The following is a 54,204-nucleotide window of genomic DNA, read 5'->3' on the forward strand; positions in this document are numbered from 1 at the left end:
GATCTCTTCCGCCCGGTCGGGAGTTCCTCCGTGGACTACGGCCGGCTGGTATCCCGCGAACATCCGCTCCATGGTGCTGAGACTGCGCACGAACGTCGTCCACACCAGCGTCTTCCGGCCCTGTTCAGCGTTGGCCGCGACGATGCTGAGCGCCTCTTGGTATTTCGGCGACAGTTCGTAACTGGGGAGGTCCCTCATCAGCGTGTAGAGGGAATCTCCGTGCGGGACATCCAGCGGGGGCACCTGATAGGTCAGCGGTTCATACCGGCTGGTGCCTTCAGCAAGCAGCGCCGGACTCGTCGCCGCCATCAGAAGCCGCAGCATAGCCTTGCCCAGGGCATCGAAGTCGTCGCGCGCCGCCTCCGCACGTGCGGAATACCGGCCCACGAGCGCGTCGTAGATCTCCTGGTGCAGGCTGGGCATATCGACGTACCGGATCTTCGGATCGAAGGGCGGCAGGCCGAGTTCCGACTTCGTGGTGCGGGTGAACAAGGGCCGAAGCACCTGGCTCGCGTAGGCCAGGTCGCCGCCCGCGACAGCACCGGTAACGACGCGGCGGCCGTGCCCGGGCCAGACGAACGACAGCAGGTTCTCCAGGTCCCTGGCGCCGTTGGGCGCTGGCGTTCCCGTCAGGATGAGGCGGCGCCGGCTGAGCGGGCCGAGCGCCATGCAGGCGGAGCCGTAGATGCCCCGCGTCCCCAGCTTCATACGGTGCGCCTCGTCCAGGATCACCATGGAAGGCGTTGCCCGCAGCCAGGAGGCCAGCGCCGCCAGCGAACGGTCGAGCCGCTCATAGTTGATCACCATGATCTCCGCGGTGGCATCCGGGCTGCTGCCCATCACGCCGAAGCGAAGCGGCTCCTTGAAGCAGACGGAGTTCTCGAACTCCCACGACTCGTATGCCGATTTAGGGCTCACAACGAGCAGCCTGAATGCTTCGCCGCGCTCTCTCATGGCAGCGAATACCGCAAGCCCCACCCGGGTCTTGCCGGCCCCCGGCACACTGAAGTTCGCTCCGTGGCGGAGAGACAGCAGCCGGGCGATGTCCCGCTGCTGGAAGTCAGTGAGAGGCGCGGTCCATTCAGCTCCCAGAAGGCCCGTGATCTCCTCGTGGGCGATGGTCTGATGGGCCTCGTCGCTCTCCCCATCCAGCTGACGCTGGGCCGCGTCCGCGTCGTCCAGGACTCCACCGACCAGCTGGGCGAGTTCGTCGTCCCACTCGACGTCCTCAGGGGACGGCCAGGTCCCGAGTTCGCCGATGCCGACCAGAAACGCCTCAAGCTCGATTTCCGCGGACAGCTGTCCTCTCGGACCGCCTCCGGGGAACCGGGCTGCCAGTTGCGCGAGATCAGACTGACGCCCATCCTTAGTACGGAGCACCGCCCGCGTACGGGTTACGTCGAAAGCGATCCGCAGAGACGGTTCTCCCTGGCTCATCACGCCCGTTCCTCCTTGTGTGTGGCGTCGAGCAGCCAGGTGACGCCGTCCCCCGGTTCCTTGATGCTGCGGGCCGCCTCCACTGCCAGCTTGCCCAAGCTATCCCGCAGTTTGAGCACCGCCTCGTCGAAGATCTCCTCATCCAGGCTCCGTGACGCACGGGAGAGCACCAGGTCGGTAACGCACTGCTCAAGGTCGTGGCAAGCGTCCACAATCCGGTCGGGCGCCGCCTGCTTCCTCTTGCGAACTCGGGCGTCCTTCCCCGCTGGCTCCAGTGCCTCTTCAACCGCCGCTTTGACCGCCGTGATGGTCTTGGCAGCCTCGGCGACCTGTTCCAACGGAGCGTTCTCGCCTGCGGCCTCCACAGCCTTCACCCTGAGCACAGAGTCGGTGAGCGCCCGTGCTTCAGCGACCTTGGGGTCAGCAGCGCGGACCGTCCGGTTCAGCCCGGGGATCGCCACCGTCGTGGCAGGAGCAACGGGCACCTGAGACCTGACGGCCTCGGGGAGACGGGTGTCGAGGTACCGCGATTTGAAGTCCGGTTCGATGAGCCGCACATCAGTTTTCGAAAATCCGAGAATGATCGCGGTCAGCCGGCTCTCCTTCATCAGGTCGGCCTTCTCCTGGCTGGACGCCGACTCCTTCACCCATCGGCGGTGGAGTTCCTTCAGCTTCTCCTGGTGATCCTCGAAGTCGAGCAGCCGCAACTGCGCGCCACCGGTCCTGCTCCGCTCGACCAGGTCCCGGAGCGTCGTCAGGATCCACTGGTCCTGCTCACAGGCGCGTGCGGTCGTCCGGAATTCCCGGGCGATGTCAGCATGCGTACGACCAAGGCTGAGCTGCTCTTCGATAGCCAGCAGGCGGTTGATGTAGGAGTAGTCCCGGCGGTGGTCCTTGCGGAGCTGAAGCGCGAGCTCAACGCGGTTGATGTCATCCCACGTGCAGGAGGAGGGAAGGACTCCTACCCGAATGTTGGGCTCGACCAGGTCCTTGAGCGCGGCCCGGCGAGTGTTGCCGTTGACGAGGATGCCGTCCCGGGTGATGAGACCGGGTTCGTTCTGCTTAAAGTCACGCAGGCTCTCCAGCAGGGCGTCGAAGTCCGGGTCCCGCTTGGACGGGTCGGAAGGCAGCGCCCTGAGCAGGTGGTGAAGGTACTCCTGGCTTTCGACGCTGAACGCGTCCTCGTCCAAGCCGCGGTCACGCACCGGATCATGGCTCCTCTGAGCACGAATCCGGTGCGTTCCCGGGTTGTAGTAGAGGGATTCCACCGGCATATCGATGACTTCGACCTGAATCGGCTTGCCCCGCCATTCAATGCGAAGCGTCTCCTGAACACCGCCAGCGTCACGGATTTCCCGCAGGCGGCGCTCCACCAGTTCCTGGTTCGCGGCGGCCAGAGGGGGGCGCCCGAAGTCTTTGGTCATCGTCAGTTCTCCTTCAGTGCTCAGGGGAAGCAGCTCATGCCGGCCAGTGCAACAGCACCGGCCTTTCGCCGTCCGTTCAGTGCGGGGGGGGGGAGGGTGGGCTAGGACAGAGCCTCACGGAACTTGGCCCGCGACTCCGCCGGTAGCGTCCGGTAGACGGCCCAGAGCTCCTCAGCGGCGCTGAACTCGCGCTTGTCCTGGTCGATCCAGCGCAGGAGGAGGCTGCGCTCCAGCGATCCGAGGCGGCTGGCCCGGCCGAGAATCGCACTCAGATCAGCTGACTGCCCCCGGCCACCGACACGGCACCGGTTGCACTCCGCGACCAGCTCGACCACCTCACCGCCGGCCGGCTGCTTCACCGCCCGCCGGGCGATGTCCAGCTGCGCGGCTTCGTAGCTTCCGGCGTACGTCTCTCCGGGAGCGATTCCGCAGGACCGGCACAGATGCCCGTCACGTGCCAGGACATCCCTGCGCTGGGTCTGGGTGATGGATGCCCCGGATTTCGCCGCCTTCCCAGGTTCCCAGACCGGCAGCCCCTGCTTGACGAAGCGCTGTTCGTGCTGCCCCAGAGCCGCGTCCTCGCGGTTGGTGTCGATCTGCCAGCCGTGGTCACGGAGGTCGCGCACTCGGCGGTCAGCCTGGCTCACCCCGGGAAAGGCGCTCTTGACATCTTCCTTTGTGAAGACGTTGCCCTCGCCTACGACAGTGACCAGCCACAAGGCCGCGCGCTTCATGGTGCCGAACTTGGTGTCCGTCCACGACGGCAAAGTCATCCGGGTCTCCTCGCTTCAGGTGCGCAGCAGGCGTCAGGGCCGCAGCGGCTGTCCGCGGCGGTCCTGTGGGAATCACCTTCGTCGTTCAGGGCTCTCCGGCACCAGCCCTGACTGAGTTTCGAGGGCAAACGGAAAAGCGGCTGCGCTTCCCCAGCCACGCCCGGGCACGGAGAATCGCAGTGACCTGTATCGCTAGCCCGGCTCGCACCCTTGAGGAGCAGAGGTTGCCGAAGAGAACCCACAAGTGGAAAAAGCTGCCGAGCTCGGTTTCCCTTCCTCATCGGGCTTTCGTCCTGAAGCTGCGAGAGCTACGCGAGGTCAGCGACCGGACCCAGGCGGAGATCGCGCAGGACGTCTACCTCGCTGCGACATCGCTCTCGAACCACCTCAACGGCGGCCGGATCCCCGAAACCGAGCATGTCGAAAAGCTCTACAAGATCCTCCGCGACGAGGCGGCGGCGACATCGAGGGCTATGCCCTGCTCCCTGCCCTTGCTTCTGGAACTCCGAGCCAAAACCCTGGTAAAGCACTGCGGCTGCTGCCCTGTCGGCTCTCCCGGTGCCACGGTTGCCGACTCTGACGCCCAGCCGACGGCGGCAGGTCCGCCGGCCCCCAAGCACGTTCGCCGCCGACCGCGCCGACCGCGCCGACCGCGTGTCCGCCTTTCGCCGCGGCACCGCGGCATTCCACGGGCACCGGCACAAGCAGAGGTGCCGGTCCCCCTGCGAGAGGGGGACCGGCACCTCAACACTCCTGCTGATGCTGCCTGGCCTGAGATCAGAACGCTCGCCGAGAGCTTGTCCGCTGGCCGGTCAAGAGATGCCGACATCATGATGTGGAGTGCCGCGACCACGCTGTCTGCCCGCGATGTCCAGATTTTCGTCGCACAGTGCCGGGCAGCTGGCCTCGGGAAAGCGGCCGACCAAGTGATCACCAACGCGGCCCGGCGTGACGCTCAGGCAGTACTCAACATCGCGTCGGCACTCCACACCAGCGAGCAGTACGCGGACGCCGGCCTTCTTCTCGCCGCGGCGGCTCAGGGAGAACAGGCCTGACTCCTCGGTGCATCAGGCCGCCTCGGCCTCATAATGCATCTGGGCGCGACCGAGGGCCCCCTCCGGGTCTCCGCCCTGGACAGCGAGCCAGTGAAGCAAATCGGTAATGACGTCTGTGACTCTCTCATCAAGGGCGACGGGGTCAAGTCCCGACGTGCTGCCGGGCTCGTGGTACGCCGACAGCACCGCGGCAGCACGCCCTACGCGTTCCTCACGCCCTGCCGGCTTCAGGGAGAGCTCGCACCAGACGACTTTCCCGGTTGCTGTTTGAGCCGAACCCCAGGCGTAGGCCATGGAAGCGATGAGGTGCAGGCCTCTGCCGCACTCATCGTTCTCCGCACAGACCTCAGCGGAAGATGCTGGCAAGACACGACTCCTGTCGTGAACCTCAAGCCGTACTCGGTCCTTTCTCAGTTCAAGAACGAGAGAGGCTGCAACGTTACGGCCGACATGCTTAATGACATTGGCACCCAGCTCAGTCGCAACCAGTTCAGCCTCTTCCGCCACGGCTGACGCTTCCCAGCAACCTAGCTGAGATCTCACGGCCCGGCGCAGACCCGAAAGCTGGGCCGGCGCTGCTTCGAACGGAACCACATACCGAGGACACGCTTCGTGGCTCTCGCATCGGCACATGACAGCACTCCCCTCACACCATGACGAAGCCGCGCCCACCGCATCCGAACGGCGACGCTGCGTAGCGCTCCTCTGGCGAGTATGGCAGCGAGAAGTCTCTCTGTGTAACTTCTCATGAACCTCGATCGGGTGAATCAACCAGGCCTAACGACCCCTGGCCTTAGCCTTGTTGCGCGCCCCGACCGCAGCTTGCAGCAGGGAGAGAGGCTTCCATGCCCGTCAGGACGACCACCACGCGTCGCCGTCAGCTCGGCGCGATGATGCGGAAGCTGCGAGCGAGCAAGGGCATGACCCTTGAGGAAGCCGGCCGGCTCGTCGGTGTATCGAAAGCCACCATCAGCCGGTACGAGACCCAGGAGGGCCCTGTGAAGTGGCCCATCGTCGACGCCTTGTGCCGGCAGTACGACGCGACGGAGGCCGAGCGGTGCACGGTCGTGGCTCTCGCCAAGGACGCGAAGCAGCAGGGGTGGTGGGGGCCGTTCAGCGACTCCATTCCCACGGATATGAACCTTCTCCTCACGCTCGAAGACGAGGCGGTGCGCGAGGATCACTTCTCCTGCGTGTACGTGCCGGGGCTCCTGCAAACGAGGAGGTACAGCACGGCGATTCAGCAAGCCAACGAGATGCGCCTGGCCCCAGACGAAGTCGAACGGCTCGTCGACATCCGCATGAAACGCCAGGAGATTCTCGCCCGTGAACGCCCTCCGCGCCTCTGGGCCATTCTGGACGAGTCGGTGATCCGACGAGTAGTCGGGTCACCCGCGATCATGCGGGAGCAGCTCGGTCACCTCCTCAAGGCGAATGAATCGCCGGGAGTCACTCTCCAGGTGCTCCCGTTTGCCAAGGGTGCACACGCAGCGGCGCTGGGAAGCTTCGTCATCCTGGGAGGGGCAGAGCCCTCCCTCGACGTCGTCTACGTCGATCTCCACGTGGGCTCTGTCTTCATGGAGAAGGACCACGAACTTGACCGGTATCGACTTGCGTTCGACTACCTGTGCGCACAAGCGTTGGACATGACCGCGTCATCAGCTCTGATCGAGCGTGTCTACAAGGAGATCTGAAGAATGCCTTCTGCCCCGTCCAACGAGTCCCCGAGCTGGTTCAAGTCCTCCTACAGCGGCGGCAACACCACGGAATGCGTAGAAGCCGCGCTCCTCTGCGACGGGACTGCGATACGCGACTCGAAGGCCACAGAGGGAGGATCGCTGCTCTTCCAGCCACACTCGTGGACGTCATTCGTGTCAGCCCTGCAGGATGGACGCCTTCACTGAGCCCGAGGGCGTTGGCTCCGTGAGCCGGGCTTCCGCAGACGGGACCGTACGCGCGCTGATCCTTCACCTCCGTTGGCTGCCCCTCCCTCAGGGCGGAGTCGCACATCACCACAGCCCTACGCGACCATCGCCTGCCGGGCCCGAGCGATATCGTGCTGCGCCTCCGCACCGAACACGGCGGATTCGCGCAGGGTTTCCCAGACCCGCTGGTACAGGGCCACCGTGTCGGAGCCGTCCAGCCAGAGTTCCGCGTGCCAGTCCTCCGTGATCACCAACCGCTCGCCGACGATCCAGAACGCATTGGCCGGCGGGAGACGCAGAGCGGCGTTCATCGGCACGATCCCCAGCCGGACGGTATCCATACCGACGACTCCCAGAAGGCGATCCAGCTGGTCGGCGAGAACCTCCGGAGGGCACACCTTCGCCCGAAGCGCGCCTTCCCACATCAGGAGGTTGAGACACCGCCCGGCCCCGTACGCGTTCGACGCGCTTGCCCTGCGCGATCTGGGGCCGGATCAGTTCGCAGTACGGATCGCTCTCGTCCCATTCGACTCCTCCGGTGCCCTCGTCCGCCCGTATGACCTCCGTGGGCGAGGCTGCATGCGGACGAGGGCTCTGGCTGCGACCACCTGCGACGGCCGTTCCAAGAAGAGCACTCTCAATCCCACCAGAGCCGCCACTCGCGAAGTCGCATGAGCTCTTCGTGGTACGTGGACCAGTCCAGGTCGGGGTCCTCATGGAAGACGTCGGGGCAGGCGAGGTAGTGCTCCGCGGCGAGGACACGGGCCTGGTGGGCGTCCGTCGGTGGAGCGGCAACCGAGAGATACAGACTTCCGTGTCCCAAGCCCACGACACGGACGCCGAACCGGTGCTCCCAGGAGCGCAGCACTGCCGCCAGTTCCTGGGCGGTCATGTGATGCGCCGCGCCCCGCCAACTGAGCGCAGCGGGCGCATCAGCGCCCCGCGCGGTCTGGACGAGGGCGAGGCACCGGGCTCGGCCTTCGCGGACGACAGCGGTAGCCACTTCCCCCGCCCACACGTCAGGATCCGCCACGGCCTCGGCAGGCGTCGCGAGACCGGGCCACGTCTCGAAAGGCGGCCACGAGTCGTCCGTCCACTCGCCTCGGAAGTACGCGTCGGCGTCGGCGTCGGCGTCAGCCCCGTGGCCTCCATCCACAGGGCCGAAGGAGTCGTCGGGGTATTCGAGCAACAGCGGGTACAGACCGGTCTCACAACGACGCGCAGACAACCGCTTCCACCGGTCATCCGCGTCCATGACCGGGCCGTCGCTCATCCACACCACCGGATGCGGAGGATGACAAGGCCCTGTCAGCCTGCCAGGTGGCAAGTCGTCCAGCAGCTGTCTGAGAGCTGCGCTCAAAGGCTCGGGCATGACCAGAATCTACTCGGCACCTCAGAACGGCACGGTGTCAGAAACGATCTTCTCGCGGTGGTGCACAGCACCTGGTCGGCGAGTCTCGCCGGTGACAGGTCGGCGGCGAGGGTTCATTCGCCCGAGGCGCCCACGGTCTCGTCGGCGCCCACCGCGTCCCCGGCATCCACCACGTCATCGGTTTCCTCCGCCTCCGAGCGGAGCAGGTCGCCCGGCTGGCACGTGGTACCTCGCAGAGGGCGACGAGCGGGGGGCGGGACCTCCACTCACCCCGGCGGCCGTGCCTGCCGTCCGCCTGTCCGGAGGAGTCGGCGGATCACGTCCGAGGGCAGGGACGCGTTCGCCGCCGCGTGGTGGGCCAACTCCTCGTCGTCGAGGAGCGCTGCCAGCCGGGAGTGCGGAAGATTCGGGTGGCGCGCCGCCGCAGCCCTTACGGCACGGTCCGGGTCCTGGGTGAGCCGGGCCACGGTTGTCGGCTCGGTATCAGGGGCGCGGGCGGCCAAGGCCCGGACCTCGGGGTCCTCGTGGTCGGCGAAGACCGCCAGTCCGTCGGTGGGGAAGTTCGGCCGGGTGGTGAGGTGGCTGCGCTCGGGGCCGGCGTACTCGAGGAAGCTGCGCAGCAGAAGTGATGCCGGGGCGTCCGGGTGGTTCTGTGCCAGCAGCACGCGTACGCCGAGGTCGTCGTCCGACGCCAGGCAGGCGACGAGATCCGGCGGTAGCAGATGGTCCCGGGCTGCCCGCCGGCGCAGCAGCGGGTGGCGGGAGAGTGCGTCGCGCCGGACGGCCCTGGGATCCCGGGGCGTCTCCGGCGGAGGGTGGTGGACGAAGGAATGGTCCATGGGGACCTGGTAGTCGATCCGGGCCCGTTCCTCCTCGCTCAGTGCGGGATGGAGGGACACGGCCAGGCGGACGCCGGGGTGGGGGTCCGTCATGAGCGTGCGGCACTCGGCGGGTCCGAGGTCCGTGCGTTGCGCGATCCGGATCCGTACCTCCGGGTCCGGATCGGCGGCCAGGAGAACCACCGTGTCGGCAGGGAGGGAGGGGTTGGCGGCGATCATCGCCTTGTCCTCCCCGCCCACGGGCCGGGAAAGGACGTTCTCGACCACGGTCCGGGTGAGGGGGCGGTGGAGCAGCAGATCGGTGCGGGCGTGGCACGGTCGGTCGGGGAGCAAGCTCGCCGCCCACGCCGGATCCTCGTAGCGGGCATGCCGCTGAGCCGCCTCCCGGACCTCGGCGTCGGGGTCTGCGAGGAGGGCGGCTCGAGTGTCCTCGGACAGTGACGGCCACTCGGCGGCTCCCCACCGCCGAACCTTCGCGACGGGATGCGTGGGCATGGATCGGCGCAGCCCGGCGGAGATCTGCCGGCGGAAGGGGCCGCCCAGGAGTTCGTCGTCGTACGTGCTGATCATGTGGACGACAGCCCAGTCGGGCAGCGGCCCGGGCCGCGCGGGGTGGTCACCCGCGGCCCCTCGGCGAGGTGGGCGCGGACGGACCACTCGGGATCGTCCACGAGCCGAGCTCGCTGGGCCGGATCGGCGTGGGGGTTGCGCGCGAAGAAGCCGCGGGTGCGGGTGTCGGGGTGCTGGATCACGGCGTCGGCAATGGCCTCGGGCAGGGCCCGGTCCCGGCAGAGCACCATCCGTACGGCGAGCGGGGCTTCCAGGAGCAGCCGCAGCAGGACGCTCTCCGGCGCGGACGGGTTGAGAGCAAGCCCGGCGAGCCGACGAGCGGGGAGATCAGCGTCCGCCCAGATCTGCTCAGGCGTGACCATGCCTGGTACCCCCGAGGTGTCGACCGGCCTGGCGCCGCCCGGTGAAGACGTGGTCCACGACTCTATCCGCCGTGTCCAGCAGCAAGACTCGGCACCCGGGCCGTCCGGCAACTGATCCTTCCGTCCGCTCGTCCTACAGAGCAGGGCCGAGTGGACGGAAAGACATGGTGGAGCGGGCGGACAGCGGTGCGGTGGCGTCAAAGACGGCGGTGCCTGGGGTGGGGAAGCGACGGGGGTGGGTGGTCGCCGGGAGTGCCGTCGTCGTGGGGGTCGTCCTGGGGTTTCACCGGCATGTTCCCAACTGGCCCGGGCGGGTGGGGAGTCTGCTGGAGTCCTTTCTGCCCTGGGCCGGGCTCCTCATCGTCGTTCTGCTGGTCGTCGCCCTCGTTCGGCGGTCCGCCGTCGCCCTCGTCGCCCTGCTGCTGCCGGTGGGCGCCTGGGTGCATGCCTTCGGCGGGTTGCTTCTGCCCGGTGAGGAGCGCGGCGGGCGGGAGCTTGTCGTCGTGCAGCACAACGTCAGCGACGAGAACCGGGACCCCGCCGGGACAGCCCGCGCACTGATCGACTCCCGGGCCGATCTCGTTGCGTTGGAGGAGCTGGTGGATCCGCAGTTGGCGGTGTACGAGAAGAGCCTCGCCGCCGACTATCCGCATCACGTCGTCCGGGGCACCGTCGGGCTCTGGTCCAAGCATCCGCTCAGCGGTGAGCAGGTCGTGGACATCAAGCCCCCGGGCATCGAGGAGGGGTGGAGTCGGGGAGTGCGGGCCGTGGTCCACTCTCCGTACGGGGACGTCGCCGCGTACGTCGCCCATCTGCCCTCCGTCCGGGTGGGGATGGGCGGGCTGGCCTCCCAACGGCGGGATGAGAGCGCCGCGTTGCTGGGGCGCGCCGTCGCTGCCGAGAGCGTCGAGGCGGTCGTCCTGCTCGGAGATCTCAACGGCGTTGCGGAGGACCGGGGTCTGAGGCCTCTCACCTCACAGTTGGGCGTCGCCGAGCGCGGCTTCGCCTTCAGTTTCCCCGCCGCCTTCCCGGTGACCCGGATCGACCAGGTCATGGCCCGTTCCGCCACCGTCGGCCACATCCGGACCCTTCCCGCCACCGGCAGCGACCATCTGCCCGTCGTCGCCCGCGTCGTCCTGGGGTGAGCCCCCGGCAGCCCGTAGCGCGTCCGCCTTCCGCACGGCCGCCACGCGTTGCCGCCAGGTCATGTCCTCGGGGAACTCGTACGCGTCCGTGTCGACCATCCAGCTCGCGTACGCCGTCGCCCTGCGGCAGTCTGCGCACTCCGCCTCGTCGGCCAGCGGGCGGAAGACATGCTCCTCCCCCGGGCCCGCGCACGCCATCAGCTCCCTGACCGGCGGCGGGGGCGGGGACGGCAGCTGAATCACCGGGCCCACCGGGCATTTCTGGATCAGCCGATGGCGCAGGAAGCCGACCGCCGAGCGCACCCCGCCCTCCGGTGGGTCCGCCAGGAGCGCCTGGCGCAGGTCCCCTTCCGGCAGGCCTCCCTCCAGCCACTTCACGGCCTCCACCGCCAGCGCCCGGGCCTCCTTGACGCCCAGCAGCAGATCGCGGCGCGTGTGGCGCAGGGACAGCAGCAGGCGCTCGGCCTTGGCCAGTTGACCCGGAGACGCCTTGGCCGGGGCCCCTGCCACCGGGGCGCCCGCCGGTTCGATGTCCGAGGCCCGTTCGGTCGAAGCCTCCGCCGGTTCCGAGGCCGGCGCCGGTTCCGGCGTCCGCTCCGGGGCCGCCACCGGTCCCAGGGCCGGCGTCGACTCCACCCGGTCCCGATTCCGGTCCGGGTTCGCTACCCGCTCCGCTTCGGAGGGTGGGTGGGGAGTGTTCTCATCACTGTGGTCTTCCTCGGGTTGATAGCCACCGACCGACCGGGGAGTCGGTGCACCGACCGTCGGATACCGCACACCCGGAGAGCGCCCCGCCTCCTGCTCCAGCCTCGCCCAGACCGCCCTCGCCTCCGCGCTCGTCAGCGGTGTGTTCGTGAACAGCTGGTCCGTCGCCCACAGCCCGTCCTCGCGCTGGCCCCGCCACTCATGGACGTAACCGTGCTCCACCAACTGCTTCTTGGCCTGCTGGTACGGGCGGCCCTTCATGTCCAGTTTCTGTGCCAGTTCGCCCAGCGGGCGGTTCGTGGCGGAGTCGGGGAGGCCCTGGACGTACAGGATGAGGATCTTCGCGTTGCTGTTCATCCGTCGGTCGCGCACGATCGTGTGCGAGGCCTTCGTCCAGCCCGAAGAGGGCGCGATAACATGGCGCAGCATTTCTGGTGGCTCCTGACCACTGGAGGTGTAGGCCCTCGGGTGGGTGTTAGCGCACCTCCGGGGGCCGCCCTTTGCGCGCGAGCGCGCACTGAGCGTGATGACCTCGTCACCGTATCCCACGCTTCTGACGCATCACCAGATCGAAGATTCGTTCGCCGAGCCACTCCCACGTCGGTCGGTGTCCGTAGCATTCCCCCATGATTGCTCTGGCCGTCACCATCGCCCTCGCCTTCGCCGGGTACGTCGCGGCCTACCTCAACGGGCTGCGGCTCGCCCAGCGCAGTGAGCGGCTCGCACGGGTCAACCGGCAACTGAGTGACTTCTACGGGCCGTTGTTCGCCATCACCGAGGCCAACAGCCGCGCCTTCGACGCCTTCGCCCAGCGCAACGCCCGCCCCGACGGGCGCTCCCCCTTCGACCACGAGGATCCGCCCACCCAGGAGGAACTCGCCGAGTGGCGGCTGTGGGTCACCACCGTCTTCCTGCCGAACATCCGGACCATGCGCGACCTCGTCGTCACCCACGCCGATCTGCTGCGCGAATCCGAGATGCCGCCGATCCTGCTCACGTTGTGCGCCCACGTGTCCGGTTACGAGATCACGGCCGCCCGCTGGGCGCAGGGGCAGTTCGACCAGCACCAGTCCGTCGTGTCGTTCCCGAGCCAGGAACTCGCCGACTACGCGCGGGAGGGGTTCACCTCCTTGAAGGCGGCGCAGGGTCGGCTGTTGGGGCGGTCGCGGTCCGCAGGCTGAGGCCCGCCCTCCACGTTCTGTACACGCTCTCATCACAATTCCGCTTCGCTTCCCGTATGCCTCTGATGTGCGCCCGTACGCCCTGCGAGCATCGGCTGCTCCACCGCACCTAGTTCGGCCTTGGGGGCAACACATGCAGACGAGGAAGCAGGCACGGCAGCCCTTGCGCGGAGCCCTCCGGATACGCACAGCGGTGGGAGCAGGCGCGCTTGTCCTGGTCCTGGCGGGATGCGGTGGGAGCGACGAGGGCGCGAAGGGATCCTCCGTCGAGCGGACGCTGGCGCTCATGGACGACCAGCACACCGTGGACGCGGGCGACAGCCTGGACGTGGACGTCCTCGACAACGACTCCATCACCCTGGAGAGCGGCGTGCGGGCGGGCCTGCTCGACGCCTACGACCCCGCCGAACTGACCCTGACCATCGACACCGAGCCCAACCACGGGTCCGCGTCGGTGTCCTCGGCCACGATGACGTACACCGCCAGGGAGGGGTACACCGGCGAGGACGAGCTGACGTACGAGGTCCGCGTGAAGGGCACCGACGTTCCCGCGGCCACCGCCGTCCTCCGCATCACCGTCACCGCGCCCGCCCCCTGACCTGGCCCCACGCCGGACGCGCTGCCGTCACGCGAACTGGTCGAAGGCCATCGTGGCCACCATTGCGGTGACCACGAGGACCAGCACGATCCTGACGAATCCGGATCCCCTCTTCATCGCCGTACGCGAGCCGATCGTCGCTCCCGCGATGCACCCGATGCTTCCGGCGGAGGGTCAGCGGTAGTCGTCGGGGTGGTCCTGCATCCAGGTGTTGATGGCGTCACGGGTGCCGACGATCTTGGAGAAGTGCTTTTCCAGGTGCGCCTCGGACCGGTCGTCGCCCAACTCGTCGAACAGGGTCTTCATGTCGGCGAGCGGCTTCTTGAAGTGGCCGGGGCCCTTGGTGTCCGCCCGCATCGACTCGTCCAGCTCGGTGAGTTCCCGGGTCACGCGACCCAGGAAGTAGGCGCAGTCGCCCGCGCCGGGTGTGCAGGTCTCGTTCAGCGTCGCCTGGAGCGTTGCGAAGGCGTCGCGGACCAGGGCCGGGCCCGGTGAGGGGGCAGCGGTGGGGTCAGCCTCACCCGCCTCGGCCGCCTGGCCCGCCTCTCGCTCGGCCCGGTCCGCGTCCTCCACGGAGTCGACGGTCCGGGCGACGTCCGCGTCGTGGCCGCCGCCGCTCGACGCCTGTGTGCAGGACACCAGCGCGGCGGCCACGACCACGGCAAGTGCGCCCGCGCGCAACCCCGTTCGCGCCGGATGGTGACCAGCGGTGCGGGCAGTGTGACGGAACAGCATGAGGCCCCCCTCGTACGAAGGGTCCAGACCTTACCCGGCCCCGGGGCACTCGCGGAGATCGCGCAGGTATCGCGCCATCTCCCCGTACACCGCCGCCGAGTTGTCCAGATGGGCGTCGTGGCCCGCCTCCGGGATCACGGCGATCCGCGTCGCGGGATGCCGGTCCCGCATCCGGTCCGCCTCGTCCGGCTTCATCGCCCCGTTCTCGCCCCGCAGCACCAGCACCGGGCAGCAGACCCGGTCCCAGGCGTCCCAGTAGTCGCGGTGCGCGTTCTCCTGGACCGTGGCCACCATCACGTCCCGGTCGACGCGGGGGCGCAGTCCGCCGGGGCCCGGTGCGAGGCCCGCCGCCCAGGCCCGGCCCGCCGGGCCGCCGCCGAAGAACGCCTCGGCCGCCTCCCTGTCCGGGAACGGCACCGGCCAGGAGTCCAGCCAGCCCCCGATCTGCTCCGGCAGCCCCGGGCTCGGGCCCCCCGGACCCGCCTCGATCAGGACCAGCGCACGGCACACCTCCGGGTGGGCCGCCGCCGTCAGCAGCGCGGTGAGGCCGCCCATCGACTGGCCGACCAGCACCGTGTCCTCTCCGGCCAGACCGAACCGGCGCACCACCGCCCGTACGTCGCGCACGTGCGCCGCCCGCGTCACGTCCCCGGGGCGGCGCGTGCTCTGCCCGCTGCCGCGCGCGTCGAAGGCGATCACCCGGTGCGTGGCCGCGAACCGGGCCGCCAGCGCCTCCCACTCACCGCGGTGCCCGGCCAGCCCGTGCAGCAGGAGCAGGGGCGGGCCGTCTCCGCCGTGGTCGGTGCAGAAGAGGTGTACGGGGCCGGAGTCAGGTTCGTGCGCCCCTTCCGCGCCCGTGACCGTCACCACCACCGTGGTCGCCCTCGTGCTCGCCGCCCCCACTCGGACCCCCGTCTCTCCGTCTCTCCGTCCCGCCCGCCGGGCGCGCCGCCCCGAACGCTAGCCTCGGGCGGAGCAGCGAACCACAGAGATGTCCACGGCTCACAGGAAAGCGATGGTGGCGGCGATGGCCAAGGTTATGGCCAAGGTTCCGGCAGCGGCGGTGGCGGCGAGCGGGCTCGTCGGGGGTTACGGCGTCGCCCGGTGGACCAAGAAGCGGCCGCTCGGCGGGGTCGCGCTCGCCGCCGCCGGGTCGCTGGCCGCGTACGCGTGGAACCGGCAGGCCGGGCCGCGTGCCGCCGCCGGGCTGAGCGTCGCCTACGTCGCCGCCTTCGCCGGGTCCCACCCGCTCGCCAAGAAGGTCGGCGCGTGGCCCGCCGTGTTCGCCGTCGCGGGTGGCATGGCCGGCGCCTCCTGGGCCGTCACCCGGCGGGCCGCCCACCACTGAGCCCGCCCACCACATAGCCCTCCCGGCGCCGAGGCCGCCCGGGGCCGAAAGAAACCCGCGTCCGGCTGAACGCCCACCGCCCCGCGCCCGTACTCCCCCACAACTCCCCCGCGTAGGCCGGGTGCGTACCCGTACCGGACTCGACAGGACCGTACGGGTACGCATCCGGAGCGGCGCCCGAGCAGCCGGCCAGGGACCCGGTGAGGAGCCCCTCGGCCCTCTCAGTCCCCTCAGCCCTCTCAGCCCCCCAGCGCGTGCGACACCGTGTAGATCGCCAGGCCCGCCAGCGCGCCCACCACCGTGCCGTTGATCCGGATGAACTGGAGGTCGCGGCCGATGTGCGCCTCGATCTTCTTCGAGGTCTGGTCCGCGTCCCAGCCGGCGACCGTCTCGCTGATCAGCGAGGTGATCTCCGCGCGGTACGTCGTCACCACATACACCGCGGCGTCCTCCAGCCAGCCGTCCAGCTTGCTCTGGAGCCGTTCGTCGCTCGCCAGCCTCGCACCCAGCGACATCAGCGAGGCGCGCGCCCGCAGCCGCAGTTCGCTGCGCTCGTCCTCCGCCGCCGAGATGATCATCGTACGGACGGAGGACCAGGCCGAGGCGATGACGTCCTGGACCTCGCTCCGGCCCAGGATCTCCGACTTCAGCCGCTCCACCCGGGCCCGGGTGTCGGCGTCGGTCTGGAGGTCGGCCGCGAAGTCGGTGAGGAACGTGTCGATCGAGCCGCGCGCCGGGTGCTCCGGCATGTCCCGCATCTCCGTGACGAACCGCAGCAGTTCCTTGTAGACCCGCTCCCCCACCCGCTTGTCCACGAACCTGGGCGTCCAGCCGGGGGCGCCGCCCTGCACCGCGTTCATCACCGAGTCGCCGTGCTCCACCAGCCAGTCGTGCGCCCGTACGCAGATGAGGTCGACGACCTTGCGGTGGCCGCCGTCCGTGACGACCTTCTCCAGCATCTTGCCGAGGCCCGGGCCGACCTCCACCGCGTCCGCCCGCCGGGTGATCGCCTCGCCGACCACCGCCTGGACGTCGGAATCCCGAAGGACCGTCAGCGCACCGCGCAGCGCCGTCGCCAACTCGGCGGTGACCCGGTCGGCGTGGGCCGGCTCCGCGAGCCACACACCGAGACGCCGGCCGACCCCCAGAGCGTGAATTCGGTCACGAATGACGTCTCCGGAGAGAAAGTTCTCGCCAACGAAGGAACCGAGGGACTGTCCTAGCTGATCCTTCTTGGTGGGGATGATCGCCGTGTGCGGAATGGGCAGACCCAGCGGGCGGCGGAAGAGCGCCGTCACCGCGAACCAGTCCGCCAGCGCGCCGACCATCCCCGCCTCGGCAGCCGCTGCGACGTAGCCCGGCCAGCCCCCCACGCCTGAGTTCTTCGCCCAGGTGGCCAGGACGTAGACGATCGCGACGAGCAGAAGGAGGCCGGTCGCCGTGAGTTTCATGCGCCGTACGCCGCGCTGTTTCTCCTCGTCGGCGGCGGTGTACGCGAACGAGGCCAGCGGGCCCGCGCCCGCCCCCGCCTCCCCCGCCCGCCCCGGCGGCAGCGCCGCCCGCACCGACGCCGGGGCCTCCGGCACCGGAGCCTTCGACGCCTCGGCCCCCGACGGCTCCGGCCGCCCCGGGTCCGGTCCCGCCGACCCCTGCGCCGCGTCCTTCCGCACCGCGTCCCCGTCCTGCCCGTGCTCGCCGGATCCGGTCCGTTCCATCCGCTCCACCCGTCCGCGTACGCCTCGCCCCCGTGACGTACGCATTGTCCCTACCTCCCCTACTCCTGGGCCGCATGTGGAGTTCCCGACGGCCTGTCGCATCATGGGACCAGCACGATCATCACAAGGAGAACCACCGCACATGCCAAGGCGCCAGGGGTATGCCCTGCTCATCGCCCTAGTGGCGGGCACCGCCGCGCTCGCCGCCGCCGTCGCCTTCGCAACGACGCTGTTCTCGGGGCCCCGGTCGGCGCCGCTCCCGCCGGCCGAGACCCAGGCGGCGGCCCGTAATCCGGTCGACCCCGCCGCCTCGGGTCCCTCGTGGGTCGCCACCTGGACCGCCGCGCCGGTCGGCGCCGAAGCGGGCACCGAGGGCGGGCTCCCCGGGCGCACCGTCCGTAACGTCGTGCACACCAGCATCGGCGGGGACGCCGCCCGCATCACGCTGTCCAACCTCTTCGGCACAACGCCCCTGGTCGTCGACCAGGCCACCGTCAACACCCGGCCGGTGACGTTCAAGGGCGCGGCGACCGTCACCGTCGCCGCGGGCGGACGGGTCGTCAGCGACCCGGTCGTCGTACCCGTGGCCCCCGACTCCGACCTCCAGGTCAGCTTCCGCACCCCGCGCGGCGGCGGGCCGGTCACCTACCACGGCTACACCCACCAGACCTCGTTCCTGATCGACGACCGGGGCACCTTCACCACCAGCAACTGGCGCTATCTGACCGCCGTGGACGTCCGCACCGAGCAGGCACTCGGCGCGGTCGTCACCCTCGGGGACTCACTGACCGCGGGCAGCGGCTCCACCACCGACGCAAACGCCCGCTGGCCCGACGTCCTCGCCGACCGGCTGGGCGGCCGGTACGGGGTCGCCAACGCGGGCATCGCGGGCAACCGGATCGCCGGCATCGGCCGCGGCACCGGGGGACAGTCGGGCACCGACCGGCTCGACCGGGACGTCCTGGGAGTCGCCGGGGCCCGGACCGTCGTCATCGCGCTCGGCATCAACGACGTACAGCAACACCCGCAGGAGGCCGACCCCCAGCGCATCGTGGACGGCCTGCGCGCCCTCACCGACCGGGCGCACGCCCGCGGGCTCCGGGTCGTCGGCGCGACGCTGACCCCGTTCGAGGGCTTCGCCACCTGGACGCCCCAGCGCGACGCCGTCCGCCACGCGGTCAACGAGCAGATCAGGTCGGGCGCGGTCTTCGACGCGTACGTCGACTTCGACGCGGCGGTACGCGACCCCGCCGCGCCGAACCGGCTCCTCGCCTCGTACGACTCCGGCGACCACCTGCACCTCAACGACGACGGGTACCGCGCGCTCGGCGACCACGTGGACCTGAAGTCCCTGGACCGGGCCCGCGCGCCCCGGTCCGACTCGCTGTGACGTACCGACTGGCTGGACGTCCTGACCGGCTGGACGTCCTGACCGGCTGGACGTCCTGACCGGCTGGGACGCCCTGCCGCGCTGGGACGCCCTGACCGGCTGAGACGCCCTGCCGCGCTGTGCCCCCGAGGAGAGCCGAAGAACGCTCAGAGCTTCTTGCGTCCGCCGCCGGAGCCGCCGTCGTCCGGGCCCTCCAGCCCGCGTCGGCGGCGTGCCTCCAGCTCGGCCTCCTTCGCCTCCTTCAGCCGGCGGCGCTCCGCCTTCGTCCGCTTGCGGTCCACCCCGACGCCGCCCATCAGGGCGAAGCCGGTGATCTGCACACGCGGGGAGTCGGGCGAGATCTCACCCTCCTCGCTGGAACCCTCGCCGAAGCCGCCCATGATGCCGATGCCCTTGACCTCGACGTTCAGCTCCGGCGGCGCGACCACCCGGATGCCGCCCATGATCGCGAAGCAGCGGATCACGATCTCGCGGTCCTCGAAGTTCGCCTCGCGCAGATCGATGTCACCGCCGCCCCACATCGCGAAGGCGGTGAACAGCCGGCCCACCGTCCAGCGGCCCTTGCGCTCGAACCCGCCCCAGAGGGCGAACGCCCCCGTCGAGGTGGCGGTGCCGCCGATCCGCGCGGGCCAGTTCGCGGCGGAGCCCCGCAGCGGGGCGGGCGCGGACGCGCCGACCGGAGCGACCGTCGAGCCGGGTGCCGGCAGGTCCTGGACCAGCGGCTCCAACTCTCCGTGCGTGCGGGCCTTGTAGGCCCTTTCCAGGCGCTGGTCGAACTCGTCCATATCCAGGCGGCCCTCGGCCACGGCCTCGCGCAACAGCTCCGCGATCCGCTCACGCTCGGCATCGGAGGCACGCATTTCCGGACGTTCACTTGTCATACCGCGCAGCCTATTGAACGCACCCGTTCCCGGCACAGACCCGCAGGCCCACGACCTGCGCGCGCCGCCCCGGCAGGCCCCCCGAGGGGCCCGTCACGGCGTCGACTCGTACATCCTCGCGATCACGGCCTCGATGTCCGGCTCCCGTACCGACAGATCGACCAGCGGGTAGTCCGCGGCGATCCGCGCCACCAGCGGAGCCGCCGACGCGGCGGCGGGGAACGCCAGCCACTGGCGCGGGCCCTCCACCTTGACGGCGCGCAGGGCGGGTTGGTCTCCGCCGTCCGCCGACTCCAGCCGGATCGGTGGGAATTCGCTCTCCAGGTCCACCACGAGCATGCGCTCGCTCTCCCCCACCTCGTGGAGACCCGTCAGCGAACCGTCGTACATCAGACGGCCGTGGTCGATCACCATCACCCGGCCGCACAGCTGCTCGATGTCGGTGAGGTCGTGCGTCGTCAGCAGGACCGTCGTCCCGCGCTCGGCGTTCAACTCCTGCAGGAACTGGCGCACCTTGGCCTTGGAGACGACGTCGAGGCCGATCGTCGGCTCGTCCAGGTACAGCACCTCCGGATCGTGCAGCAGCGCCGCCGCGATGTCGCCGCGCATCCGCTGGCCGAGCGAGAGCTGCCGTACGGGGACCTCCAACAGCTTCGCCAGGTCGAGGAGTTCGACGCAGCGGTCCAGGTTCTCCCGGTAACGCCGGTCGGGGATGCGGTACATGCGATGCATCAGCCGGTACGAGTCGCGCAGCGGCAGGTCCCACCACAGGGTCGTCCGCTGGCCGAAGACGACACCGATGCGGTGCGCCAGGCGCGTACGTTCGCGGGAGGGATCGATGCCCGCGACGCGCAGCCGACCGCCGCTCGGGGTGAGGATGCCCGTCAGCATCTTGATCGTGGTCGACTTCCCGGCGCCGTTCGGGCCGATGTAGCCGACCATCTCGCCGCGCGCGACCCGGAAGCTGATCCCGTCCACGGCCCGCACCTCGTGGCGCTCCCGGCGCAGCAGGCCCGCCCGGCGGCGGACCTCGAAAACCTTCTCGACGCCGTCGAGGCTGATGAACCCGTCGTCCGCCATGTGCGTGCTCTCCCGCGTAGTCCCGTCCGACCTGGTCGGCCCTCTGGTGCCTCTGGTGCCGGTGATGCCTCTGGTTCTCCGGGCCCCTCCGGTGCTCCTGGCTCCCCGGTTCTCCTGGTGCTCCTGGTTCTCCTGGTCCATCAACTGCCCGTGCTCCGGTAGGACCGCAGCCCCGCCCGCCAGGCCAGGCCCGCCAGGCCACAGGCGCCCGCCGCGACCAGCGGTGACAGGAAGGCCACCCACCTCGGCAGATCCACCGGGTACTCCCGCCCCAGTACGTACAGCGCGGGCAGCCAGCTCGCGAAGGCCAGCGGCACCACGAACGTCACGCCGCGCACCAGGTCCTTGGCGAAGACCGTGGGCGGGTACTGGAGCAGCGTCGTCCCGCCGTACGTGAAGGAGTTCTGCACCTCCGAGGCGTCCTGCGCGACGAACTGGAACGCCGCCCCCGCGATGAAGATCGCCCCGAAGATCGCCGCCCCGCCGATCACCGTCATCGGCAGCATCAGCGTCTTCAGCGGCGTCCACGCGATGTCGAGCGTGACGAGCGCGTAGCCGAGCACCAGCAGGCCCTGGGTGATCCGGCCCAGCCGGCGCAGTGCGAACCGGTCCGCCGCCACCTGCGCCAGGACCGGCACCGGGCGTACCAGCAGGGTGTCGAGCGTTCCGTCCCGCACGCGTGCGCCGACCCGGTCCATCGATCCCAGCAGCAGGTCGCACACCCCGAACGCCGTCGCCGACAGGCCGTACAGCAGCGCGATCTCCGGCAGGGAGTAGCCGCCGAGCGCGTCGACGTGCGTGAACATCAGCAGGACCGTCACGAAGTCGAAGGCCGTCACCGCGAGGTTCCCGAACAGGGTCATGGCGAACGAAGCCCGGTACGCCATCGTCGAGCGCACCCACATCGCCATGATCAGCCCGTACGCCCGGACGCCTTCCAGCAGCCGGGGCCGGTCCTCGAAGGCGAAGCCGACCGCCCCCCGCTCCGCGCTCCGCGGGTTCTCCTCGCCGGCCGGCGCCGTCACCGGTTCAGCCACCCTGCACCACCACTCTCCTGGTCGCCGCGGTCTGGAGCAGACGACCCGCCCCGAGCAGCACGAGGGCCCACCCGGCCTGGAACACGTACGCCCCCACCAGCCCCCACCCGGTGTGCTTGCCGAGGAACACATCGGCGGGCACCTGGAGGAGCGAGGACCACGGCAGGGCCCTCGCCACGTCGCCCAGCAGCCCGGGGAACAGGTTCAGCGGCAGCAGCATCCCGGAGAAGAACAACCCCGCCAGCATCGCCATCTGCATCGCTCCGGCGCCGTCGAGCAGCCAGAACGCCGACATCGCGACCAGATAGCGGATGGCGAAGCTGACCACGACGCCCAGGAACACCGACAGCAGGAACGCCGGCCAGGTCCAGAGCGACCCGGGGAACGCCAGGTCGAAGGCGAGCGCCCCCAGGAGCATCGGCGCCACCCCACGCCCCAGCAGGTGGAACGCCGCCCGGCCCAGGTCCGCCGCCAGCCACCACAGCTGGAGGTCGGCGGGCCGGTACAGATCGACGGCGACATCCCCCGTACGGATCCGCTCGACCAGCTCGCTCTCGAACCCGCCGCCCATCAGGGCGCTGCCCATCAACAGGGCCTGGCCGAGCCAGACGTACGTCAGCGCCTGGGAGGTGTCGTAGCCGCCGAGCTGCGGACGTTCGTCCCACAGGGCGATGTAGGTGTACGCCATGATGAAGCCGAAGACGGTGTTGGTGAACACCCCCGCCGCCGTCGCCGTCCGGTAGGTGGCGTAGCGCCGGAACCCGCCCGCCGCCACCACTGCGTACAGCCGCACGCCGCCCCCCTCTCCCTCGCCGCCACCGGCCCCTGGCACCAAAGCGCACGACCCTAGTCCACGCGCGCGGGCCGCGGCGACTGCTTTTCGGCCGGGCGGAGAGCGACGGGCCGACGACCGGAGGAGGGAATGAGACGGTAAGAAACGCAGATTTCCTGATGAAACGGGCACTATGGGAGAACTGACTACGTCTCAGGAGCCCCCACCGACATGAGCGACGAGCCACAGAGCTGGGCCCCCCGCGACTCCTCGGGCGCGGGGGCCTCCTCCGGAAACGACCGACCGACGACGTCCGGGGAACAACCCGGAAAGCGGCCCGGGCAGAAGCCCGGAAATCCCGGGAAGCCCGGGAAGCCCGGCAGGAAGGCGCGGCCCCGGCGCACCGGCTGGCGGCGCGCCGTCCCCACCTGGCGGACGACCCTCGGCACCCTCCTCGGCCTCGTCGTCCTCCTCGGCGCCGGCGTCCTCGCCGCCTACCGGCTCGTCGACATCCCGGCCGCCAACGCCTCGGCCACCGCCCAGTCCAACGTCTACCTCTACAGCGACGGCAGCGTCATCGCCCGGGACGGCGACGTGAACCGGGAGAAGGTCAAGCTCTCCCAGGTCCCCCCGACCGTCCAGCACGCGGTGCTCGCCGCCGAGGACCGGGACTTCTACTCCGACGACCGCGCCGTGGACGTGAAGGCGATGCTCCGGGCCGGCTGGAACACCGTCACCGGCAAGGGCAAACAGGGCGGCTCGACGATCACCCAGCAGTACGTGAAGAACTACTACCTCGGCCAGGAACGCACCGTCCTGCGCAAGGCCAAGGAAGCCATCATCGCGGTCAAGCTCAACCGCGAGGAGACCAAGGACCAGATCTTCGAGGGCTACCTCAACACCAGCTACTTCGGGCGCAACGCGTACGGCATCCAGGCCGCCGCCCAGGCGTACTACGGCAAGAACGTCGAGGAACTCACCACCGCCGAAGGCGCGTACCTCGCCTCCCTGCTGAACGCCCCCAGCGCCTACGACGTCGTCGCCCACCCCGACAACAAGCCCGCGGCCCAGCGCCGCTGGGACTACGTCCTGGGCGGCATGGTCAAGGAACGCTGGCTGACCGCCGCCGAACGGGCGACGACGCGATTCCCCACCCCCGGCGAGGCCAAACCGTCCAACGGGCTCTCGGGACAGCGCGGCTACATCGTCCAGGCCGTCGAGGACTACCTCAACCGGCGCGGCATCCTCGACGCGAAGACCCTCGCCGCCGGCGGCTACCGCATCACCACCACCCTCGACAAGGCGAAGCAGGACGCCTTCGTCAAAGCCGTCGCCGACAACGTGACGGCCAAGACCAGCAGCGACCGCGCCGCCGACCGCAACGTCCGCGTCGGCGGCGCCTCGATCGTCCCGGAGACCGGAAAGGTCGTCGCCCTGTACGGCGGCATCGACTACACGCAGCAGTACGTCAGCAACGCGACCCGCCGCGACTACCAGGTCGGCTCCGTCTTCAAGCCGTTCGTCCTCACCTCCGCCGTCGTCAACGACTCCACCACCCAGGACGGCCGGCGCATCACGCCCAACACCGTCTACGACGGCACCAACAAACGCACGGTCGTCGGCGTGCAGGGGTCCACCGACTACGCCCCCGCCAACGAGGACGACGTCGACTACGGCGACATCACCGTACGCATCGCCACCGACAAGTCCGTCAACTCCGTCTACGCCCAGATGGCGCAGGACGTCGGCCCCGCGAAGGTCCGGGAGACCGCGATCGCCCTCGGTATCCCCGCCGACACCCCCGACCTCACCGCCGCTCCCTCCATCGCGCTCGGCACCGCCAACGCCAGCGTCCTGGACATGGCCGAGGCATACGCCACCCTCGCCGACCACGGCCGGCACGGCAGGTACGTCCTCGTCGAGAAGGTCACCAAGGACGGCGCCGAGATCGAACTCCCGGCACGCACCACCGAACAGGCCGTCAGCCGCGAGGCCGCCGACACCACCACCGCCGTCCTGCGCAGCGTCGTGGAGGGCGGCACCGGCACCGCCGCCCGGGCGGTCGGCCGCCCCGCCGTCGGCAAGACCGGCACCGCTGAGGAGGACCGGGCGGCCTGGTTCGCCGGATACACCCCGGACCTCGCGAGCGTCGTCGCCGTGATGGGCCAGAACCCGGACACGGGCGCCCAGACCCCGCTGTACGGAGCCCTCGGCCTGCCCCGCGTCAACGGCGGCGGCGTCCCGGCCGAGACCTGGGCCGCCTATACGGAGGCGGCGCTGCGCTCGTCCCCGGTCCGGGAGTTCGACCTGCAGACGGCCCCGGGATCCGACGAGGGGGACGAGCTCCTGGTCGACGAGAACGCCGACGGCGGCTCGGACCCGTCCTCCCCCTCGGACTCCGGCACCAGCCCCGACGCCACTCCCGGCACGAGCACCGGCGGGAACACGGAAGGTGACACGACGGGCGGGACGACAGGCGGGACGACAGGCGGGACGGACGAGGGGCCGGCGTCCGTCCCGGACGGCAACGGCAACGGCTAGAGCCCCGGCCCCGCCCCCTGCCCCCACCCCTGCCTCAGTGCCCCGAGGTCGCCTTCAGGCCGACCACGGCCACCAGCAGCAGACAGACGAAGAAGATCCGGGCGGCGGTCACGGGCTCGTTCAGCACGACCATGCCCAGGATCGCCGCACCGGCGGCTCCGATACCGACCCACACGCCGTACGCCGTACCGATCGGCAGCGTCTTCGCCGCATGCGACAGCAGCACCATGCTCGCCACGATCCCGAGGCCGGTGAACACGCTCGGCCACAGCCGGGTGAACCCCTCGGTGTACTTCATCCCGATCGACCAGCCCACTTCGAGCAGACCGGCGACGACCAGCAGAACCCACGCCATGACAGAACCTCCGACGACGAACACACAGACAACTCACGGGTGCGTCGTCTTTGCCAACCCGGTACGGCGCGTCTCGTCGGGGTGGTTCCACCGTAGCAAGAAACGGGGAAAGGGCCTGGTGACACCGGTCACCAAGCCCTCGCCGCCCTCGTCAGCGGATCACAGATACAGCCCGGTCGAATCCACCGACCCCTCGAACCGGTCGGCGGCCACCGCGTGCAGATCGCGCTCCCGCATCAGGACGTACGCCACGCCCCGCACCTCGACCTCGGCCCGGTCCTCGGGGTCGTACAGCACCCGGTCACCGGGCTCCACCGTCCGCACGTTCTGCCCGACCGCCACGACGACGGCCCAGGCCAGCCGACGGCCCACCGCGGCCGTCGCCGGGATCAGGATGCCGCCGCCGGAACGCCGCTCGCCCTCGGACGCGTCGTTCCGCACGAGCACACGGTCGTGCAGCATCCGGATGGGCAGCTTGTCGTCGTGCGGGGCGCCGGGGGTCGTGTTGCCCAGGACGGTGCCACCGGGGGTGGTGTTCTCGCTCACGCCCGCAACCTACCTGCCGTGCGCCCGACCGTACGCCTCCGGGGTTCGCATCACGCGCGGCGGCGCTTCGACACGGTGAGCAGCCCCACCACACCGACCACCAGCAGCGCCGCGGGGATCACCCGCTCCAGCCGCGGCGAGCCGTCCTCCGCGACGAACTGGGCCTTCACCTCCGACACCGAGCGGTTCACCGCGACGAAGGCGCGGCCGGCCGTCCGGTCCACGGACTGGGCCGCCTTCGCCTTGGCATCTCCGATGATCGTCTTCGGGTGTACGCGCACCCCGATCTCGTCGAGCACCACAGCGAGCTGCTCGCGCCTGCTGATGATGTCCGCCTCGATCTGCGCAGGGGTCCTGGCATCCGACACTGCGCCGCCTCCGTGGTCGTCGTCCGTTGAACCTTCGTCTGAAACCTTCGTCGACAGTCTGTCAGCTCGAACCACCGCACACCCGGCGGCACCCCTATTACCCTCGGTCCCGTCCGACCCGCGCACCACCCGAGGAGAACCACATGAGCGAGCGACTGAAGCCCGGCGACACCGCTCCCGCCTTCACCCTTCCCGACGCCGACGGCAACGAGGTGTCGCTCGCGGACCACAAGGGCCGCAAGGTCATCGTGTACTTCTACCCCGCCGCTCTTACCCCCGGATGCACCAAGCAGGCCTGCGACTTCACGGACAACCTCGACCTCCTGGGAGGCGCCGGGTACGACGTCATCGGCGTCTCGCCCGACAAGCCGGAGAAGCTCGCGAAGTTCCGCGAGGCGGAGAACCTCAAGGTCACCCTGGTGGGCGACCCGACGAAGGAAACTTTGGCGGCGTACGGCGCCTTCGGCGAGAAGAAGCTCTACGGCAAAGTGGTGACGGGCGTGATCCGCTCCACCGTCGTCGTCGACGAGGACGGCAAGGTCGAGCACGCGTTCTACAACGTGAAGGCGACCGGTCACGTGGCGAAGATCATCAGGGATCTGGGCATCTGAGGGGCCCGGGGACGCCCCGCCTCCCGCTCCCTCACACGATCTCGACACGTCGCGACGTGTCGAGATCGTGTGAGGGAGATCCCATCGGCCCGTGAAGTCGGTTTGCGGCCGTCAACTCTGCGCAGAAGCCTTTCCTGGAACACCCTTCGAGGAAAGGACCCCGGCCATGGCGGCCTCCGATCCCCAGCAGGCGGCCGACCCAGCAGCGGTCAAACGCCACCCCGCGCTCTTCCGGGCGATCCGGAAGCGGCAGAATCCGCGGCTGCGCCGGACGGACATCACCGTCACGGACGACGCCGCGGTGAAGCGGGCCGTGAAAGCGGCCTCCCTGGGTAACGCCATGGAGTGGTTCGACTTCGGCATCTACTCCTACCTGGCCGTCACCATCGGACACGTGTTCTTCCCGTCCGGGAACGAGACCACCCAGCTGCTGTCCTCCTTCGCCACCTTCGCGGTGGCCTTCCTGGTGCGGCCGCTCGGCGGGATGTTCTTCGGCCCGATGGGCGACAAGGTCGGCCGCAAGAAGGTCCTCGCGCTGACGATGATCCTGATGGCGGTCGGCACGTTCGCGATCGGCCTGATCCCCTCGCACGACACGATCGGCGTCTGGGCCGCGGTCCTGCTGATCTTCTTCCGGATGCTCCAGGGCTTCTCGACGGGCGGTGAGTACGGCGGTGCCTCGACGTTCATCGCGGAGTACGCTCCCGACAAGCGGCGCGGCTTCTTCGGCAGCTTCCTGGAGTTCGGGACCCTGGCGGGCTACGTCGGCGCGGCGGGCCTGGTGACAGCCCTGTACGCACTCCTCAGCGACGCCCAGATGGAGGCCTGGGGGTGGCGGATCCCGTTCCTCGTCGCGGGCCCGCTGGGCCTGGTCGGCCTCTACCTCCGGCTGAAGCTGGACGAGACCCCGGCCTTCCAGAAGCTGGAGGGCGGCACCGCGCACGCGACGGAGGCGGCGGACGGCGTCGAGGCCACGGCCAAGGGCGACCTGGCGAAGATCTTCCGGCAGTACTGGCCGACGCTGATCCTCTGCATCTGCCTGGTCGGCGCGTACAACATCACCGACTACATGCTGCTGTCGTACATGCCGACGTACCTCTCCGACGAGCTGGGCTACAGCGAGACGCACGGGCTGCTGATCCTGCTGGCGGTGATGGTGTTCCTGATGACGATCATCGCCCAGATCGGCAGGCTCTCCGACCGCTTCGGCCGCAAACCGTTGCTGATGACCGGGATGCTGGGCTTCCTCTTCCTCTCCCTCCCCTCCTTCCTCCTCATCCGGGTCGACGGCATCCTCCCGATCACGATCGGCATGCTGATGCTGGGCCTCTCGCTGGTCTGCATGCTCGGCACGATGTCGGCGGCGCTGCCGGCGCTGTTCCCGACGAACGTCCGCTACGGCTCCCTGTCGGTCGGCTACAACCTCTCCGCGTCGATCTTCGGCGGTACGACCCCGCTGGTGATCACGGCCCTGATCAGCTGGACCGGCTCCAACCTGATGCCGGCGTACTACGCGATGGCGGCGGCCCTGATCGGCGTGATCGCGGTGGCCTGCATGAAGGAGACCGCCCAGAAGCCGCTGATCGGCTCCCCGCCGTCGGTGGAGACGGACGAGGAGGCGGCCGAACTGGTCCAGGCACAGGCGCCCGAACCGAAGTTCTGACCTCGCCCCCTCCCGGCGGAACGGCCCGTACCACTCACGTCGAGCGGTACGGGCCGTTCACCTTTGCCACGGACCCTCGCCGGCCGCTCGCCGCATTTCGGGCGTGACTGTCCGATAAACGGTTCGTTACTCCGTACGGGGCCGCGAACGTACTCGCGGCCGGGATCGGAGGGGGCCATGGGGACGGTTCGCTACACGCGCGAGCTCCTGGAAGAAGCGGCGCGCATGACGACGAACGCCACGGACGCGGTGCTTTGGTGCGGCGGGACACCAACACCCGGCAGTCGGCGCTATCTGCGCAAGAAGATGGCGGAGGCGGGCCTGGACATCTCGCATTTCGCCGAGACGTGGGTACGCCACACGGAAGAGACACTGCGCAAGCTGGTCGGCTGCTCCACGAGCGTCGCGGAAGTCGTACGCAGGCTGGGCATCAGTCCGGTGGGCGGTAATCATGCCCACATCGGCCGCCGCATCGCCGATCTGCGCATCGACACCTCACACTTCGTTCCTGTGCCACCGCGTGAACGCAGAGCCAAGGGGGCACCAGGAAACCGTCTGACTCTCCGTACGCCTTCGGACGGCAGGGTTCCCGGCGAACGACTCCGCAAGGAGCTTGTCCGCAGGGGAGTTGAGGATCAGTGCGCCGAATGTGGAAACACCGGAGAATGGCTGGGGCACCCCCTCCGGCTCGAAGTGGACCACGTCAACGGCGACTGGTGGGACAACCGCCCCGACAATCTGCGCCTCCTCTGCCCCAACTGTCATGCGACCACCGACACTTATCGCGGCCGTAAGCGCAGGAGGGCGGCGTGAGCACCAGATACCCCGCGACACGCTGGTAAAGACGGCAGCAGACGCGAGCAGCCTCGTCGATCTCCTGCGCCGCCTCGGCGCTCCCTTGGGCAGCCGGACGCTCCGCTACGTACGGACCCGGCTCGCGCACTACAACATCGATACGTGAAGGAGGAACTTCCGGAGCGGGAGCGCCGCTCCTACCCACGCGAGCTCCTGGCCGAAGCCGCCGCCCGCTCCCACAGCATCCGGGAGATGCTCACGTACATGGGTATACCGCCGACTGACAGTCCTTACGGCTATCTGCGCAAGAAAATGGACCGGCTCGGCATCGACACCTCCCACTTCACCGGTGGGCGCCGGTACGGGACGCCATCGACGCCGCGCACAGCGCTGGCACGAGCGGTTGCCGGGTCCCACAGCCTGGCCGGTGTTCTGAGGGCTCTGAAGCTAGGTTCCAACAACAGCACGGCGCGCGCTCGTGTGAAGCGGGACATCGAAGCCTACGGCCTGTCCGTGGCTCACTTCACCGGACAGGGGCATGGTCGCGGAACGCGCTCCCCGAACCGCAAAACCGCGGCGGAGATACTCCAGCGTCTGGCCTCCGGAGCGTCCCGGACCAAGACGACACAGCTACGAAGGGCCCTGGACGACATCGGAGTTCCTCACCTCTGCGCGAGGTGCGGCACAGGTGACACCTGGCATGGCAGGCGGCTCGTCCTGGAAATCGACCACATCAACGGCGACCGGCTCGACAACCGCCGCGAGAACCTCCGCTACCTGTGCCCCTCGTGTCACAGTCAGACGCAAACCTTCTCGAAGCCGCGCAAGCTCGCACAGTAGAGTGGGGCACGCGGGTCCGTACCCCAGCTGGCCTAGAGGGCGCCGGTTTAGGTCCGGTGTGTCGTGGGTTCGAGTCCCACCGGGCCCACAGGTGTGGGGCGGCTGCGACCCTCGTTTCGAAGGCCGCAGCCGCCCTCACTGCTGTCAGCCCACCAACTCCCGCACCACCGGCACCAGCGCCCGGAACGCCTTCCCCCGGTGGCTGATCGCGTTCTTCTCCGCCGGGGTCAGCTCCGCGCAGGTGCGGGTCTCGCCGTCCGGCTGGAGGATCGGGTCGTAGCCGAAGCCGTTGGCGCCCGACGGGGTGTGGCGGAGGATGCCGTTCAGGCGGCCCTCGACCACGCGTTCCGTGCCGTCGGGGAGGGCCAGGGCGGCGGCGCAGGCGAAGTAGGCGCCTCGGTGCGGGGTGTCGATGTCGCCGAGCTGGGCCAGGAGCAGGTTCAGGTTGGCCTTGTCGTCGCCGTGGGCGCCGGACCAGCGGGCCGAGAAGATGCCGGGGGCACCGCCGAGGACGTCCACGCAGAGGCCGGAGTCGTCGGCGACGGCCGGGAGGCCCGTGGCGCGGGCCAGGGCGTGGGCCTTGAGGAGCGCGTTCTCGGCGAAGGTGACGCCGGTCTCCTTGACGTCGGGGATGTCGGGGTACGCGTCCGCGCCGACGAGGTCGAGGTCGAGTCCCGCGTCGGCGAGGATGGCGTGGAGTTCGGTGATTTTCCCGGCGTTGCGGGTGGCGAGGATCAGGCGCTTCATGGGGCGATTATCGCCGGGGCGGTGCTTCGGATGGATCGGCCGCCCCGGGCCCTTCCCCCGCGCCCCCGTGGGCCTGCCTGTTTAAGGGGTGCAGACCTTGCCGATCTCCGTCGCCGCGTCCGTCACCGGGGTCACGTCGGGGGTGGCGTCGCCCGCCTCGATGGACTTGCGGACCTCCGTGACGCCCTTCTGGAGGTCGTCGACGGCCTTGGAGAGGTCGGCGTTGTCCGTGGTGTCGTCGAGCTTCTTCAGCTCGCGGTCGATCTCGTCCAGGGACTCGGAGGCCTGGGTGATGTCCTCGGAGGCGTTGGAGACGGCCTGCTGGAGCTTGCCGACGCTGGTGGCGATGGCGTCGGCGGTGCGGACGCAGTCGAGCGCCTTGTCGAGGCCGGCGCAGCCCACTGCCGTGGTCAGCGTCAGCAGGGTGGCGGCGGTGGCGAGTGCGATACGTCGGTGGCGGCGCGAAGCCATGGTGCGGTCCCTCCCCGGGGGTCGGTACGTGGACGGACGCACGGTTCGACCCGTGCGCCCGTGTCCGTAACGACGCTCTGTGATGCGTATGTGGTTGCTTCTTTACCCGGGGAGGGCTCGTCGCTACGCGTTCTGCGTGGTTGCGAGTGCGTCACGCTGGAGTGCGGCGAGGTCGACGCAGCCCGCGGTGGCCAGGTCCAGGAGGGAGCCCAGTTCCTTGCGGTCGAAGGGGGCGCCCTCGGCGGTGCCCTGGACCTCGACGAAGCGGCCGTCGCCGGTGCAGACGACGTTCATGTCGGTCTCGGCGCGGACGTCCTCCTCGTAGCAGAGGTCGAGGAGGGGGGTGCCGTCGACGATGCCGACGCTGATGGCGGCGACGGTGTCGGTGAGCGGCTTGCGGCCGGCCTTGACGATCTTCTTGCCCTGGGCCCAGGCGACCGCGTCGGCGAGGGCGACGTACGCGCCGGTGATGGCTGCGGTACGGGTGCCTCCGTCGGCCTGGAGGACGTCGCAGTCCAGGACGATGGTGTTCTCGCCGAGGGCCTTGTAGTCGATGACGGCGCGGAGCGAGCGGCCGATCAGGCGGCTGATCTCGTGGGTGCGGCCGCCGATCTTGCCGCGTACGGCTTCGCGGTCGCCGCGGGTGTTGGTGGAGCGGGGGAGCATGGAGTACTCGGCGGTGACCCAGCCTTCACCGCTGCCCTTGCGCCAGCGCGGGACGCCTTCGGTGACGGAGGCGGTGCAGAAGACTTTGGTGTCGCCGAAGGAGATGAGGACTGAGCCTTCGGCGTGCTTGCTCCAGCCGCGTTCGATGGTGACGGGGCGGAGCTGTTCGGGGGTGCGGCCGTCGATGCGAGACATGGGCCCGACTGTATCCGTTGGCGGGGGTGGCTCCGTTCGGGTGCGGTGGATCCGGTGGTGGACTCGGGGGCACGCGGTGACGGGCTCGGCGGCATGCGGTGGGTCCGGGCGTGGCCTCGCGCCGTCGGGGTACGGCGCGGGCCCCGTCCCCCTGGCGCGGGGTACGGGGCCTGCGGGTGCGGGCGCCTTGCGCAGGCGGGGCCGCGGGTCCGGCGGGGTCAGCCGGTCACATCATGTCTTCGATGTCGGCGGCGATGGGGTCGGCGTCGGTGCCGATGACGACCTGGATCGCGGTGCCCATCTTCACGACGCCGTGGGCGCCGGCGGCCTTGAGGGCGGCCTCGTCGACCTTCTCGGGGTCGTGGACCTCGGTGCGGAGGCGGGTGATGCAGCCTTCGATCTCGTCGATGTTGTCGATGCCGCCGAGCCCGGCGACGATCTTCTCAGCCTTGGTGGCCATGTCCTTCTCCCTGTTTCACGCGCAGACGGCCGCCCGCTGCGGGTCCGTTTCGTCACGGTAACGCACGGTTGGCCCAACTTCGCGAGCGGGTAACCGGACGATCCCGAAAGATGACGATCACCGGACCCCTGCCCTCGGGGCGGGGCCCGGGCTGTGACGCAACTGGTCTACACCAGTTTGCAACGACCGCCAAACGTGAAGTGTTCCGGGAGGACGCCCATGAGTTCGAACGCCGCTGCGGCACCGCAGCAGAAATGGTGGAACGGACCGGTCCAGGGCCTGCAGAAGGTCGGGCGGAGCCTTCAGCTCCCGGTGGCCGTCCTCCCCGCCGCCGGTCTGCTCGTCAGCCTCGGCAACCTGTTCAGCTCCTACCTGGACGGCGCCTTCTGGGACAAGACCTCCAAGGTCCTGCTCAACGGCGGCGGCGCGATCCTCGACGGCGAGCTGGGCCTGCCCCTGCTCTTCTGCATCGGCGTCGCCATCGGCTTCGCGAAGAAGGCGGACGGGTCCACCGCGCTGGCGGCGGTGGTGGGGTTTCTCGTCTATCGGGGGGTGCTGAGCGCCTTCCCCATCGACGGCACCGTGACCGACGAACTGCCCGACGGCGAGCCGCAGAACCCCGGCGTCCTCGGCGGCATCCTGATCGGCCTGCTGACCGCCGTCGTCTGGCAGCGCTACCACCGGACCAAGCTGGTCGACTGGCTGGGTTTCTTCAACGGGCGCCGCCTGGTGCCGATCATGATGGCGTTCCTCTGCGTAGTCCTCGGCGTCCTGTTCGGGCTGTTGTGGCAGCCGGTGGGCGACGGGCTGACCTGGTTCTCCAAGCAGCTGATCGACCTCGGCTCGTGGGGCGCGGCGATCTTCGGCTTCGCGAACCGGCTGCTGATCCCGATCGGCATGCACCAGTTCCTGAACACGTTCTTCTGGTTCCAGGCGGGCGAGTTCACCGGGGCGGACGGCCAGACCGTCCAGGGTGACATCTCCCGGTTCTTCGCCCAGGACCCGTCGGCCGGCCAGTTCACCTCGGGCTTCTTCCCCATCATGATGTTCGGCCTGCCCGCCGCGGCCCTCGCCATCACCCACTGCGCGCGGCCCGAGCGCCGCAAGGAGGTGGGGGGCCTGATGGTCTCGGTGGCGCTGACGTCGTTCGTCACGGGGGTGACCGAGCCGATCGAGTTCTCGTTCATGTTCGTCGCGCCGCTGCTGTACGGCGTGCACGCGGTGCTGACCGGGGCCTCCATGGGCATCACCTGGCTGCTGGGGGTGCACGCGGGGTTCAGCTTCTCGGCCGGGTTGATCGACTACGTCGTCAACTGGCACCTGGACACGAAACCCTGGCTGATCATCCCGATCGGCGCCTGCTTCGCCGTGATCTACTACGTGATCTTCCGCTTCGCGATCACCAAGTTCGACCTCAAGACACCGGGGCGCGAACCCGAGGAGATCGAGCGGGAGATCGAGAAGGATCTGACGAAGTAGCAGAACACAGGGGGTTGCCCCCTGACTCGCAAGGCCCTCGGACCCCCCGGTCCGGGGGCCTTCGGCGTGTCACCGAACGTGCCGGGTCTGCTACTGCGAATGAGATGGGAATTGAAGGTTCCTTATCTATCCCTCACCGTGCTAAAACTGGTCTACACCACTGAGTGGTCCAGACCACGGCGCTCTGCCGCAGGGTCTGTCGAGTCGCCGCCTCCCCGCATCAACGACCTGGGCGGCACCGTGTTCCATGGAGGAAGTTGATGACCACGGCTGAGACCGCACCCGCGGCCGAGAAGAAGAAGGGCGCCGGCGCGATGGCCGTCATGCAGCGCATCGGCCGCAGCCTCATGCTGCCGGTCGCCGTGCTGCCGGCCGCCGCACTCCTGGTCCGCTTCGGCCAGAGCGACATGCTGGGCCGCGACTCGTTCCCGACCTTCATCACGAAGCTCGCCGGCTACATGGCCGCAGGCGGTGGCGCCCTCCTCGACAACATGCCGCTGCTGTTCGCCGTCGGCATCGCGATCGGCTTCGCCAAGAAGTCGGACGGCTCGACCGCGCTTGCCGCCGTCACCGGCTACCTCGTCTTCCAGAAGGTGCTCGCCACCTTCACGGACAGCAACCTGCCCCAGGTCGCGAGCGTCGCCGACGGCAAGATCGTGATGAACGACGCCCCGGTCAACGCCGGTGTCCTCGGCGGTGTCGTGATGGGTATCGTCGTCGCGCTGCTCTACCAGAAGTTCTACCGGACGAAGCTGCCCGACTGGGCCGGCTTCTTCAGCGGCCGCCGCCTGGTGCCGATCCTCTCCGCCTTCGCGGGCCTCGTGATCGGTATCGTCTTCGGTCTGATCTGGCCGGTCCTCGGCACCGGTCTGCACAACTTCGGTGAGTGGCTGGTCGGCTCCGGCGCGGTCGGCGCGGGCATCTTCGGTGTCGCCAACCGTGCGCTGATCCCGGTCGGCATGCACCACCTGCTGAACTCCTTCCCGTGGTTCCAGGCGGGCGAGTACAACGGCGCCCACGGCGACATCGCCCGCTTCCTCGCCGGTGACCCGGACGCCGGACAGTTCATGACCGGCTTCTTCCCGATCATGATGTTCGCCCTCCCGGCGGCCTGCCTCGCGATCGTCCACTGCGCCCGTCCCGAGCGCCGCAAGGCCGTCGGCGGCATGATGTTCTCCCTCGCGCTGACCTCGTTCGTCACCGGTGTGACCGAGCCGATCGAGTTCACGTTCATGTTCATCGCCCCGGTGCTGTACGCGATCCACGCGGTGCTGACCGGTGTGTCCATGGCCCTGACCTGGGCGCTGGGCATCAAGGACGGCTTCGGCTTCTCCGCGGGCCTGATCGACTTCGGACTGAACCTCGGCATCGCGTCGAAGCCCTGGCTGCTGGTCCTGGTCGGCCTCTGCTTCGCGGTGGTCTACTACGCGATCTTCCGCTTCGCGATCATCAAGTTCAACATCCCGACCCCGGGGCGGGAGTCGGACGAGGAGCTCGCCGAGCTCCAGAAGGCCGAGGCGAAGTAACCTCCGCCGCGCCCGTACACACGTACGCGAAGCCCCCGCCGCCCGGGTTCTCCTCCGGGCGGCGGGGGCTTCGGCGTGGGTCAGAGCTCGTACACCGCGCCCGGGACCGCCAGCTCCACCGGGCCGGGGTAGGCCGCGCGGGCGTCGGCGGCGTTGCGGTCGGCGTCGGTCCACGGCGGGATGTGGGTGAGGACGAGCCGGCGCGCTCCGGCGCGGGCCGCCGCCTCGCCGGCCTCGCGGCCGTTGAGGTGCAGGTCGGGGATGTCCTCCTTGCCGTCGACGAACGACGCCTCGCAGAGGAAGAGGTCCACGTCCCGGGCCAGGTCCTCCAGCGCCTCGCAGGTCCCCGTGTCGCCGGAGTAGGCGAGGGAGGAGCCGCCGTGCTCGACCCGGATGCCGAACGTGTCGACGGGGTGGCAGAGCTTCTCCGTACGGACCGAGAACGGGCCGATCTCGAAGGACCCCGGCTTCAGGGTGTGGAAGTCGAAGACCTCGCCCATCGCCCGGTCGGAGGGGGTGTCGCCATGGGCGGCGGTCAGCCGCTGCTCGGTGCCCTCGGGGCCGTAGACCGGGAGCGGACGGGGGCGGTCACCGCCGTGGGGGTAGTAGCGCACGACGAAGTACGCGCACATGTCGATGCAGTGGTCGGCGTGCAGATGGCTGAGGAAGATCGCGTCGAGGTCGTAGAGACCGACGTGGCGCTGCAGCTCGCCGAGGGCGCCGTTGCCCATGTCGAGGAGCAGCCGGAAGCCGTCGGCCTCTACGAGGTAGCTCGAGCATGCCGAACCCTTGGACGGGAACGAGCCGGAGCAGCCGACGACGGTGAGCTTCATGGAGCGTGAACCTCCGGGGCGCGGGAACGGGGAGGGTTCGTGCGATTTCGCCGGAGCCTGGTGGTGGTTCCTGCGGGATCGGTTTTGCGGTTCGTCGAGCGTAAGGCGCGGAACTCCGCGTCGCTCCTCCGCTGCCCTCCGTTGTGGGGGAACTCACCTGCTCTGTCACCGGTTCGATGGAAGCGCGCCCACGGTCCGGCCCTCGGGTGCGCGCTTCGCCGCCGGTACGGTCGGGGGATGAACACGTTCTGGTGGGTGGCGCTGGCCGCCGTGGTTCTGCTCGCGCTCGTCGCCGCGGTGGTGGACGGCCGGGGGCGGTCGGACCGGGGGCCCCGGTCCCGGCGGCCCGCGGGGTCGGTCCGGCCGCCGTCCCGGCCGTCCCGGCCGCCGTCGCGGCCTTCGGAGCCGGAAGGGCGGGTGCCGCGCGCGGGTGAGGTGTGGTGGGCCGATGTGCCGTACGAGGACGGGCCCGGGTCGAAGGACCGGCCGTGTCTGGTGCTCTCGGTACGGGGGCGGGGCCGGGGGCGCACCGCGCTGGTCGTGAAGATCACCAGCAAGCATCACGAGGAGCGGCCCGGGGTGATCGCGTTGCCGGCCGGGACGGTCGGGGACCGGCACGGGCGGCGGAGCTTCCTGGAGACGGATGAGCTGCGGGAGGTGCGGATCGGCGCGTTCCGGCGGCGGGTCGGGGCGGTGGACCCGGGGTGTGGGAGCGGGTGCGGAAGCTGGCGGCGGGGTGAGGAGCGGGGCCCGGGGCGCTGCCCCGGGCCCCGCTCCTCAATCGCCGGATGGGCTCGAAAGATGTCCTCAAGCGCCGGACGGGCTGGGATTGGCCGGACCGGAAAAGCTCAGGCCCAGAGCTGGCCCTGGAGGGTTTCGATCGCCGCTTCCGTCGTCTCCGCCGTGTAGACGCCCGTCGACAGGTACTTCCAGCCGCCGTCCGCCACCACGAAGACGATGTCGGCGCTCTCCCCCGCCTTGACCGCCTTCTTCCCCACGCCGATCGCCGCGTGGAGAGCGGCGCCGGTGGAGACTCCCGCGAAGATGCCCTCCTGCTGGAGGAGTTCGCGGGTGCGGGTGACCGCGTCGGCGGAGCCGACCGAGAAGCGGGTGGTGAGGACCGAGGCGTCGTACAGCTCGGGGACGAAGCCCTCGTCGAGGTTGCGGAGGCCGTAGACCAGGTCGTCGTAGCGCGGTTCGGCGGCGACGATCTGGATACCGGGTCGGTTCTCGCGGAGGTAGCGGCCGACGCCCATCAGGGTGCCGGTGGTGCCGAGGCCCGCCACGAAGTGGGTGATGGACGGGAGGTCGGTGAGAATCTCCGGTCCGGTGGTGGCGTAGTGGGCGCCCGCGTTGTCCGGGTTGCCGTACTGGTAGAGCATCACCCAGTCCGGGTGTTCCTCGCTCAGCTCCTTCGCGACGCGGACCGCGGTGTTGGAGCCGCCCGCGGCCGGGGAGGAGATGATCTCGGCTCCCCACATGGCGAGCAGGTCGCGCCGTTCCTGGGAGGTGTTCTCCGGCATGACGCACACGATGCGGTAGCCCTTGAGCTTGGCCGCCATCGCGAGCGAGATGCCGGTGTTGCCGCTGGTGGGCTCCAGGATGGTGCAGCCGGGGGTGAGCCGGCCGTCCTTCTCGGCCTGTTCGACCATGTGGAGCGCCGGGCGGTCCTTGATCGAGCCCGTGGGGTTGCGGTCCTCCAGCTTGGCCCAGATACGGACGTCCTCGGACGGGGACAGCCGCGGGAGGCGGACGAGGGGGGTGTTCCCCACGGCCGCCAGCGGGGAGTCGTACCGCATCAGCGCATGCCGCCGGCGACGGCCGGGAGGATCGTGATGTTGTCGCCGTCGCTGAGCTTGGTGGAGATGCCGTCGAGGAAGCGGACGTCCTCGTCGTTGAGGTAGACGTTCACGAAGCGGCGCAGCTGCTCACCGTTCGCGCTGTCGATGAGTCGCTCACGGATGCCGGTGTGGCGGCTCTCCAGGTCGGCGAAGAGGTCGGCGAGGGTGTCCCCGTTGCCTTCGACGGCCTTCGCGCCGTCGGTGTAGGTGCGGAGGATGGTGGGGATGCGGACCTCGATGGCCATGGCGTGGGCTCCTGTCGAAAGCGTGGAGGAGGTGGCGTGGGGCGCGCGTTTCTTCCCCGCGCGGGGGTGTGGTGCGTGGCGCGTACGGGTGGGGCTCGCGCGGACCGCGGCTCAGGCCGGGCGGCTCACGGGCAGGCTGCGGTGCGACAGATCGCGCTGGCCAGCCTGCACAGGTCGACGTGCAGCCGCGCGACGAGCAGCGTGCCCGGCGTCTTGTTGCTCACGTCATGGGGAACCATGCGGGCATCGTATCGATTCCCTGTGCGGAAACCCGAGTGTGATCCCACATGGTGGATGGTGAGCGTTCGCTATGTGGACAGGGTTCGGCTGCCCTGCCCCTCCGGGAGGTAGACGACCGTCGGTGCGCCGGTCTTCGGGTGGGTGCTGACCTCGGCGGCCACGCCGTACACCTCGTCCAGCAGCTCCGCCGTGAGGACCTCCTCCGGGGCGCCGGAGGCGACGACCCGGCCGTCCTTGAGGACGTAGAGGCGGTCGCAGTAGTAGGCGGCGAGGTTGAGGTCGTGCAGGGCGAGGAGGTTGGTGGTGCCCAGTTCGCGGACCAGGGAGAGGACCTCCAGCTGGTAGCGGATGTCCAGGTGGTTGGTCGGCTCGTCCAGGACGACGAGCGAGGGCTGCTGGACCAGGGCGCGGGCGACCAGGGCCCGCTGGCGTTCGCCGCCGGAGAGGGAGGCGAACGTACGGGGTTCGAGCGCGGCGATCCCGACCCGGTCGAGGGCCGCGGTGACGAGGGCGGTGTCGGCGGCGGTGTCGGCCTCCCAGAACCGCTTGTGCGGGGCGCGGCCCATCGCGACGACCTGGCCGACGGTGAGCTCGAATCCGGCGTGGCCGTCCTGCGGGACGGTGGCGATGCGCTGGGCGCGGGCCTTCACGGGGAGGGTGGCGAGGTCGTCGCCGTCGAGGAGGACGCGGCCGTGGGTGGGGCGCAGGGTGCCGTAGACGCAGCGCAGGAGGGTGGTCTTGCCGCTGCCGTTGGGGCCGACGAGGCCGACGGTCTCGCCGGCGGCGGCGGTGAGGTCGACGGCGTCGACGAGGTGGCGGCCCTCGCCGGTCCCGTACGAGAGGCCTTCGGTGCGCAGGGCGGTCATGGGCGGGCTCCCTCGGGCGTACGTACGGTCGTCGTGCGGGCGCTCCTCCCGGCGCGCCCGGTGCGGGTGCTCCCCCGGCCGCGGCGTACGCGCCTCATGCGGGTGCTCCTTCGGGCCTGCGCCGCAGCATCCAGAGGAAGAACGGGCCGCCGGTCAGCGCGGTGAGCACCCCGACCGGGATGTCCTGCGGGGCGGCGAGCGTCCGGGCGGCGAGGTCCGCGAGGACCAGGAACACCGCGCCGCCGAGCGCCACGACCGGGAGGAGCGCCCGGTGGGCGGCGCCGACCACCATCCGGGCCATGTGCGGGACCATCAGGCCGACGAAGCCGATGGCCCCGCTGTACGCGACGAGCACGCCGGTCATCAGGGAGGCGAGGACGAAGACGGCGGCCCGGAAGCGGGCGGTGTCGAGGCCGAGCACGGTCGCGCCCTCCTCCCCCACCAGGAGCAGGTCGAGCGGGCGGGCCAGGGTGAGGAGGACGGCCGTGCCCGCGACCAGGGTGATCGCGGGGAGAGCGAGCATGTCCCAGCGGGCGGCTCCGAGGCCGCCGAGGGTCCAGTAGAGGACTTCCTTGAGGTGGTCGGCGCGGGCGGAGGTGACCAGGATCAGGCTGGTCAGGGCGGAGAGGACGTAGGAGACGGCGACTCCGGCGAGGACGAGCCGGTTGGTGGTGAGGCCGCCCCCGCCGCGCGCCAGGGTGTAGACGAGCAGCAGGGAGAGCAGGGCGCCCGCGAAGGCGGCGGCGGGGATCGTGACGGTGGTGGCGAGGGACGCGCCGATGCCGAGGACGATGACCAGGACCGCTCCGGTGGAGGCTCCGGAGGAGACCCCGAGGAGGAACGGGTCGGCGAGCTGGTTGCGGACGAGGGCCTGGAGGACGGTGCCGATGACGGCGAGTCCGGCGCCGACGACGATGCCGAGCAGCACCCGGGGCAGCCGCACGTCCAGGACGATCGTGCGGAACGGGCTCGCCTCCGCCCGCCCGGTCAGGATGTCGAGCACCTGGCCGGGCGGGATGCGGACGGAGCCGAGGGCGAGGGCGGCGAGCACGGCGACGGCCAGGAGCGCGGCGAGGACGCCGAGCACCAGGACGTAACCGAGCGGCCGCCGCGGTGCGGAGGCGCGGCAGGTCACGGGGTGGTGGCCGCCTTGACCGCCTCCGGGTGGAGCTGGGCCGCGAGCTTGTCGACGGCGGCGGGGACGCGGACGCCGAGGACCGCGTCGGAGAGCGGCATGACGGCGAAGCGCTTGTTCTTGATGGCGGGGACGTCGGCGAGGGCCGGGTCGGTGAGGAGACGCTTCTTCTTCTGTTCGACGGTGGTGGCGCCGTAGTCGTAGATCACGATGACCTCGGGCTCGCGGTCGACGACGTTCTCCCAGGAGGCGTCGCCGAAGGGCTTGTCGAGGTCGGCGAAGACGTTGGTGCCGCCGGCCCGTTCGATCAGCTCGTTGCCGATGCCCTCGCCGCCCGCGGTGAAGGCGGTCTTGTCGCCGCTGTCGTAGACGAAGACGGAGAGCGGCTTCAGGCCGGCCAGCTTCTTGGCGGTGGCGGCGTTGTCGGCCTTGGCCCGCTTGATCCAGGCCTCGGCGCGCTCGCTGACGCCGAAGGTGCGGCCGACCTCGCGGATCTCCTCGTAGAGCGTGTCCATGGGCTGGTCGCCCTTGGTGCAGCTCTCGGTGTTGAGGCGGGTCTCGATGCCGGCCTTCTCGAACGCCTCGCGGCCGCGGCCGTCGCCCGCGGTGAAGGCGCTGGCGTAACCGCCGTAGACGAAGTCGGGGTTGGCGGCGAGGACCTGCTCGTAGGAGGGGTACTCCTTGGCGAGGACCGGGACGGAGGCGTAGTCCTTCGCGTACTTCGGCAGGACCTGGTCGTCGAGGTAGGCGGTGCCGACGAGGGACTTCCTCAGGCCCAGTTCCAGCATGATCTCGGTGACGTGCTGGTTCATGGTGACCACGCGGTTCGGCGGGGCCTTGTACGTCGTGGTGACACCGCAGTTCTCGACGGTGTACGGGAAGCCGCTCGCCGCCGACGCCTTGTCCCCGGTGGCGGTGTCGCCGTCCGAGGAGTCGGAGGAGGTGGAGCAGGCGGTGAGGGCGAGCGGGAGCAGCACGGCGGCGGCTATGAGCGCGGGGGTGCGCCGGGACATGGCGGGGCCTCTCCGGGGGATTTCCGCGTCCCCTGGTCGATGCGAAAGGCGGCGGGCCAGTTCCTGGCTTCCGGGCCGCCCTCCGGTACGGAGTCGGAGTCCGTACGGGAGGGGGCCCGGTCACAGTGGCGGGACCGTGCCGGATTCGCACCGGCTTCCTGGTTCCTGCCGCCTTGATGGGTTCGGGTGCAGTGTGCCAGACCCGTTCGGCGGCTCCGCGCGGTACCGGGGGGCTCAGTGCGGCTCAGAGCGGCTCAGTACGCGTCGACGACCTGCACGTCTTCCTCGGTGATCTCGCCGTCCACGATGCGGTACGAGCGGAACTGGAAGGGGCCCGAGCCGTCGGTGTCGGCGGTGGAGACCAGGACGTAGTGGGCCCCGGGCTCGTTGGCGTACGTGACGTCGGTGCGGGAGGGGTAGGCCTCGGTGGCCGTGTGCGAGTGGTAGACGATCACGGGTTCCTCGTCGCGGTCGTCCATCTCGCGGTAGAGCTTGAGGAGGTCGGCCGAGTCGAACTCGTAGAACGTGGGCGAGCGGGCGGCGTTGAGCATCGGGATGAAGCGCTCGGGGCGGTCCGTCCCGGCCGGGCCCGCGACCACTCCGCACGCCTCGTCGGGGTGGTCGGCGCGGGAGTGGGCGACGATCTGGTCGTAGAGCGTCTGGGTGATGGTCAGCATGGCGCCAGGATAAGCAGGCGGGCCCCCGCGTACCGGTGGGTGGTACGCGGGAGCCCGCATGGTGGACGCCGTCGGCCTTTGGGGAGGCCGGGCGGTCCGGGAGGAGGGTGGTCGTGGGGCCCGCCCTCGGGGTCGGTGAGGCTCCCGGGGACGGCCCCCGGGAGCCCTGCTCAGCGGGTCTCGGTCGTGGCCTTCTCCGGCTCCTTCGCGCGCGACGGGAGCACCCGGTAGGAGACGAAGAGGAGGAGCGCCCACAGCGGTGCGCAGTAGAGCGAGATCCGGGTGTCCTTGTCGATGGCCATCATCACGATGACCAGGCCGATGAAGCAGAGCGCGAACCAGCTGGCGAACGGGGCGCCCGGGGCCTTGAACGAGGACGGCGGCAGGAGTCCGGCGTCGGCCTTGCGGCGGTAGCGGATCTGGCTGGTCAGGATCATGATCCAGGCCCACATGCCGGAGATGGTCGCGAAGGAGACGACGTAGGTGAACGCCTCGCCCGGCCACTGGTAGTTGATCCACACGCCGACGAGCATCAGGGCGGCGGAGAACGTGGTGCCCACCAGCGGCAGGCCGTTCCTCGTCAGCCGGGTGAAGGCGCGCGGGCCCTGGCCGTTGAGGGCGAGGTCGCGGAGCATGCGGCCGGTGGAGTACATGCCGGAGTTGCAGGAGGAGAGCGCCGCGGTGAGGACGACGAAGTTGACGATGGCGGCGCCGATGCCGAACCCCATCTCCTCGAAGGCCTTCACGAACGGGGAGACGCCGGGCTTGAACGTGGACCACGGCACGACCGAGAGGATCATGATCAGCGCGCCGACGTAGAAGACGGCGATGCGCCACGGCACGGTGTTGATGGCCTTGGGCAACACGGTCCTGGGGTCCTTGGACTCCCCGGCGGTGACACCGACGAGTTCCACCGCGAGGAAGGCGAACATGACGATCTGGAGCGTCATGAGGGTGCCGGTGATGCCGTTGGGGAAGAATCCGCCGTCGTTCCAGAGGTTGGAGACGGTCGCGGTGTCGCCGGCGTCGGAGAAACCGATGGTGAGGACGCCCGCGCAGATCAGGATCATGCCGATGATGGCGGTGACCTTGACCATGGAGAACCAGAACTCCAGCTCACCGAAGAGCTTCACGGAGATCAGGTTGGCACCGTAGAGAATGACGGTGAACACCAGGGCGGACAGCCACTGCGGAATGTTCCACCAGTACGTCATATAGAGGGCGGCAGCGGTGACTTCGGTGATTCCGGTGACGACCCAGAACAGCCAGTACGTCCAGCCGGTGACGAATCCGGAGAACGGGCCGATGAATTCGCGGGCGTACTCCGAGAAGGAGCCCGAGACCGGGCGGTACATGAGCAGCTCGCCCAGGGCCCGCATGATGAAGAAGATGACCAGGCCCGCGATGGCGTAGGCCAGGATGAGACTGGGGCCGGCCCGGTCGATGGCCTTGCCCGCGCCGAGGAAGAGCCCGGTGCCGATGGCTCCGCCGATGGCGATCATCTGAATCTGGCGAGCTCCCAGACCGCGCTGGTATCCCTCACCGCCGGCTCCGGCGTCCCCGGCATTTCCGCCGGACTGAGCTTTGTCGACCTGTCCCTCGTCGACCTGCGCCGATGTCATGGTGGTGCGCCCTTCTCCACGCCGATCCGCGCCGTACAAGGCTGCGGATCAGGTTCTGATCCCCCGGATATGGATGGAGTGCGACCGGCGTTCGGCCGGTGTGCAGCGCCCCGGGAAACAGGGGTGGCGTCCCCGGGCGGTCGTGAAGATTTATCACGGCCGTCACGGGACACCGTGGGACATTCTGTGGCGCACACCACAGGCAAAAAGGGATGAAAGGCCTCGCGTGGAACGAACAGCCCGAATGACTTGGGTTGATCATTACCCGGATCTGAGCGTCCGTTGAGCGAACAAGGAGCCGCTCACCCCCGCGGGGTGAGCGGCTCCTTGCCCCGGGAGGGCGCCTACGGCATGAGCGTCTCGACGAGGGATTCCTGGAGGGCGCCGAGCCAGAGGTAGGCCATCACCATGGGCTTGCGCGGATCGGTGTCGGGGAGCCGGTACAGCGAGCCCTCCTCGCCCTGGTCCTCGTCGGACACCTCCAGCCGGGTGCCGATGGTCAGGCGCAGGTCGTTGAGGGAGCGGAGCCAGCTGAGGCACTCGTCGCCGGTGAGGGTGAGGACGGCTCCGCCGTCCGGGGCGGGCGAGAGGGCGTCCAGGGTGCGGACGACGGCGAGGGCGTCGTCGCGCTTGCCGGAGCGCAGGTCCACCTCGGTGAACCGGCGGAACTCGGCGGACCGCTCGCGCAGCTCCTGTTCCTCCTCCGGCTTCACGGCCCCCACAGGCCCCTCGGGCCCTCCGGGGCCGCCGTAGGCGTCGGGGAAGAGCCGGGCGAGCGCCGGGTCGGTGGGCGGCTTGCTGGGGCCCTCCGCGAAGAGGGCGGCGAGCGGGTCCTCGCCGTCGGCGGGCTGGTCGCCGGGGCCGATCAGCTCCAGCAGCTGGACGGCGAGGGAGCGCAGGATGGAGATCTCGACCTCGTCGAGCGCGACGGCCGCGCCGCCGCCTGGGGTGGCCTCGAAATGGCCGGCCATGGATTCTCCGATGGTGGGTCGAACGGGGCGGTTGGCGGGGCAGGGCCCTGAAGGATGGCTAGTTGCGGTCCTGGGTGAGGGTGGCCCACAGCCCGTAACCGTGCATGGCCTGGACGTCGCGCTCCATCTCCTCGCGGCTTCCGCTGGAGACGACCGCGCGGCCCTTCTGGTGCACGTCCAGCATGAGCTTGTGGGCCTTGTCCTTCGGATAGCCGAAGTAGGCCTGGAAGACGTAGGTCACGTAGCTCATCAGGTTGACCGGGTCGTTGTGGACGAGCGTCACCCACGGGACGTCCGGCTCGGGGACCGCGAAGGCCTCCTCGGCCGAATCGGGACGTTCGATCTCTAGCGGGGTAGCAACGCTCACCTGTCCCATGCTGCCACCCGGGCGGGCCCGGCGCACAAACGGACCCCACATCTCGTCACTTTGACGAATAGGGGGTAGCATCCCAGCCATGAACACAGCGGACCTCGGTCGGCGGGTCGGCGTTCCGTCGACCGCGCTCTTCACCGACCAGTACGAACTGACCATGGTGCAGGCGGCGCTCAAGGCCGGCACCGCCGACCGGCACTCGGTCTTCGAGGCGTTCACCCGTCGGCTGCCCGAGGGGCGGCGGTACGGCGTCGTCGCCGGCACCGGCCGGGTGCTGGACGCGGTGGAGAACTTCCACTTCGACGACGAGATGATCGGCTTCCTGCGGCAGCAGGAGATCGTGGACGAGCCGACCCTCGAATGGCTGGCGCGATACCGCTTCAGCGGCGACATCTGGGGCTACCCGGAGGGTGAGCTCTACTTCCCCGGCTCCCCGATCCTGCGCGTCGAGGGGTCCTTCGCCGAGTGCGTGCTGCTGGAGACGGTGATCCTCTCCATCCTCAACCACGACTCCGCGATCGCCGCCGCCGCCTCGCGGATGTCGGCCGCCGCCGGGGGCCGCCGGCTGATCGAGATGGGTGCCCGCCGCACCCACGAGCTCTCCGCGGTCGCCTCGGCCCGTGCCGCGTACGTCGGCGGCTTCGACGCCACCTCCGATCTGGCGGCGGGCTTCCGCTGGGCGATCCCGACGGTCGGCACCAGCGCGCACGCCTTCACCCTGCTGCACGACACCGAGCGCGACGCGTTCCGGGCGCAGGTGGACTCGCTCGGCCGGGGCACGACGCTGCTGGTCGACACGTACGACGTGACCGAGGCGGTCCGGGCGGCCGTGGAGATCGCGGGCCCCGAGCTCGGCGCCGTACGGATCGACTCCGGGGATCTGCTGCTGGTCGCGCACCGGGTGCGGCAGCAGCTGGACGAGCTGGGGGCGACCGGCACGAAGATCGTGGTGACCTCGGACCTGGACGAGTACGCCATCGCCTCGCTGGCCGCCGCACCGGTGGACGCGTACGGGGTCGGCACCCAGCTCGTCACCGGGAGCGGGCACCCCACCTGCTCGATGGTCTACAAGCTGGTGGCCCGCGCCGGCTCGGCGGAGCCGGACGCCCCGCTGGTGCCGGTGGCCAAGAAGTCGCTCGGCGCGAAGTCGTCGGTCGGCGGTCGCAAGTGGGCCGCCCGCCGGACCGACGAGCACGGCGTCGCCGAGGCCGAGGTGATCGGCACCGGCCCGGTCCCCGACGAGCTGGCCGACCGGCAGCTGCTGGTGGAGCTGGCGCGGGGCGGCGAGGTGGTCGCCCGCGAGCCGCTGGACACGGTCCGGGAGCGGCACGTGGCCGCGCGGGCCGGGCTGCCGATGTCGGCGATCCAGCTGTCGCGGGGCGAGCCGGTGATCCCCACCGAGTACGCCTGAGCCCGTCCCCGTACGCCCGGGGGCCGGCCCCGGGGCCGCACCGGGCGTGCGGACCGGGCCGGTCCGCAACCGGGGGTTTCGCGGACGGGGCTTGATTGTGACGTTCGAGTGCCTAGGCTCGAACCCCCGGCCCCCTCCCGGCGGCCCCGGGCCCCGGGGCCGCCGGGCCCCGCTCGATCGCCGTCCCCGTTTCCGTCCCCACCCCGCTCTCGCCCCCACCGAAGGACACCGCCATGCACCGCGCATTGATCGTCGTGGACGTTCAGAACGACTTCTGCGAGGGCGGCAGCCTCGCGGTGGCGGGCGGTGCCGACGTCGCCGCCGCCATCACCGACCTGATCGGTGACGCCCAGCCCGCCTACCGCCACGTGGTCGCCACCCGCGACCACCACATCGACCCGGGCGGCCACTTCTCGCCGAACCCGGACTACGTCGACTCCTGGCCGGTGCACTGCGTCGCCGGTACGGAGGGCGTCGGCTTCCACCCCAACTTCGCGCCCGCCGTCGCCTCCGGCGCCATCGACACCGTCTTCGACAAGGGGGCGTACTCGGCCGCGTACAGCGGGTTCGAGGGCTCCGACGAGAACGGGACCGGCCTCGCCCAGTGGCTGCGCGACCGCGAGGTCACCGAGGTCGACGTGGTCGGCATCGCCACCGACCACTGCGTCCGGGCCACCGCGCTGGACGCGGCCCGTGAGGGCTTCGTCACGCATGTGCTGCTCGACCTGACCGCGGGCGTCTCCGGAGCCACCACGGAACGGGCCCTGGCGGAGCTGCGTACGGCGGGCGTGAAGCTCTCCGGCACGCCCGTCGTCGCGTCGTAACCCAGCCCCTCGGACCAGGCCCCTCGGCCGCTAGGCGGCCGGGCGGGCCGGTCCCGCGTACCCGGAGGGGCCCAGCAGCGCCCGGATCGGGTGCCACAGCTCCTGGCACGACGACACCGGCTGGGAAGCCTGGTGCCCCAGCGTCGGCGGCCGGACGTCGGCCCCGTCGGGCCGCGGGGCGGCCCGCCAGAGCAGACCGTCCGGATGGTGCAGCACCGCCGTGACCTCGTCCGGCGTCGGCGGCCGGTCGTTGCCGCGCAGATAGACCGCCCGCAGCCCCAGATTGCGCAGCCTGGTCAGGGCGCGCGCCCGGTTCGCCGCGTGCACCAGCACCCGTACCGGGGCTCCGGGCCCGGCTTCCGTACCGCTGCCGGGACCTGTGCCGTCGGCCGGTCTGGTGAGGGTCAGGGCGACCACCACCGTGCCGTTCGGCAACCTGCAGAAACCTCCGCCTGCCATGCTCCACGCTCCCCCGTGAGACGTCGCGTCAATAAGGATGTGAACAAGACGCACCTAAACACGATCGGCCGCCGCCCGCTAGAGGGCGACGGCCGATCATGGTTTGACCTGCGATTTTACGTGATCAGCGACCCGAGGGGCTGACCAGGACGGTCATCGTCCGGCCGTTGAGGGGCTCGTGGACGATGGAGATGCGGGTGTTCGTGTCAGAAACCTTGACACTGCCCGTCGGGTTCTCCTTGTACCAGTAGGTGCCCTTGCGGTCGTCGAAGACCGGGTTGCCCAGGCTGGGCTTGATGTACAGCGGCACGTCCGCGTTGTGGAGCGTGAAGCCCTTGTTCGGGTACCAGCTGAACGGGGCGTCGAACGGCTGGATCTTGTTGCGCAGGAGCGAGCCGTCCTTCCACTTGAGCGGCTTGGCGTGCGCGTCGATCGGCAGGATCAGACCCTGGCCCGGGTGGACCGAGGTGTTGTTGTCCTTCTGGGAGGTGTCCCAGAGCCAGACCAGCAGACCGGTCTGGTACGCGTAGTGCTCGACCCAGTCCGGACGCGTGGTGGCGAAGCCGAAGTTGTACGGGCCGACCTTCAGCGTCTCGTCGTAGGAGACGTACTGGCGGTTCTCGGCGATGTAGTACTGCGGGTAGTCCTGGGTGAAGGACTCACCGATCCGCGAGAAGCCCTTGGCGGTCCAGCCGTTGTCGTCGCCCTCGGCGTTGTCCGCGAAGAGCTCGGCGCCGTCGGCCGTGATGGTGATGGCGTCGGCCGCGAAGCCCTTGCCGCCCGCGCCGCCGTCCGTCTGGTAGCGGAAGCGGAGGTCGACCTTCTTGCCCGCGTAGGCGTCCAGCGAGAAGGAGAGCTTCTTGTAGTCGCCCGAGACGTCGGTCAGGGCCGGCTTGTCACTGGCGTCGCGCGGGATGGCCTTGCCGTCGGCGGTGCCGTCGAGCGCGGTCCAGCTGGTGCCGCCGTTGTCGGACACCTCGGTGTAGAGGTAGTCGTAGTCGGCCTCGATGTCGTACCAGCCCGAAAGGTCCAGCGTGGCCTTGGACTTGCCGGTCAGGTCGACCGAGCGGGTCAGGGTGTTCGACAGGTCGTCGCCCATGTCGCTCCACCACTGCTTCGAGCCCTCGGCGGGCTTGACGACGGTGGTGGTGACGGCCTTCTCCGGCAGCTCGACGACGAGCGCCTGCGGGTTCTTGGTGTTGTACTCCGAGACGCCCAGCTTGTGCAGGGAGGTCTTGCCGGCCTTGGCCTTGTCGTAGTCGAGCCAGCCGAGCTGGAGCTTGTCCCACGAGGTCATGTCGCCGGGCAGGTCGCCGATCTCACCCTTGCCGGTGCCGAGCCAGGAGCCCGCCGACATCAGGGACCAGAAGCCGACCGAGTTCTCGCCGCCGCCGGAGGTGTCGTACAGGTCCGGCAGACCGAGGTCGTGGGCGTACTCGTGGGCGAAGACGCCCAGGCCGCCGTTCTCGGGCTGGACGGTGTAGTCGCCGACCCAGATGCCCGTGTCGCCGATCTGGGCGCCACCGGCCTTGTTGTTCGCGGGGCCGGTCGCACCGGCGTTGGTGCCGTACGCGTACCAGCGGTGCGCCCAGATGGCGTTGGTGCCCTCGGCGCCGCCGCCGGCCGACTCGTCCTCACCGGCGTGGACCAGCTGGAAGTGGTCGATGTAGCCGTCGGGCTCGTTGAAGTTGCCGTCGCCGTCGAAGTCGTAGCGGTCCCACTCGTCGTACTCGGCGAGGTTCGCCTTGATCTCGGCGTCGCTGCGGCCCTTGGCCTTCTGGTCGGCGACCCAGGCGTTCACGCCGTCGCGGACCGCGTCCCACACGTTGGCGCAGTTGGACTGGCCGCAGTAGTTGGAGCCGTAACGGGCCTCGTTGTAGGGGACCTTGACCCAGTCGGAGACCTCGCCCTCGACCGAGTAGCGGCCCGAGGAGGTCTTCTCGTAGTAGGTCTTGAGCGAGTGGACGCCCTTGCCCTCGCCGAAGTAGAGCTCCTGGAAGTGCTCCTGGTTGTAGTCGGCCTTCCAGGCGGTGCTGTTGTCCTTCTTCGGGTCCGGCTCGGCGATCTCGTTGTGCGCCGGGCCCGGTGCGCCGCCGTACTTCTTGACGGGCGGCTTGGGGCCGTCGCCGTCCGGGTCGTACATCGTGGTGTCGTCGACCTGGTCGCCGAACTCCAGCAGGATGGTGAAGATCTTGTCGGTCTTCTCCCGGCCGAGCTCCACGTACTTCTTGTCGCCGAGCTTGACGACCTTGGAGCCGCTCCGGTTCGCCACCTTCTTGTCCCCGGCCAGCACCTGCTCCAGCGCGGCCTCGCGCTGGGCGGCCTGCTGCTCGCTGAAGGGGCCCTCCAGGTTGTGCTCCACATGCCCCTTGGCCGGCGCCGGGTCACGGCGGTCGACGGTGGAGACACCGGAACCTGATGAGTGGTCATGCGCCTGAGCGGTGGCGAAGGTCGACGCCGTCGCAGCGGTCGCGGCCATGGCCACGACAACGGCGGCGGCGCGAAGCGCCCGTCTCTGATTGGTCACTTGAAGCAGTCCTCCCCGGGCGTCCCGCGCGGCGGCCAGGGGGGTATGGAGAGGGCCGCGCGCGTGAACGCGTCACAAGTGACGACATTCGATCGAAGTTATGAGAGAAAAGACAGACCTTGACTTGCACAGACCAAGTGCACTATGCGGAGCACTTTTCCGGTATACGGACGGTCTGAGAAGGGCATGGAAACGGCAAAGGAACGGCGACCGGCCCGGATCCGCCCGGCCGGACGTTTCAACAGGCGCGCCCAACTGTCCGGTTGGTGAGAGCCGTGACTCCGTGCGCCCCCTGTGCACCGGTACCGTGTGTTAGGTCACGCTTACTACCGGTCCGGGTCGGGCATCCACCGTCGTAGGGTCGTTCGGCGCGCACGAGCGCGCCGAACGCCGCCCGCCCATCCGACGTCCCGAGGACGGAAACCGTCATGCCGCGTCCGACTGCCGCACAGTTCGCCTACGGTTCGGCCACCGTCGTCGCAACGACGCTCGCCCTGCTGCTGCTGTTCCGCACGGAGTCCGGCGTGGGGGTGGCCGCCGTCGGCACGACCGCGCTGGTCCTCGGCCTCCTGGTCGCCGTACGCCTGCCGCACCCCGGCCACGGAACGGCGGAAGGAGCCGGGCGGACCGCGACCGACCGGGCCTCAGCAGCCGCCCGAACGCACCACGCCCTGGAGGGCATCGGGGCCCGCGAACGGGTTCCGGCGGCGCGCTCGTCCGCCCGCCCGTCCGCGCGGGCCGACGAGCACTCGCTGCGCCGCTAGCCGGCCCGGGGGCGGACCCGGGCTCGGACTCGCTAGCGGGCCACGACGACGACCGTCTTGGCCGCCTTGTCCTGGAGCCCCTGCCGGTAGGGCTTGTCGGTGAACATCAGCACGATGTTGATCAGCCACCACAGGCACGGGCAGCACAGCAACGCCGGGGCCCAGAGCACGACCGCCCGCATCAGCGCGGCCCCGGTGTCCGGCACCCGCCCGTCGTTGAGCATCGCGACGCGCAGCTTCAGCAGCCGCTTGCCCAGCGTGCGGCCGTCCTTGTGGGTGAAGTAGGTGTCGTACGCGACGTAGACGACCAGGCCGATGATCGACCAGAGCAGCTGGTGCCCGCTGTACCCGCCGGCGACCGCGTCGCCGAACCCGTCGTCCCCGTCCCCGTTGACGTCGACCGCGCCGCCCCAGGGCAGCGAGATCAGATACAGCGGGATCGAGATGATGAGGAAGTCGATGAGCCGCGCCAGGATCCGCTTCCCCGGCTCGGCGAGCGGCGGCATCCCGGCGAGGGGGTCGGGCACCCCGAACCCTCCGCCGCTGCCGTACGGATCGTTCGGCGGAGGCGGCGGCGGAGGGGGCGGCGGAGCACTGCCGTACGGCTGACCGTCGGACGGCGGCGGGGGCTCCTGCGGCTTCTTGAGGAACGGATCGTCGTCCTCGGGCGGCTGGCCGGGCGTCGGCTGGTCGTTGCTCATGGGGGCAGTGCATCCCGCACCACCGGGGCCCGCAACGGCTCAGATGCGTTCGGGGGACGCGGGGCGGCATACGGGTCCGGACCGGCATGTCGCCACCCGCCCGGCCGACTTTTCCGATAAACGGACGACGGTCCGCAGTTCGCCGGTTCCGCTCAGCCCGATCAGCCCGCCACGAACGTACGGGCGGCCTTGTCGTGCCAGCACTGGCGCCACGGGCGGTCGAACAGGCACCACAGGACGTTGACCACGCCGAGCACGAGCAGCCCCAGCACGCCGTAGACGAGCCAGCGGCGCAGGGCCGCTCCCAGGGACGGGGTGTCATGGGACTCGATGTCCCGTACGTCGAGCCCGAACAGCTTCTTGCCCAGGGTCCGGCCCCACTTGGCCGTCGGCAGGGCCTCCAGCAGGAAGCCGAGGAGCAGGAACGCGGCGAGCAGCGCCCCCAGCAGGGCCCCGGTGGTGGAGTCCAGCAGCCAGACGGTGACGGTCTCCCCCGTCTCCTTCGCCGCGGTGATCTTCCGGTCGATGTGGTCGAGCGCCCGGGCCGACAGCGGGACGGCCACCGCCCCGACGACCGCGCCGAGCACGAGGTTGTCGACGAGCCGGGCGGCGAACCGCTTGCCGAGCCCGGCGGGGCGGGCCGAAGCCTGGTTGCGGGCGAGTTGCTGGAAGGGGTCGTCGACCGGCGGCTTCCACGGCACGACGGGCTGGTCCGCACCGGCCGCCGGTCCCGTTGCGGCTCCCTGGTACTGGTGGGGCAACTGTTGTTGCTGCTGCGGTTCGGGCTGGGCCAGTTGGTGGACCTGCTGCGCCCAGGAGGCCGAGCCGCCGCCCGGACCGGGCGTGAGGGGCGTGTGCAGCGCCGCCGACGGCGCGGGGTCGGGGGACGACGTGGCTACGGGGGTGGGGGCGGGAGCCGGGGCGGGCGCGGGAGCCGACGCCTGAGCCTGATGTGCGGGCTGGGCGCGGTGGGGCTGCTGTGCGGGCTGGGGCTGTGCCGGTGTCGACGCCTGCTGGGCCGGCGCCTGCGGAGGCATCGCCTGCTGGGCCTGGGCCTGCGGAGGCGCCGCCTGCTGGGCCTGGGCCTGCGGAGGCGTCGCCTGCTGGGCCTGGGCCGGGAGGGCGCGGGGCGCCGGGGCCGGCGCGAGGCTGTCGGGGGCCGCGCTGACGCCCTGCGGCCCCTGTGGCGTAACGGCGTTCGACGGTGCCGGGCCGGGCTGGACGTCACCGGCTGCCGGGGCGCCGCTCCCGGGGGCGCCGCCCCGTACCGCGTTCGCCCGGGGGCCCATCGCACGGATCGTGACCGTCCCGTCCGTCGGCGGGCGCACCCCGGCCTCCTCGGCAGGCCGGCCGCCCCCCTCCCGCATCCCGGGCAGCGCGCCGCCGGTGGGGTCCTGGGACAGCGGCGCCCTCGGGTCGGCCGGTGGCGACGGGCGTCCGGGGCGGAGCTCGCGGGCTCCTGTGCCGGTCCACCCCACTCGACCCGGCGGTCCCGTTCGCCGCCGAACCCGTTCTGGCGTGCGGCGTCCGCCTGCCAGACCGACGCTCCGTCAGCGGGCCCCGCCGCCCGGTCCGGGGCGGACGCGCCGGAACCCGGCGAACCCCCCGCGCCGTCCTGGGGGCCGTCCTCCTCGTCGAAGAAGATCGGCCCGGTCTCCTCCACCGGCGCGGTCCGCGCACCGGCCGCCGGGGCGGGGGCGGTCGTGTCCGGTTCGGTCTGCCGGGGCGCGGGGCGGCTCGTACCGGGGACCCAGGAAGCGCCGTTCCAGTACCGGACGTAGCCGGGGATGGAGGGGTCGGGGTAGTAGCCCTCACGGGGGCTTTCGTCACCGGGTGCCGGAGTTGGCGCGCTCATCAGCGGGTCCCGTATCTCTTCGAGGCCTCAGGCCGTCCCCGCCGGGCGGGCGGACGGCCTCAATACAAGGGTCCACATCTATCAGACAGCCGCCCGCCCCCGGGCCGGTCCACCTGTTTGGGCCCCCTTTCGAGACGGGTTCCGTGCCGGGTTCGCCACGGGTTCGGGACGGCTTCCGAATCCGGCCGAAGTTTTTTCCAGAAGTCGCGTAATAGGTGGCGGGGAGGGCGCTCTCTCCTT

54 protein-coding genes, 1 tRNA gene, 3 pseudogenes and 2 riboswitches (1 of these 60 only partly in view) are annotated in these 54,204 nt (G+C 70.1%); of the genes and pseudogenes, 20 read left to right on the forward strand and 38 right to left on the reverse strand.

What is annotated here, in order from left to right:
* The 3 genes from CCZ36_RS11290 to CCZ36_RS11300 form a co-directional block, all read right to left on the reverse strand.
* Positions 1-1,437, reverse strand: the 5' portion of a protein-coding gene (locus CCZ36_RS11290) for a DEAD/DEAH box helicase (RefSeq protein ID WP_164873614.1). 396 nt of this gene lie to the left of the window's left edge; the window shows 1,437 of its 1,833 coding nt (coding positions 1-1,437); the start codon lies at positions 1,435-1,437; its stop codon lies beyond the left edge, outside the window.
* Positions 1,437-2,861, reverse strand: coding sequence for a transcriptional regulator (locus CCZ36_RS11295; protein ID WP_128817578.1), 1,425 nt, complete (start codon positions 2,859-2,861; stop codon positions 1,437-1,439). The genes CCZ36_RS11290 and CCZ36_RS11295 overlap by 1 nt, the downstream gene beginning before the upstream one ends.
* A gap of 101 nt (positions 2,862-2,962) precedes the next feature.
* Positions 2,963-3,634 (reverse strand): hypothetical protein, encoded by a 672-nt coding sequence (locus CCZ36_RS11300; RefSeq protein WP_128817579.1) that lies wholly within the window; start codon positions 3,632-3,634, stop codon positions 2,963-2,965.
* Positions 3,635-3,858: 224 nt separating this feature from the next.
* On the opposite strand from CCZ36_RS11300, the gene CCZ36_RS35660 reads away from it, so the two are divergent.
* The gene (locus CCZ36_RS35660; RefSeq protein WP_237302631.1) at positions 3,859-4,689 is read left to right on the forward strand and encodes a helix-turn-helix domain-containing protein; all 831 of its coding nucleotides are present in this window, start codon (positions 3,859-3,861) and stop codon (positions 4,687-4,689) included.
* A gap of 12 nt (positions 4,690-4,701) precedes the next feature.
* On the opposite strand, the gene CCZ36_RS11310 is transcribed toward CCZ36_RS35660, so the two are convergent.
* A complete protein-coding gene (locus CCZ36_RS11310; protein ID WP_128817580.1) occupies positions 4,702-5,322 on the reverse strand; it encodes an ATP-binding protein in 621 nt (206 codons plus the stop codon).
* A 212-nt stretch (positions 5,323-5,534) separates the two neighbouring features.
* On the opposite strand from CCZ36_RS11310, the gene CCZ36_RS11315 reads away from it, so the two are divergent.
* Positions 5,535-6,383 carry a helix-turn-helix domain-containing protein gene (locus CCZ36_RS11315; protein ID WP_128817581.1) on the forward strand — a complete coding sequence of 283 codons (849 nt, stop codon included), beginning with the start codon at positions 5,535-5,537 and terminating at the stop codon, positions 6,381-6,383.
* Between the two features lie 3 nt (positions 6,384-6,386).
* The gene (locus CCZ36_RS11320) at positions 6,387-6,593 is read left to right on the forward strand and encodes a DUF397 domain-containing protein (protein WP_128817582.1); all 207 of its coding nucleotides are present in this window, start codon (positions 6,387-6,389) and stop codon (positions 6,591-6,593) included.
* Between the two features lie 116 nt (positions 6,594-6,709).
* On the opposite strand, the pseudogene CCZ36_RS11325 reads toward CCZ36_RS11320, so the two are convergent.
* The 4 genes and pseudogenes from CCZ36_RS11325 to CCZ36_RS35665 form a co-directional block, all read right to left on the reverse strand.
* Positions 6,710-7,060: pseudogene (locus tag CCZ36_RS11325) on the reverse strand (Scr1 family TA system antitoxin-like transcriptional regulator); the annotation flags it as partial.
* A gap of 191 nt (positions 7,061-7,251) precedes the next feature.
* On the reverse strand, positions 7,252-7,887 hold the full coding sequence (locus CCZ36_RS11330) for a DUF4253 domain-containing protein (protein WP_237302632.1): 636 nt from the start codon (positions 7,885-7,887) through the stop codon (positions 7,252-7,254).
* 365 nt (positions 7,888-8,252) lie between these two features.
* Entirely contained in the window at positions 8,253-9,395 is a 1,143-nt protein-coding gene (locus CCZ36_RS11335; protein WP_237302633.1) for a hypothetical protein, read from the reverse strand.
* Complete coding sequence (locus CCZ36_RS35665) at positions 9,392-9,757, reverse strand: hypothetical protein (protein WP_237302634.1); 366 nt, start codon at positions 9,755-9,757, stop codon at positions 9,392-9,394. The genes CCZ36_RS11335 and CCZ36_RS35665 overlap by 4 nt, the downstream gene beginning before the upstream one ends.
* A gap of 164 nt (positions 9,758-9,921) precedes the next feature.
* On the opposite strand from CCZ36_RS35665, the gene CCZ36_RS11340 reads away from it, so the two are divergent.
* The 3 genes from CCZ36_RS11340 to CCZ36_RS11355 all read left to right on the forward strand — a co-directional run bounded on the left by CCZ36_RS11340 (position 9,922) and on the right by CCZ36_RS11355 (position 13,386).
* Positions 9,922-10,902, forward strand: coding sequence for an endonuclease/exonuclease/phosphatase family protein (locus CCZ36_RS11340; RefSeq protein ID WP_128817584.1), 981 nt, complete (start codon positions 9,922-9,924; stop codon positions 10,900-10,902).
* Positions 10,903-12,233: 1,331 nt separating this feature from the next.
* A complete protein-coding gene (locus CCZ36_RS11350) occupies positions 12,234-12,788 on the forward strand; it encodes a hypothetical protein (RefSeq protein ID WP_128817585.1) in 555 nt (184 codons plus the stop codon).
* Between the two features lie 193 nt (positions 12,789-12,981).
* Complete coding sequence (locus tag CCZ36_RS11355; RefSeq protein WP_237302635.1) at positions 12,982-13,386, forward strand: Ig-like domain-containing protein; 405 nt, start codon at positions 12,982-12,984, stop codon at positions 13,384-13,386.
* Positions 13,387-13,560: 174 nt separating this feature from the next.
* Here the strand turns inward: CCZ36_RS11355 and CCZ36_RS11365 are convergent, their stop codons facing one another.
* Together CCZ36_RS11365 and CCZ36_RS11370 are read right to left on the reverse strand one after the other, a co-directional pair.
* The gene (locus CCZ36_RS11365) at positions 13,561-14,121 is read right to left on the reverse strand and encodes a hypothetical protein (protein ID WP_069742673.1); all 561 of its coding nucleotides are present in this window, start codon (positions 14,119-14,121) and stop codon (positions 13,561-13,563) included.
* Positions 14,122-14,151: 30 nt separating this feature from the next.
* A complete protein-coding gene (locus CCZ36_RS11370) occupies positions 14,152-14,994 on the reverse strand; it encodes an alpha/beta fold hydrolase (protein WP_128817586.1) in 843 nt (280 codons plus the stop codon).
* 154 nt (positions 14,995-15,148) lie between these two features.
* Here CCZ36_RS11370 and CCZ36_RS11375 point away from each other — a divergent pair, with 154 nt between their 5' ends.
* Positions 15,149-15,469, forward strand: a complete 321-nt coding sequence (locus CCZ36_RS11375) for a hypothetical protein (RefSeq protein WP_237302636.1) — start codon at positions 15,149-15,151, stop codon at positions 15,467-15,469.
* A gap of 239 nt (positions 15,470-15,708) precedes the next feature.
* On the opposite strand, the gene CCZ36_RS11380 is transcribed toward CCZ36_RS11375, so the two are convergent.
* Positions 15,709-17,229, reverse strand: coding sequence for a DUF445 domain-containing protein (locus CCZ36_RS11380; RefSeq protein WP_176734600.1), 1,521 nt, complete (start codon positions 17,227-17,229; stop codon positions 15,709-15,711).
* 97 nt (positions 17,230-17,326) lie between these two features.
* Here CCZ36_RS11380 and CCZ36_RS11385 point away from each other — a divergent pair, with 97 nt between their 5' ends.
* Positions 17,327-18,574, forward strand: a complete 1,248-nt coding sequence (locus CCZ36_RS11385) for an SGNH/GDSL hydrolase family protein (protein ID WP_069738442.1) — start codon at positions 17,327-17,329, stop codon at positions 18,572-18,574.
* A gap of 146 nt (positions 18,575-18,720) precedes the next feature.
* Here CCZ36_RS11385 and CCZ36_RS11390 read toward each other — a convergent pair whose 3' ends face one another.
* The 4 genes from CCZ36_RS11390 to CCZ36_RS11405 form a co-directional block, all read right to left on the reverse strand.
* Positions 18,721-19,434: a DUF1707 SHOCT-like domain-containing protein gene (locus CCZ36_RS11390; RefSeq protein ID WP_128819445.1), complete on the reverse strand. Its 714-nt coding sequence runs from the start codon at positions 19,432-19,434 to the stop codon at positions 18,721-18,723.
* A 114-nt stretch (positions 19,435-19,548) separates the two neighbouring features.
* The gene (locus CCZ36_RS11395; RefSeq protein ID WP_069738440.1) at positions 19,549-20,535 is read right to left on the reverse strand and encodes an ABC transporter ATP-binding protein; all 987 of its coding nucleotides are present in this window, start codon (positions 20,533-20,535) and stop codon (positions 19,549-19,551) included.
* A gap of 140 nt (positions 20,536-20,675) precedes the next feature.
* Entirely contained in the window at positions 20,676-21,560 is an 885-nt protein-coding gene (locus tag CCZ36_RS11400; RefSeq protein ID WP_107403694.1) for an ABC transporter permease, read from the reverse strand.
* A 4-nt stretch (positions 21,561-21,564) separates the two neighbouring features.
* A complete protein-coding gene (locus CCZ36_RS11405) occupies positions 21,565-22,365 on the reverse strand; it encodes an ABC transporter permease (RefSeq protein WP_069738438.1) in 801 nt (266 codons plus the stop codon).
* A gap of 210 nt (positions 22,366-22,575) precedes the next feature.
* Here CCZ36_RS11405 and CCZ36_RS11410 point away from each other — a divergent pair, with 210 nt between their 5' ends.
* Complete coding sequence (locus CCZ36_RS11410) at positions 22,576-24,885, forward strand: transglycosylase domain-containing protein (RefSeq protein ID WP_128817587.1); 2,310 nt, start codon at positions 22,576-22,578, stop codon at positions 24,883-24,885.
* Positions 24,886-24,919: 34 nt separating this feature from the next.
* On the opposite strand, the gene CCZ36_RS11415 is transcribed toward CCZ36_RS11410, so the two are convergent.
* The 3 genes from CCZ36_RS11415 to CCZ36_RS11425 form a co-directional block, all read right to left on the reverse strand.
* Positions 24,920-25,240, reverse strand: coding sequence for a DMT family transporter (locus tag CCZ36_RS11415; RefSeq protein WP_006124859.1), 321 nt, complete (start codon positions 25,238-25,240; stop codon positions 24,920-24,922).
* A 38-nt stretch (positions 25,241-25,278) separates the two neighbouring features.
* Positions 25,279-25,337, reverse strand: a riboswitch (guanidine-III (ykkC-III) riboswitch).
* Between the two features lie 62 nt (positions 25,338-25,399).
* Entirely contained in the window at positions 25,400-25,702 is a 303-nt protein-coding gene (locus tag CCZ36_RS11420) for a GroES family chaperonin (protein WP_042498713.1), read from the reverse strand.
* A 134-nt stretch (positions 25,703-25,836) separates the two neighbouring features.
* A complete protein-coding gene (locus tag CCZ36_RS11425; protein ID WP_069738436.1) occupies positions 25,837-26,154 on the reverse strand; it encodes a DUF3618 domain-containing protein in 318 nt (105 codons plus the stop codon).
* Between the two features lie 143 nt (positions 26,155-26,297).
* Here CCZ36_RS11425 and bcp point away from each other — a divergent pair, with 143 nt between their 5' ends.
* The 5 genes from bcp (at position 26,298) to CCZ36_RS11450 (ending at position 30,151) form a co-directional block, all read left to right on the forward strand.
* The gene (gene bcp / locus CCZ36_RS11430; protein ID WP_069738435.1) at positions 26,298-26,765 is read left to right on the forward strand and encodes a thioredoxin-dependent thiol peroxidase; all 468 of its coding nucleotides are present in this window, start codon (positions 26,298-26,300) and stop codon (positions 26,763-26,765) included.
* Between the two features lie 166 nt (positions 26,766-26,931).
* Entirely contained in the window at positions 26,932-28,428 is a 1,497-nt protein-coding gene (gene proP / locus CCZ36_RS11435) for a glycine betaine/L-proline transporter ProP (protein ID WP_069738434.1), read from the forward strand.
* 177 nt (positions 28,429-28,605) lie between these two features.
* Positions 28,606-29,241, forward strand: a complete 636-nt coding sequence (locus CCZ36_RS11440; protein ID WP_128817588.1) for an HNH endonuclease signature motif containing protein — start codon at positions 28,606-28,608, stop codon at positions 29,239-29,241.
* Between the two features lie 144 nt (positions 29,242-29,385).
* On the forward strand, positions 29,386-30,063 hold the full coding sequence (locus CCZ36_RS11445; RefSeq protein WP_237302638.1) for an HNH endonuclease signature motif containing protein: 678 nt from the start codon (positions 29,386-29,388) through the stop codon (positions 30,061-30,063).
* Between the two features lie 12 nt (positions 30,064-30,075).
* Positions 30,076-30,151 (forward strand) — tRNA-Leu (locus tag CCZ36_RS11450).
* A 56-nt stretch (positions 30,152-30,207) separates the two neighbouring features.
* Here CCZ36_RS11450 and rdgB read toward each other — a convergent pair.
* The 4 genes from rdgB to CCZ36_RS11470 form a co-directional block, all read right to left on the reverse strand.
* Positions 30,208-30,810: an RdgB/HAM1 family non-canonical purine NTP pyrophosphatase gene (gene rdgB, locus CCZ36_RS11455; protein ID WP_069738432.1), complete on the reverse strand. Its 603-nt coding sequence runs from the start codon at positions 30,808-30,810 to the stop codon at positions 30,208-30,210.
* 81 nt (positions 30,811-30,891) lie between these two features.
* Positions 30,892-31,281: a hypothetical protein gene (locus CCZ36_RS11460; protein WP_069738431.1), complete on the reverse strand. Its 390-nt coding sequence runs from the start codon at positions 31,279-31,281 to the stop codon at positions 30,892-30,894.
* 123 nt (positions 31,282-31,404) lie between these two features.
* Entirely contained in the window at positions 31,405-32,142 is a 738-nt protein-coding gene (rph, locus tag CCZ36_RS11465) for a ribonuclease PH (RefSeq protein WP_015608813.1), read from the reverse strand.
* A gap of 226 nt (positions 32,143-32,368) precedes the next feature.
* Complete coding sequence (locus CCZ36_RS11470; protein ID WP_003968866.1) at positions 32,369-32,602, reverse strand: glucose PTS transporter subunit EIIB; 234 nt, start codon at positions 32,600-32,602, stop codon at positions 32,369-32,371.
* Between the two features lie 219 nt (positions 32,603-32,821).
* Here CCZ36_RS11470 and CCZ36_RS11475 point away from each other — a divergent pair, with 219 nt between their 5' ends.
* Together CCZ36_RS11475 and CCZ36_RS11480 are read left to right on the forward strand one after the other, a co-directional pair.
* Positions 32,822-34,081: a PTS transporter subunit EIIC gene (locus CCZ36_RS11475; protein ID WP_069738430.1), complete on the forward strand. Its 1,260-nt coding sequence runs from the start codon at positions 32,822-32,824 to the stop codon at positions 34,079-34,081.
* A 260-nt stretch (positions 34,082-34,341) separates the two neighbouring features.
* On the forward strand, positions 34,342-35,607 hold the full coding sequence (locus tag CCZ36_RS11480) for a PTS transporter subunit EIIC (protein ID WP_069738429.1): 1,266 nt from the start codon (positions 34,342-34,344) through the stop codon (positions 35,605-35,607).
* An 80-nt stretch (positions 35,608-35,687) separates the two neighbouring features.
* Here the strand turns inward: CCZ36_RS11480 and CCZ36_RS11485 are convergent, their stop codons facing one another.
* Positions 35,688-36,440: an MBL fold metallo-hydrolase gene (locus tag CCZ36_RS11485; RefSeq protein ID WP_069738428.1), complete on the reverse strand. Its 753-nt coding sequence runs from the start codon at positions 36,438-36,440 to the stop codon at positions 35,688-35,690.
* A gap of 237 nt (positions 36,441-36,677) precedes the next feature.
* Here CCZ36_RS11485 and CCZ36_RS11490 point away from each other — a divergent pair.
* Positions 36,678-37,180 (forward strand): annotated as a pseudogene (locus CCZ36_RS11490) (type II toxin-antitoxin system PemK/MazF family toxin).
* Positions 37,181-37,288: 108 nt separating this feature from the next.
* On the opposite strand, the gene CCZ36_RS11495 reads toward CCZ36_RS11490, so the two are convergent.
* From CCZ36_RS11495 to clpS, 10 genes are all read right to left on the reverse strand, one after another.
* On the reverse strand, positions 37,289-38,239 hold the full coding sequence (locus CCZ36_RS11495) for a PLP-dependent cysteine synthase family protein (RefSeq protein ID WP_032765017.1): 951 nt from the start codon (positions 38,237-38,239) through the stop codon (positions 37,289-37,291).
* On the reverse strand, positions 38,239-38,526 hold the full coding sequence (locus tag CCZ36_RS11500; RefSeq protein WP_069738426.1) for a MoaD/ThiS family protein: 288 nt from the start codon (positions 38,524-38,526) through the stop codon (positions 38,239-38,241). Before CCZ36_RS11500 ends, CCZ36_RS11495 begins: the two co-directional genes overlap by 1 nt.
* A gap of 125 nt (positions 38,527-38,651) precedes the next feature.
* Positions 38,652-38,765: a putative leader peptide gene (locus CCZ36_RS36685; protein ID WP_335755801.1), complete on the reverse strand. Its 114-nt coding sequence runs from the start codon at positions 38,763-38,765 to the stop codon at positions 38,652-38,654.
* 69 nt (positions 38,766-38,834) lie between these two features.
* Positions 38,835-39,632, reverse strand: a complete 798-nt coding sequence (locus CCZ36_RS11510) for an ABC transporter ATP-binding protein (RefSeq protein ID WP_069738425.1) — start codon at positions 39,630-39,632, stop codon at positions 38,835-38,837.
* A 94-nt stretch (positions 39,633-39,726) separates the two neighbouring features.
* Positions 39,727-40,767, reverse strand: coding sequence for a FecCD family ABC transporter permease (locus CCZ36_RS11515; RefSeq protein WP_128817589.1), 1,041 nt, complete (start codon positions 40,765-40,767; stop codon positions 39,727-39,729).
* Positions 40,764-41,780, reverse strand: coding sequence for an ABC transporter substrate-binding protein (locus CCZ36_RS11520; RefSeq protein ID WP_128817590.1), 1,017 nt, complete (start codon positions 41,778-41,780; stop codon positions 40,764-40,766). Before CCZ36_RS11520 ends, CCZ36_RS11515 begins: the two co-directional genes overlap by 4 nt.
* Before the next feature lie 52 nt (positions 41,781-41,832).
* Positions 41,833-41,985: riboswitch (cobalamin riboswitch) on the reverse strand.
* Positions 41,986-42,034: 49 nt separating this feature from the next.
* The gene (locus tag CCZ36_RS11525) at positions 42,035-42,457 is read right to left on the reverse strand and encodes a Mov34/MPN/PAD-1 family protein (protein ID WP_006124878.1); all 423 of its coding nucleotides are present in this window, start codon (positions 42,455-42,457) and stop codon (positions 42,035-42,037) included.
* A gap of 170 nt (positions 42,458-42,627) precedes the next feature.
* Entirely contained in the window at positions 42,628-44,079 is a 1,452-nt protein-coding gene (locus tag CCZ36_RS11530; protein WP_128817591.1) for an amino acid permease, read from the reverse strand.
* Between the two features lie 344 nt (positions 44,080-44,423).
* Entirely contained in the window at positions 44,424-45,050 is a 627-nt protein-coding gene (locus CCZ36_RS11535) for a DUF2017 domain-containing protein (protein WP_069738422.1), read from the reverse strand.
* Positions 45,051-45,108: 58 nt separating this feature from the next.
* Entirely contained in the window at positions 45,109-45,426 is a 318-nt protein-coding gene (gene clpS, locus CCZ36_RS11540) for an ATP-dependent Clp protease adapter ClpS (RefSeq protein WP_006124882.1), read from the reverse strand.
* A gap of 79 nt (positions 45,427-45,505) precedes the next feature.
* Here clpS and CCZ36_RS11545 point away from each other — a divergent pair, with 79 nt between their 5' ends.
* Both CCZ36_RS11545 and CCZ36_RS11550 read left to right on the forward strand, forming a co-directional pair.
* Positions 45,506-46,834, forward strand: coding sequence for a nicotinate phosphoribosyltransferase (locus CCZ36_RS11545; protein WP_128817592.1), 1,329 nt, complete (start codon positions 45,506-45,508; stop codon positions 46,832-46,834).
* A gap of 233 nt (positions 46,835-47,067) precedes the next feature.
* Positions 47,068-47,658, forward strand: a complete 591-nt coding sequence (locus tag CCZ36_RS11550) for an isochorismatase family protein (RefSeq protein ID WP_010062072.1) — start codon at positions 47,068-47,070, stop codon at positions 47,656-47,658.
* 30 nt (positions 47,659-47,688) lie between these two features.
* Here the strand turns inward: CCZ36_RS11550 and CCZ36_RS11555 are convergent, their stop codons facing one another.
* The gene (locus CCZ36_RS11555) at positions 47,689-48,117 is read right to left on the reverse strand and encodes a hypothetical protein (protein WP_069738420.1); all 429 of its coding nucleotides are present in this window, start codon (positions 48,115-48,117) and stop codon (positions 47,689-47,691) included.
* 124 nt (positions 48,118-48,241) lie between these two features.
* Positions 48,242-50,644 carry an immune inhibitor A domain-containing protein gene (locus CCZ36_RS11560; RefSeq protein WP_079134136.1) on the reverse strand — a complete coding sequence of 801 codons (2,403 nt, stop codon included), beginning with the start codon at positions 50,642-50,644 and terminating at the stop codon, positions 48,242-48,244.
* 428 nt (positions 50,645-51,072) lie between these two features.
* Here CCZ36_RS11560 and CCZ36_RS11565 point away from each other — a divergent pair, with 428 nt between their 5' ends.
* Positions 51,073-51,408, forward strand: a complete 336-nt coding sequence (locus CCZ36_RS11565; protein ID WP_069742688.1) for a hypothetical protein — start codon at positions 51,073-51,075, stop codon at positions 51,406-51,408.
* 32 nt (positions 51,409-51,440) lie between these two features.
* Here the strand turns inward: CCZ36_RS11565 and CCZ36_RS11570 are convergent, their stop codons facing one another.
* From CCZ36_RS11570 to CCZ36_RS36935, 3 genes and pseudogenes are all read right to left on the reverse strand, one after another.
* Complete coding sequence (locus CCZ36_RS11570) at positions 51,441-52,109, reverse strand: RDD family protein (protein ID WP_069738418.1); 669 nt, start codon at positions 52,107-52,109, stop codon at positions 51,441-51,443.
* A gap of 161 nt (positions 52,110-52,270) precedes the next feature.
* Positions 52,271-53,587 carry an RDD family protein gene (locus CCZ36_RS11575; protein WP_443069802.1) on the reverse strand — a complete coding sequence of 439 codons (1,317 nt, stop codon included), beginning with the start codon at positions 53,585-53,587 and terminating at the stop codon, positions 52,271-52,273.
* A gap of 281 nt (positions 53,588-53,868) precedes the next feature.
* Positions 53,869-53,964: pseudogene (locus CCZ36_RS36935) on the reverse strand (DUF2510 domain-containing protein); the annotation flags it as partial.
* Positions 53,965-54,204 lie beyond the last annotated feature (240 nt).

The organism is Streptomyces sp. S063 (assembly GCF_002832675.1).
Taxonomy (GTDB): Bacteria; Actinomycetota; Actinomycetes; order Streptomycetales; family Streptomycetaceae; genus Streptomyces; species Streptomyces sindenensis.

What these genes read in the sequence shown, in the direction of transcription:
- rdgB (WP_069738432.1), bottom strand. Translation starts at nt 30,810, where the DNA reads ATGAAGCGCCTGATCCTCGCCACCCGCAACGCCGGGAAAATCACCGAA.
- CCZ36_RS11440 (WP_128817588.1), top strand. Translation starts at nt 28,606, where the DNA reads ATGGGGACGGTTCGCTACACGCGCGAGCTCCTGGAAGAAGCGGCGCGC.
- CCZ36_RS11335 (WP_237302633.1), bottom strand. Translation starts at nt 9,395, where the DNA reads ATGATCAGCACGTACGACGACGAACTCCTGGGCGGCCCCTTCCGCCGG.
- CCZ36_RS11520 (WP_128817590.1), bottom strand. Translation starts at nt 41,780, where the DNA reads ATGTCCCGGCGCACCCCCGCGCTCATAGCCGCCGCCGTGCTGCTCCCG.
- CCZ36_RS11390 (WP_128819445.1), bottom strand. Translation starts at nt 19,434, where the DNA reads ATGCGTGCCTCCGATGCCGAGCGTGAGCGGATCGCGGAGCTGTTGCGC.
- CCZ36_RS11480 (WP_069738429.1), top strand. Translation starts at nt 34,342, where the DNA reads ATGACCACGGCTGAGACCGCACCCGCGGCCGAGAAGAAGAAGGGCGCC.
- CCZ36_RS11375 (WP_237302636.1), top strand. Translation starts at nt 15,149, where the DNA reads ATGGCCAAGGTTATGGCCAAGGTTCCGGCAGCGGCGGTGGCGGCGAGC.
- CCZ36_RS11340 (WP_128817584.1), top strand. Translation starts at nt 9,922, where the DNA reads ATGGTGGAGCGGGCGGACAGCGGTGCGGTGGCGTCAAAGACGGCGGTG.
- CCZ36_RS11525 (WP_006124878.1), bottom strand. Translation starts at nt 42,457, where the DNA reads ATGCTGACCATCACCCAGACGCTCTACGACCAGATCGTCGCCCACTCC.
- CCZ36_RS11420 (WP_042498713.1), bottom strand. Translation starts at nt 25,702, where the DNA reads ATGCTGCACGACCGTGTGCTCGTGCGGAACGACGCGTCCGAGGGCGAG.
- CCZ36_RS11460 (WP_069738431.1), bottom strand. Translation starts at nt 31,281, where the DNA reads ATGGCTTCGCGCCGCCACCGACGTATCGCACTCGCCACCGCCGCCACC.
- rph (WP_015608813.1), bottom strand. Translation starts at nt 32,142, where the DNA reads ATGTCTCGCATCGACGGCCGCACCCCCGAACAGCTCCGCCCCGTCACC.
- CCZ36_RS11500 (WP_069738426.1), bottom strand. Translation starts at nt 38,526, where the DNA reads ATGGCCATCGAGGTCCGCATCCCCACCATCCTCCGCACCTACACCGAC.
- CCZ36_RS11310 (WP_128817580.1), bottom strand. Translation starts at nt 5,322, where the DNA reads ATGTGCCGATGCGAGAGCCACGAAGCGTGTCCTCGGTATGTGGTTCCG.
- CCZ36_RS11485 (WP_069738428.1), bottom strand. Translation starts at nt 36,440, where the DNA reads ATGAAGCTCACCGTCGTCGGCTGCTCCGGCTCGTTCCCGTCCAAGGGT.
- CCZ36_RS35665 (WP_237302634.1), bottom strand. Translation starts at nt 9,757, where the DNA reads ATGGTCACGCCTGAGCAGATCTGGGCGGACGCTGATCTCCCCGCTCGT.
- CCZ36_RS11510 (WP_069738425.1), bottom strand. Translation starts at nt 39,632, where the DNA reads ATGACCGCCCTGCGCACCGAAGGCCTCTCGTACGGGACCGGCGAGGGC.
- CCZ36_RS11565 (WP_069742688.1), top strand. Translation starts at nt 51,073, where the DNA reads ATGCCGCGTCCGACTGCCGCACAGTTCGCCTACGGTTCGGCCACCGTC.
- CCZ36_RS11570 (WP_069738418.1), bottom strand. Translation starts at nt 52,109, where the DNA reads ATGAGCAACGACCAGCCGACGCCCGGCCAGCCGCCCGAGGACGACGAT.
- CCZ36_RS11475 (WP_069738430.1), top strand. Translation starts at nt 32,822, where the DNA reads ATGAGTTCGAACGCCGCTGCGGCACCGCAGCAGAAATGGTGGAACGGA.
- CCZ36_RS11295 (WP_128817578.1), bottom strand. Translation starts at nt 2,861, where the DNA reads ATGACCAAAGACTTCGGGCGCCCCCCTCTGGCCGCCGCGAACCAGGAA.
- proP (WP_069738434.1), top strand. Translation starts at nt 26,932, where the DNA reads ATGGCGGCCTCCGATCCCCAGCAGGCGGCCGACCCAGCAGCGGTCAAA.
- CCZ36_RS11410 (WP_128817587.1), top strand. Translation starts at nt 22,576, where the DNA reads ATGAGCGACGAGCCACAGAGCTGGGCCCCCCGCGACTCCTCGGGCGCG.
- CCZ36_RS11530 (WP_128817591.1), bottom strand. Translation starts at nt 44,079, where the DNA reads ATGACATCGGCGCAGGTCGACGAGGGACAGGTCGACAAAGCTCAGTCC.
- bcp (WP_069738435.1), top strand. Translation starts at nt 26,298, where the DNA reads ATGAGCGAGCGACTGAAGCCCGGCGACACCGCTCCCGCCTTCACCCTT.
- CCZ36_RS11495 (WP_032765017.1), bottom strand. Translation starts at nt 38,239, where the DNA reads ATGCGGTACGACTCCCCGCTGGCGGCCGTGGGGAACACCCCCCTCGTC.
- CCZ36_RS11550 (WP_010062072.1), top strand. Translation starts at nt 47,068, where the DNA reads ATGCACCGCGCATTGATCGTCGTGGACGTTCAGAACGACTTCTGCGAG.
- CCZ36_RS11300 (WP_128817579.1), bottom strand. Translation starts at nt 3,634, where the DNA reads ATGACTTTGCCGTCGTGGACGGACACCAAGTTCGGCACCATGAAGCGC.
- CCZ36_RS11320 (WP_128817582.1), top strand. Translation starts at nt 6,387, where the DNA reads ATGCCTTCTGCCCCGTCCAACGAGTCCCCGAGCTGGTTCAAGTCCTCC.
- CCZ36_RS11315 (WP_128817581.1), top strand. Translation starts at nt 5,535, where the DNA reads ATGCCCGTCAGGACGACCACCACGCGTCGCCGTCAGCTCGGCGCGATG.
- CCZ36_RS11535 (WP_069738422.1), bottom strand. Translation starts at nt 45,050, where the DNA reads ATGGCCGGCCATTTCGAGGCCACCCCAGGCGGCGGCGCGGCCGTCGCG.
- CCZ36_RS11545 (WP_128817592.1), top strand. Translation starts at nt 45,506, where the DNA reads ATGAACACAGCGGACCTCGGTCGGCGGGTCGGCGTTCCGTCGACCGCG.
- CCZ36_RS11365 (WP_069742673.1), bottom strand. Translation starts at nt 14,121, where the DNA reads ATGCTGTTCCGTCACACTGCCCGCACCGCTGGTCACCATCCGGCGCGA.
- CCZ36_RS11415 (WP_006124859.1), bottom strand. Translation starts at nt 25,240, where the DNA reads ATGGCGTGGGTTCTGCTGGTCGTCGCCGGTCTGCTCGAAGTGGGCTGG.
- clpS (WP_006124882.1), bottom strand. Translation starts at nt 45,426, where the DNA reads ATGGGACAGGTGAGCGTTGCTACCCCGCTAGAGATCGAACGTCCCGAT.
- CCZ36_RS11380 (WP_176734600.1), bottom strand. Translation starts at nt 17,229, where the DNA reads ATGCGTACGTCACGGGGGCGAGGCGTACGCGGACGGGTGGAGCGGATG.
- CCZ36_RS11350 (WP_128817585.1), top strand. Translation starts at nt 12,234, where the DNA reads ATGATTGCTCTGGCCGTCACCATCGCCCTCGCCTTCGCCGGGTACGTC.
- CCZ36_RS11385 (WP_069738442.1), top strand. Translation starts at nt 17,327, where the DNA reads ATGCCAAGGCGCCAGGGGTATGCCCTGCTCATCGCCCTAGTGGCGGGC.
- CCZ36_RS36685 (WP_335755801.1), bottom strand. Translation starts at nt 38,765, where the DNA reads ATGGTTCCCCATGACGTGAGCAACAAGACGCCGGGCACGCTGCTCGTC.
- CCZ36_RS11470 (WP_003968866.1), bottom strand. Translation starts at nt 32,602, where the DNA reads ATGGCCACCAAGGCTGAGAAGATCGTCGCCGGGCTCGGCGGCATCGAC.
- CCZ36_RS11330 (WP_237302632.1), bottom strand. Translation starts at nt 7,887, where the DNA reads ATGAGCGACGGCCCGGTCATGGACGCGGATGACCGGTGGAAGCGGTTG.
- CCZ36_RS11395 (WP_069738440.1), bottom strand. Translation starts at nt 20,535, where the DNA reads ATGGCGGACGACGGGTTCATCAGCCTCGACGGCGTCGAGAAGGTTTTC.
- CCZ36_RS11555 (WP_069738420.1), bottom strand. Translation starts at nt 48,117, where the DNA reads ATGGCAGGCGGAGGTTTCTGCAGGTTGCCGAACGGCACGGTGGTGGTC.